The sequence below is a fragment of the Nesterenkonia rhizosphaerae genome (genome assembly GCF_039544555.1).
Classification (GTDB): Bacteria; Actinomycetota; Actinomycetes; order Actinomycetales; family Micrococcaceae; genus Nesterenkonia; species Nesterenkonia rhizosphaerae.
In genome coordinates this window covers 112084-169754 of record NZ_BAABLW010000001.1, presented here as the reverse complement: position 1 = coordinate 169754, position 57671 = coordinate 112084, and the positions used below count along the sequence as shown (strand labels likewise).

At 62.5% G+C, this 57671-nt stretch carries 49 protein-coding genes (2 of these 49 only partly in view); 37 read left to right on the top strand and 12 right to left on the bottom strand.

The window, feature by feature from the left end; translation table 11 throughout:
• Both ABEA23_RS00770 and ABEA23_RS00765 read left to right on the top strand, forming a co-directional pair.
• Positions 1–1044: the 3' end of an NAD-glutamate dehydrogenase gene (locus tag ABEA23_RS00770; protein WP_345476226.1), read on the top strand. Its footprint begins 3789 nt before the window's first position; 1044 of the gene's 4833 nt are visible here — the last part of the coding sequence; the start codon falls outside the window, past its left edge; the stop codon is at positions 1042–1044.
• A 28-nt stretch (positions 1045–1072) separates the two neighbouring features.
• Positions 1073–2605 (top strand): sensor histidine kinase, encoded by a 1533-nt coding sequence (locus ABEA23_RS00765; RefSeq protein WP_345476225.1) that lies wholly within the window; start codon positions 1073–1075, stop codon positions 2603–2605.
• A 1-nt stretch (position 2606) separates the two neighbouring features.
• Here ABEA23_RS00765 and ABEA23_RS00760 read toward each other — a convergent pair whose 3' ends face one another.
• Together ABEA23_RS00760 and ABEA23_RS00755 are read right to left on the bottom strand one after the other, a co-directional pair.
• On the bottom strand, positions 2607–2855 hold the full coding sequence (locus ABEA23_RS00760) for a WhiB family transcriptional regulator (protein WP_028463811.1): 249 nt from the start codon (positions 2853–2855) through the stop codon (positions 2607–2609).
• A gap of 257 nt (positions 2856–3112) precedes the next feature.
• Entirely contained in the window at positions 3113–4384 is a 1272-nt protein-coding gene (locus ABEA23_RS00755; protein WP_345476224.1) for a phosphotransferase family protein, read from the bottom strand.
• An 85-nt stretch (positions 4385–4469) separates the two neighbouring features.
• On the opposite strand from ABEA23_RS00755, the gene ABEA23_RS00750 reads away from it, so the two are divergent.
• The 4 genes from ABEA23_RS00750 (at position 4470) to ABEA23_RS00735 (ending at position 11212) form a co-directional block, all read left to right on the top strand.
• Complete coding sequence (locus ABEA23_RS00750; protein ID WP_345476223.1) at positions 4470–6026, top strand: sensor histidine kinase; 1557 nt, start codon at positions 4470–4472, stop codon at positions 6024–6026.
• Entirely contained in the window at positions 6023–6682 is a 660-nt protein-coding gene (locus ABEA23_RS00745) for a response regulator transcription factor (RefSeq protein ID WP_345476222.1), read from the top strand. Before ABEA23_RS00750 ends, ABEA23_RS00745 begins: the two co-directional genes overlap by 4 nt.
• A gap of 231 nt (positions 6683–6913) precedes the next feature.
• The gene (locus ABEA23_RS00740) at positions 6914–10243 is read left to right on the top strand and encodes a PT domain-containing protein (RefSeq protein WP_345476221.1); all 3330 of its coding nucleotides are present in this window, start codon (positions 6914–6916) and stop codon (positions 10241–10243) included.
• Between the two features lie 276 nt (positions 10244–10519).
• Positions 10520–11212: a DJ-1/PfpI family protein gene (locus tag ABEA23_RS00735; RefSeq protein ID WP_345476220.1), complete on the top strand. Its 693-nt coding sequence runs from the start codon at positions 10520–10522 to the stop codon at positions 11210–11212.
• Between the two features lie 224 nt (positions 11213–11436).
• On the opposite strand, the gene ABEA23_RS00730 is transcribed toward ABEA23_RS00735, so the two are convergent.
• A complete protein-coding gene (locus ABEA23_RS00730; RefSeq protein WP_345476219.1) occupies positions 11437–11895 on the bottom strand; it encodes a hypothetical protein in 459 nt (152 codons plus the stop codon).
• Positions 11896–12057: 162 nt separating this feature from the next.
• On the opposite strand from ABEA23_RS00730, the gene ABEA23_RS00725 reads away from it, so the two are divergent.
• Positions 12058–12465, top strand: coding sequence for a hypothetical protein (locus ABEA23_RS00725; protein WP_044494116.1), 408 nt, complete (start codon positions 12058–12060; stop codon positions 12463–12465).
• 33 nt (positions 12466–12498) lie between these two features.
• Here ABEA23_RS00725 and ABEA23_RS00720 read toward each other — a convergent pair whose 3' ends face one another.
• The 7 genes from ABEA23_RS00720 to ABEA23_RS00690 form a co-directional block, all read right to left on the bottom strand.
• Positions 12499–13647: a phosphotransferase family protein gene (locus tag ABEA23_RS00720; RefSeq protein WP_345476218.1), complete on the bottom strand. Its 1149-nt coding sequence runs from the start codon at positions 13645–13647 to the stop codon at positions 12499–12501.
• Positions 13644–14978, bottom strand: coding sequence for a phosphotransferase family protein (locus ABEA23_RS00715; RefSeq protein ID WP_345476217.1), 1335 nt, complete (start codon positions 14976–14978; stop codon positions 13644–13646). Before ABEA23_RS00715 ends, ABEA23_RS00720 begins: the two co-directional genes overlap by 4 nt.
• On the bottom strand, positions 14975–16897 hold the full coding sequence (locus ABEA23_RS00710; protein WP_345476216.1) for an ABC transporter ATP-binding protein: 1923 nt from the start codon (positions 16895–16897) through the stop codon (positions 14975–14977). Before ABEA23_RS00710 ends, ABEA23_RS00715 begins: the two co-directional genes overlap by 4 nt.
• On the bottom strand, positions 16894–18204 hold the full coding sequence (locus ABEA23_RS00705) for a glycosyltransferase family 4 protein (RefSeq protein ID WP_345476215.1): 1311 nt from the start codon (positions 18202–18204) through the stop codon (positions 16894–16896). The genes ABEA23_RS00710 and ABEA23_RS00705 overlap by 4 nt, the downstream gene beginning before the upstream one ends.
• Entirely contained in the window at positions 18201–19475 is a 1275-nt protein-coding gene (locus ABEA23_RS00700; RefSeq protein WP_425577076.1) for a glycosyltransferase family 4 protein, read from the bottom strand. Before ABEA23_RS00700 ends, ABEA23_RS00705 begins: the two co-directional genes overlap by 4 nt.
• Positions 19476–19581: 106 nt before the next feature.
• Positions 19582–20820, bottom strand: coding sequence for a glycosyltransferase family protein (locus tag ABEA23_RS00695; protein ID WP_345476213.1), 1239 nt, complete (start codon positions 20818–20820; stop codon positions 19582–19584).
• Between the two features lie 266 nt (positions 20821–21086).
• Positions 21087–21479 carry a DUF1844 domain-containing protein gene (locus tag ABEA23_RS00690; RefSeq protein WP_044494128.1) on the bottom strand — a complete coding sequence of 131 codons (393 nt, stop codon included), beginning with the start codon at positions 21477–21479 and terminating at the stop codon, positions 21087–21089.
• Between the two features lie 144 nt (positions 21480–21623).
• On the opposite strand from ABEA23_RS00690, the gene infC reads away from it, so the two are divergent.
• The 8 genes from infC to ABEA23_RS00650 all read left to right on the top strand — a co-directional run bounded on the left by infC (position 21624) and on the right by ABEA23_RS00650 (position 29429).
• Complete coding sequence (gene infC / locus ABEA23_RS00685; RefSeq protein WP_233722166.1) at positions 21624–22271, top strand: translation initiation factor IF-3; 648 nt, start codon at positions 21624–21626, stop codon at positions 22269–22271.
• 259 nt (positions 22272–22530) lie between these two features.
• Positions 22531–22725 carry a 50S ribosomal protein L35 gene (gene rpmI, locus ABEA23_RS00680; RefSeq protein WP_044494462.1) on the top strand — a complete coding sequence of 65 codons (195 nt, stop codon included), beginning with the start codon at positions 22531–22533 and terminating at the stop codon, positions 22723–22725.
• Positions 22726–22782: 57 nt separating this feature from the next.
• The gene (rplT, locus tag ABEA23_RS00675; RefSeq protein ID WP_044494129.1) at positions 22783–23166 is read left to right on the top strand and encodes a 50S ribosomal protein L20; all 384 of its coding nucleotides are present in this window, start codon (positions 22783–22785) and stop codon (positions 23164–23166) included.
• Between the two features lie 263 nt (positions 23167–23429).
• Positions 23430–24482, top strand: coding sequence for a TrmH family RNA methyltransferase (locus ABEA23_RS00670; protein ID WP_345476211.1), 1053 nt, complete (start codon positions 23430–23432; stop codon positions 24480–24482).
• 8 nt (positions 24483–24490) lie between these two features.
• Positions 24491–24814: an RNHCP domain-containing protein gene (locus tag ABEA23_RS00665; RefSeq protein WP_345476210.1), complete on the top strand. Its 324-nt coding sequence runs from the start codon at positions 24491–24493 to the stop codon at positions 24812–24814.
• 132 nt (positions 24815–24946) lie between these two features.
• Positions 24947–26611: an alpha/beta hydrolase gene (locus ABEA23_RS00660; protein WP_345476209.1), complete on the top strand. Its 1665-nt coding sequence runs from the start codon at positions 24947–24949 to the stop codon at positions 26609–26611.
• The gene (locus ABEA23_RS00655) at positions 26608–27225 is read left to right on the top strand and encodes a hypothetical protein (protein ID WP_345476208.1); all 618 of its coding nucleotides are present in this window, start codon (positions 26608–26610) and stop codon (positions 27223–27225) included. The genes ABEA23_RS00660 and ABEA23_RS00655 overlap by 4 nt, the downstream gene beginning before the upstream one ends.
• Positions 27226–27311: 86 nt before the next feature.
• Entirely contained in the window at positions 27312–29429 is a 2118-nt protein-coding gene (locus ABEA23_RS00650; RefSeq protein WP_345476207.1) for a S9 family peptidase, read from the top strand.
• A 62-nt stretch (positions 29430–29491) separates the two neighbouring features.
• On the opposite strand, the gene ABEA23_RS00645 is transcribed toward ABEA23_RS00650, so the two are convergent.
• Positions 29492–29794: an acylphosphatase gene (locus ABEA23_RS00645; protein WP_345476206.1), complete on the bottom strand. Its 303-nt coding sequence runs from the start codon at positions 29792–29794 to the stop codon at positions 29492–29494.
• Between the two features lie 185 nt (positions 29795–29979).
• Positions 29980–31167 (bottom strand): amidohydrolase, encoded by a 1188-nt coding sequence (locus ABEA23_RS00640; RefSeq protein WP_345476205.1) that lies wholly within the window; start codon positions 31165–31167, stop codon positions 29980–29982.
• Positions 31168–31250: 83 nt separating this feature from the next.
• Here ABEA23_RS00640 and ABEA23_RS00635 point away from each other — a divergent pair, with 83 nt between their 5' ends.
• The 22 genes from ABEA23_RS00635 to fdxA all read left to right on the top strand — a co-directional run.
• Positions 31251–32201: a cation diffusion facilitator family transporter gene (locus ABEA23_RS00635; RefSeq protein WP_345476204.1), complete on the top strand. Its 951-nt coding sequence runs from the start codon at positions 31251–31253 to the stop codon at positions 32199–32201.
• Between the two features lie 20 nt (positions 32202–32221).
• Positions 32222–33070 carry a superoxide dismutase family protein gene (locus ABEA23_RS00630; protein ID WP_345476203.1) on the top strand — a complete coding sequence of 283 codons (849 nt, stop codon included), beginning with the start codon at positions 32222–32224 and terminating at the stop codon, positions 33068–33070.
• Between the two features lie 151 nt (positions 33071–33221).
• Positions 33222–36203: a DUF4040 family protein gene (locus ABEA23_RS00625; protein ID WP_345476202.1), complete on the top strand. Its 2982-nt coding sequence runs from the start codon at positions 33222–33224 to the stop codon at positions 36201–36203.
• A complete protein-coding gene (locus tag ABEA23_RS00620; RefSeq protein WP_345476201.1) occupies positions 36200–36685 on the top strand; it encodes a sodium:proton antiporter in 486 nt (161 codons plus the stop codon). Before ABEA23_RS00625 ends, ABEA23_RS00620 begins: the two co-directional genes overlap by 4 nt.
• Entirely contained in the window at positions 36682–38292 is a 1611-nt protein-coding gene (locus ABEA23_RS00615) for a monovalent cation/H+ antiporter subunit D family protein (protein WP_345476200.1), read from the top strand. Before ABEA23_RS00620 ends, ABEA23_RS00615 begins: the two co-directional genes overlap by 4 nt.
• Entirely contained in the window at positions 38289–38732 is a 444-nt protein-coding gene (locus ABEA23_RS00610) for a Na+/H+ antiporter subunit E (protein WP_345476199.1), read from the top strand. The genes ABEA23_RS00615 and ABEA23_RS00610 overlap by 4 nt, the downstream gene beginning before the upstream one ends.
• Positions 38729–38995 (top strand): MrpF/PhaF family protein, encoded by a 267-nt coding sequence (locus tag ABEA23_RS00605; RefSeq protein ID WP_044494155.1) that lies wholly within the window; start codon positions 38729–38731, stop codon positions 38993–38995. The genes ABEA23_RS00610 and ABEA23_RS00605 overlap by 4 nt, the downstream gene beginning before the upstream one ends.
• The gene (locus ABEA23_RS00600) at positions 38995–39363 is read left to right on the top strand and encodes a cation:proton antiporter (RefSeq protein ID WP_345476198.1); all 369 of its coding nucleotides are present in this window, start codon (positions 38995–38997) and stop codon (positions 39361–39363) included. The genes ABEA23_RS00605 and ABEA23_RS00600 overlap by 1 nt, the downstream gene beginning before the upstream one ends.
• A 133-nt stretch (positions 39364–39496) precedes the next feature.
• Positions 39497–40723, top strand: coding sequence for a YihY/virulence factor BrkB family protein (locus tag ABEA23_RS00595; RefSeq protein ID WP_345476197.1), 1227 nt, complete (start codon positions 39497–39499; stop codon positions 40721–40723).
• 159 nt (positions 40724–40882) lie between these two features.
• The gene (locus ABEA23_RS00590; RefSeq protein ID WP_345476196.1) at positions 40883–42508 is read left to right on the top strand and encodes a peptide ABC transporter substrate-binding protein; all 1626 of its coding nucleotides are present in this window, start codon (positions 40883–40885) and stop codon (positions 42506–42508) included.
• Between the two features lie 194 nt (positions 42509–42702).
• Positions 42703–43629 carry an ABC transporter permease gene (locus ABEA23_RS00585; protein ID WP_345476195.1) on the top strand — a complete coding sequence of 309 codons (927 nt, stop codon included), beginning with the start codon at positions 42703–42705 and terminating at the stop codon, positions 43627–43629.
• The gene (locus tag ABEA23_RS00580; RefSeq protein ID WP_044494160.1) at positions 43622–44554 is read left to right on the top strand and encodes an ABC transporter permease; all 933 of its coding nucleotides are present in this window, start codon (positions 43622–43624) and stop codon (positions 44552–44554) included. Before ABEA23_RS00585 ends, ABEA23_RS00580 begins: the two co-directional genes overlap by 8 nt.
• A 12-nt stretch (positions 44555–44566) precedes the next feature.
• Positions 44567–45601, top strand: a complete 1035-nt coding sequence (locus ABEA23_RS00575) for an ABC transporter ATP-binding protein (protein WP_345476194.1) — start codon at positions 44567–44569, stop codon at positions 45599–45601.
• Positions 45598–46656 (top strand): ABC transporter ATP-binding protein, encoded by a 1059-nt coding sequence (locus tag ABEA23_RS00570; protein ID WP_260072090.1) that lies wholly within the window; start codon positions 45598–45600, stop codon positions 46654–46656. Before ABEA23_RS00575 ends, ABEA23_RS00570 begins: the two co-directional genes overlap by 4 nt.
• A 475-nt stretch (positions 46657–47131) precedes the next feature.
• On the top strand, positions 47132–48964 hold the full coding sequence (locus ABEA23_RS00565; protein WP_345476193.1) for an ABC transporter substrate-binding protein: 1833 nt from the start codon (positions 47132–47134) through the stop codon (positions 48962–48964).
• Between the two features lie 130 nt (positions 48965–49094).
• Positions 49095–50618: an ABC transporter permease gene (locus ABEA23_RS00560; protein ID WP_345476192.1), complete on the top strand. Its 1524-nt coding sequence runs from the start codon at positions 49095–49097 to the stop codon at positions 50616–50618.
• Complete coding sequence (locus ABEA23_RS00555; RefSeq protein ID WP_345476191.1) at positions 50615–51778, top strand: ABC transporter permease; 1164 nt, start codon at positions 50615–50617, stop codon at positions 51776–51778. Before ABEA23_RS00560 ends, ABEA23_RS00555 begins: the two co-directional genes overlap by 4 nt.
• Before the next feature lie 188 nt (positions 51779–51966).
• Entirely contained in the window at positions 51967–53685 is a 1719-nt protein-coding gene (locus ABEA23_RS00550; protein WP_345476357.1) for an ABC transporter ATP-binding protein, read from the top strand.
• A gap of 33 nt (positions 53686–53718) precedes the next feature.
• The gene (locus tag ABEA23_RS00545; RefSeq protein ID WP_345476190.1) at positions 53719–54828 is read left to right on the top strand and encodes a hypothetical protein; all 1110 of its coding nucleotides are present in this window, start codon (positions 53719–53721) and stop codon (positions 54826–54828) included.
• 112 nt (positions 54829–54940) lie between these two features.
• Positions 54941–56860, top strand: coding sequence for a translational GTPase TypA (typA, locus tag ABEA23_RS00540; protein WP_345476189.1), 1920 nt, complete (start codon positions 54941–54943; stop codon positions 56858–56860).
• An 18-nt stretch (positions 56861–56878) separates the two neighbouring features.
• Positions 56879–57424 carry a hypothetical protein gene (locus tag ABEA23_RS00535; RefSeq protein ID WP_044494184.1) on the top strand — a complete coding sequence of 182 codons (546 nt, stop codon included), beginning with the start codon at positions 56879–56881 and terminating at the stop codon, positions 57422–57424.
• Between the two features lie 40 nt (positions 57425–57464).
• Positions 57465–57671: the 5' portion of a ferredoxin gene (gene fdxA / locus ABEA23_RS00530; protein WP_260072098.1), read on the top strand. It continues 123 nt past the right edge of the window; the window shows 207 of its 330 coding nt (coding positions 1–207); it begins with the start codon at positions 57465–57467; the stop codon falls past the right edge of the window.

The window sequence follows — 57671 nt, the reverse complement described above, 5'->3', positions numbered from 1 at the left end:
CAGCGCGCCGCAGACGGGATCCCACCGCTGACCGCCCCGGAGCTGTCGGTACTTGCCGCTTATGCCAAAATCCAGCTCAAGGGTGCTCTGGGCGCCTCCGATCTGCCGCAAGACCCCTGGTTCGCCGGCACTTTGGAGAGCTACTTCCCGGACCAGATCACTCAGCACTTCGCCCAACAGCTGCCGCGTCACCCGCTGGCCACCCAGATCATCAGCAACGAGATCGCCAATGACGTGGTCAATATGGGTGGCTCTACCTTCGTGTTCCGCACTGTGGAGGAGACCTTCGCCTCCGAAGCACAGGTGGTCCGTGCCTTCGTGATCGTCCGTGAGCTGTTCAAGCTTGATGAATTCGACGCCGCCATGCGCCAGCTGCCCGTGAGCTTCCCCACCGAGTTGTGGGCACCGATCTACGTTGATATGCGCCGGCTGCTTGACCGTGCGGTGCGCTGGTTCGTCAACCACGGCAGCCATGACCGCAGCATTGCCGAAGAGATCAGCCTCTACGCCCAGCACATTGAGCCGCTCTACGGCAAAGTGGAATCGCTGCTGCGCGGTGCCGACGCCGAGCGGGTCGCTCGCCGTCGTGAAGAGGTCATTTCACACGGTATGGATGAGGAGCTCGCCGGCTGGTACTCCCAGCTCTTTGAGACCTTCTCCCTGCTGGACATTGCGGCACTGGCGCAGCAGCACGGGCTGGACTCGCACACTGTGGCGGAGATCTACTACACGGTGTACCACGACTTCGACGTGGACCGGCTGCTCAACCACATCACCGGACTGCCGCGGAAGGACAAATGGCAGGCCCTGGCACGCGGGGCTCAGCGTGATGATCTCTACTTCGCGCTGAAGGAGATCACGGAGTCGGTGCTCACCAGCAGCCATGAGGGCGACGCCGTGGAGCGCCTGCACAACTGGAAGCAGGCCCATGCTGCCGCGCTCAGCCGTGCTGAACGGCTGAAGGACGAGATCACCGGACGTGATCACAACATCGCCTCGATCACCGTGCTGCTGCGCCACCTCCGCGGACTCATAGGGACCTGAGGCTGAGGCTGAGTCGGAAGGAATACCGATGTCTGTGCTGAGTGACCGACTGGATAACAATCCGCATCTGCTGAGCTCAGATGTGGAGTGGATTCATGCACTGGTCAGTGACTGGCAGCTGCTCTCCGACCTGGCCTTCTCCGACCTGGTGCTGTGGTTCCCGCATACCGAAGACGGCGTGGTCGCAGCTCAGGACCGCTCCTATGTGGCGCTGGCCCAGGCCCGACCCTCCACCACCCAGACGCTGATACACCGCGATGTGGTGGGGGACCGGATCCGCGCGGACCTGAAACCCATGGTGGAGCGGGCCTGGGTAGCTCAAGTGGAGACAAACTCCTCTGATCAGGGGCAGCCATCGCCGGGGCGGATGCGGGTAACCGCTGTCCCGCTGGTCCGTCCCGATGCCCACGGCCGCCCACGCACCGTCGCGGTGATCACCATGCACTTCTCGGTCTCGGCACTGCGCACACCTTCCCGGCTTGAACTGACCTACCGACGCTGCGCCGCCGATCTGCTCTCGATGGCCGCCGAAGGAGCATGGCCGGATTCAAGTCATGAATTCACCGGCTACTCCGGGGCACCGCGCGTAGGTGATGGGCTGCTGCGGCTGGACGCTGAAGGGCAGATTACCTTTGCCAGCCCCAACGCAGTTTCGGCGTTGCTGCGCTTAGGGGTCAATGACACTCTCGAGGGCCGATCGCTGGCGGGTATCGGGGCAGAGCTGCAGCGAGCCACCGGGGTGGTGGTGGATGAATCCCAGCCGCTGATGCTCACCGGCCGACGCGCCATGCGTGCTGAACTGGAGGCTCACGGGGCCGCCGTCACGCTGCGGTCTATTCCGCTGCGCCGCGAAGGCAAGCGGTTCGCCGCCCTGGTGCTCTGCCGGGACGTCACCGAGCTGCGCCGTCGGGATAAGCAGCTGATGAGCAAAGACGCCACCATCAAGGAGATCCACCACCGGGTGAAGAACAACCTGCAGACTGTCTCGGCGCTGCTGCGCATGCAATCACGCCGCATGGATTCCCAGGAGGGGCGCGAGGGCCTGCGCCGAGCGATGCGCCGGGTGGAGACCATCGCGATGGTGCATAACTCGTTGTCCCAGGGACTTGAGGACACCGTGGATGTCGATGAGCTGATGCGACGTCAGCTGCGGCTGGCGGCTGAGATGGCCGAGTCTGACAGGACCGCGGTGACCGAGCTGGTGGGCAGCTTCGGACAGCTGCCTCCAGATATGGTGACTCCGCTGGCACTGGTGCTGACTGAGATTGTCGCCAATGCGGTGGAGCATGGATTCAGCGACGATCCTGAGCATAAGACCATTCACGTGTCTTTGCGGGTGGACCGGCATACTGATGCGGCCGGCCGGCAGCGGTTGGATATTGAACTCACCGACGACGGCGTGGGCTTGCCTCAGGAAGGCTGGGAGCCTGGCCTGGGGCTACAGATTGTTAAAACACTGGTGCGCGGAGAGCTCTCGGGATCCATCGCCTGGGACAGCAGCCCGGCGGGGACGAAAGTAACTCTCCGCGCACCAATATTGGGATCAGAGGAGCGGAGCTGAGTCAGCTCGCCCGACGTGCCCGTGCGGCACGCCGCTTGAGGGCGCGACGCTCGTCTTCGCTCATTCCGCCCCAGACGCCGGCGTCCTGGCCGGTGTCCAGAGCCCACTGCAGGCAAGTATCCATTACAGGGCAGCGACGGCAGACGCTCTTGGCTTCTTCAATCTGAAGCAGAGCGGGGCCGGTGTTGCCGACGGGGAAGAACAGCTCGGGATCCTTATCAAGGCATGCTGCTCGGCTGCGCCAATCCATTGGGGATCACTACTCCTTGGGCACTGTCGTCTCAGGGGCGGGACGTCAGTTGGTCTTGGGTGCTTCAGTGGAAACGCGGCAGCAGGCCTGCGGCGGCGATCATCCTGGTGCGAGAGTGGATGCCTCGAGAGCTTCGGGGCCGCAGGGGGCTACTGAGTTCCGCTGAACGGGTACTTATCAAGGCTGGCATGTTACGCGAAGGCAAACAAGACCTCTCAATGGGTGAATTTTGCGTAAACAGTGTGTGATTTATCACATCAGCTTTTCTGGTTCTGACCCATGACGTGCAGGATGCCCGCTGAGCTGGGGCTATGTAGTACTGACTCCGCTGTGGACAGAAAGTGTTCGAACTGCTCGGGCCCTCGTGTCCCCGGAGCCAAGGTCAGTAGGACCGCGGCGGTGCGTGCTGCCAGGTCATCGGCATCATGGGCGTCTCTCAGGTAAGCCCAGAAGCGCTGAGTATGTCTGCCTAACCCAGCGTAGCCCTGCGGATCAAAGCTGGGAAGGGCGAGCATATGCGCGAAGAAGGTGGCGGCGTCGTCGGCGGCGTAACCCGGGCCTACCGTATCGGTGTCAATGACGGCATTCAGCGTGGTCGCCTGCTGGTCGACAAAGAGGTTCGCCGGGTGGAAATCGCCGTGGGTGGGCACCAAAGGGCCAGGCTCGGGAAGCAGCTTCTGCCGGATGCCCAGCAGCAGATCATCGACCCGCTGTGTCGGTGCGCCCTGGGAGTGCAGCACTGGGCCGAAAGCCTGCACGCGGGAGGCCGCGGAGACCTTTGCGGGCAGCTGAAGTGCCTCAGCGCTGATGCTGTGCAGAGCCGAGAAGATCAATTCGGGGTCTATCTGAACTGCTGGATCAGGTGCGGTGGGTCGGTAGAGATGATGAGTCAGCGGTATGCCACGGGCGGCTTCACTGACGAGTATCCCGTCTCCGGCATCCCAGAGAGGTGGGGCTAACGCGCAGCTGTCGTGACGCTGCAGAAGGGTTCTAGACCGACTGGGACGCACGGTTTTGATGTAGACATCCTCCACCGAGTCTGCCCCTCGCTGGAGGGTGAACCGGTGTACTGCTCGGCGCAGCGGGCGCAGCACCAGCAGCTCTCCGGAATGTACCTCCACTGTGGTTCCCCAGATTCTGCGCAGCAGTCTCGGAAGCGCCTGCTGGTCTTCCACCAGCACCAGACCCGGAAGTGCGGGGTCCTGCGGGAAGGCCCAGAGGTGCAGTGCCCCAAGTGGTGAGTCCAGCCGAACCGCCTGTAGAGCCGCGCGCTGGTCATCGCTGAGCTTTACCGTGGAAATGATGAGCATCAGCTTGGCCCCGCCGGAGTCGACCAGATATTTGGCGCTGGTCTCTGCACCGGGGCGGGTGTAAATCTGTTCTAGCCGCCACTGGCCCACTCGAAGGCCAGCGGAACTCAGTGCCAGCTCCAGCAGCTCTCCGGCCTCCTCAGAGCGCAGCAGCTGCTCCAGCGCAGCCTGCGGTGCGGCCTGGTCTCCGTGACCGGAGTCTCCCATGACAGAGATCATGGTCCTATTTTTACCGCCTGCGAATGAGAAAACTCTCATGGTTTTTCATTTCCGAAGCCTCGCAAGAGAATGAGAAACTAGGCGGGTGGTCCCGGAAGTCAGACAGAATCTCCCAGAACAGCAGGCCACGGGTCGGCGTCGACTCAGCCAGCGCTGGAGCATGCGCCAGATCAGCGTGCGCTCCCGCATTCTGATGGCGGTACTGGGGCTGGCTGCACTCGGTCTGGTGGTGGCCGGATATACAGCTTTTGCTATCCAGCAGATCCAGGTGGAATCCCGGATTAACGCCGAACTGCAGGCTGACTCCGAGCAGTTCCGATTACTCCACGACGTCGGCGTTGACCCGCGCACTGGTGAGAGCTTCTCCTCCCCGGCAGACCTCGTGCATATCGCCATGCAGCGCATTATCCCCACCCGCAACGAGGGTGCGGTGGGATTTGTCGACGGCGAGGTCGCCTTCACCTCCGCAGTGGCCCCGGTGGCACTCGAGGATGACGCTGAGCTCGTCGAGGCTCTGCGTCCCTATGCACTCTCTGACCGGGCCAGCTTCACCACCATCAGCACCTCGCGCACCACCTACCGGGCCGCCGTCGTCCCCGTTCACGCCCAGACCACTGCCGAAGACATCGATGGACAGGACCATGAAGTAGCCACCTTCGTCCTGGCCTATGACCTCACCGCCGAACGAGGAGTCTTCGCAGACGGCTTCATCATCTATGCCATTGTTGCCGCCTTCTCTCTAGTGGTGGTGGCCGTGGTGGGATGGATTGTGGCAGGCCGCGTCCTGCACCCGGTGCGCGTACTCGCAGGTGCCGCCCGTCGAATTGGGCGCGAGGATATCAGCGAGCGCATCCCAGTGGCAGGCGGCGATGATCTGGCGGAAATGACCAGAGCCGTCAACGAGATGCTGGAGCGCCTTGAAGGGGCCTTCCGTGCTCAGGACCAGCTGGTGGCCGATGTCAGCCACGAGCTGCGGACTCCGCTGACCATCCTTCGTGGCCACCTGGAGGTGCTTGATGTAGGAGATCCCGCCGATATCGTCGCCACCCGGGAGCTGGCCATCGATGAACTGAAACGGATGAACCGGGTCGTGGATGACCTCACCACGCTGGCTCAGGCCGAGCATCCCGAGTTTGTCCAGCCCCAGCCCACTGATATCGGCACCCTCACAGATGAAGTCTTCGACAAAGCAATCGCCTTGGGGCCCCGGCGGTGGACCATCGCTGAACGCACCGAAGCGGTGGCGATGCTGGACCGCGAACGCATCACCCAGGCGTGGCTGCAACTTGCCGCCAACGCCGTGAAGTTCTCTCCCGAAGGCTCCGTTATCTCCTTGGCCTCGCAAGTGCAGGGCGATGACCTCCTGCTAAGCCTGCGAGACCAGGGCGAAGGGATCGCCGAGGAGGACCAGCAGCGAATCTTCGAGCGGTTCGGCAGAACCGATAAGTCCAAGCCCGGGTCCGGGTTGGGGCTGCCCATCGTCGCAGCGATCGTCCGCGCACACGGCGGGCACGTAGTGGTCGAGTCACAACCCGGAGCCGGCGCGACCTTCACCATGGTGATACCGGCTGGCATTGTGGAAGTCTCCGGATCCCAGGAAGGCCCGAGCGAACCAGACACAGAAGGGGAGGCTCCCGCATGACCTCAGTGTTGATCGTAGAAGATGAGGACCGCATCGCGTCCTTCGTGGAGAAGGGGCTCAGCTCTGCTGGCTACGCCACTGTGCGTGCCAAAACTGCAGGTGAAGGGTTCGAGTTCGCGCTCAATACCAACGTTGACCTCGCTGTTCTTGACCTCGGTCTGCCCGATGAGGACGGCCTGAGCCTGCTGGCGCGGCTGCGCAGCCGCGGTTGGGGCGCCCCGGTGATTATCCTGACAGCCCGCGGGGCGGCGGCAGACACCGTGCGCGGGCTGGAGGCCGGAGCCGATGACTATATGGCTAAACCCTTCAGTATTGATGAGCTGCTGGCCAGAATCCGGCTGCGCCTGCGCTCAGGGTCAGCTGAGGAGCCGACCACGTTGACTGCAGGTGCTTTGACCCTTGACCTGCATGGTCGCACCGTACGAGTCGACGGCGTGGAACACGAACTGTCCTCCAGAGAATTCGCCCTGGCGGAGACCTTCATGCGCCACCCGGGGCAGGTGCTCAGCCGTGAGCAGCTGCTGGAGATGGTCTGGGGCTACAGCTTCGATCCGGGTTCCAACTTAGTGGATGTCTATGTGCGGTATCTGCGCGCCAAAATCGGTGCCGAAGCCATCCGCACCATCCGTGGTGTGGGGTACCGGCTAGACGTCTGAGCACCACGCCATCGGCCGCAGAAGTTCCCGAAGCCCTCCACTTCGGCGCATGGCGCTGCTGCCTACTGCGCGCACACCCCAGTGCTCCCTGGGAGTTCGCCCAATAGTTACTGGGAGTTCACTTTGCTCTGATTCGCTGACAGACGTTTGCACCCGGTCGCAGAACTCTTTGCTGGTCTGCGCGAGGGCCTAAGCCCAATCGCTGTCTGTTGATGAGGAATGTCTGCTTTTATGAGCACTCAAGCTGACGCTGTGCACCCACAGCGCGCACGTATCGTCAAAGGTCTGGTCAGTCTGGGAGCGGTCGGTGCGCTCTTGGGCGCCCCGTTAGCCCCCGCCACTGCCACGACTGAACCTGTAGCGGACCCGGAGGTTCCCGGTAGTCAGTCGGTGGTCGGCATCGAGCAGCTGGCTGTTTCCGTGGTCGGGGACGGAACGCGCACCGGCAATGAGGCAGTCCCAGTCAGCATCCACCTGTTCAACCCTGATGGGACGCTCAACGGCGTCACCGGCATTCCCTACGCAGGGGATGAGGACGGCCAACACCGCTTCGTGCTCGGCGCTGACCGGGATCAGGCCGGTGCCCTGCAATTATCGGCGGACGGCTCCACCCTGGTAATCGGCGGCTATGACGCCGAGCTAGGCGCAGCCACCAACGGTGCGCTCAGCGAACTGGGCACCCAGCGGGTGGTGGCGGCCATTTCCGCAGACGGCAGCGTGGATGTCTCCACCTCCCTGGCAGGTGCCTTCAGCGGCGGTCATATCCGCGGCGTCGCTGCCCTGGACAGCACCCGGTATTGGGTCGGCGGGCATGGCAATAACGATGCCCAGGCGCCCTATGATGCCGGCGTACTCACGGTTGAAGCCGGCGGAGATGACCCCGCCGTCGTCGTGCCTGGCAACTCCGGGCAGTTGCGTAACCACCGCGTGCCCGGCATTTACGATGGTCAGCTCTACGTCAGCTCCGACCGCTCCAACTACAGCGGCATTGTGCAGATCGGCAACGGAGTGCCCACCGAGACCATTGCCGAGGAGGAGTTCGAGGTGATCGCTGCCACCCCTGAGGGGCGTGATGTGCCGCATGACTTCGTCTTCGCCGGGGACTACCTCTACGTGGCCTTCACCGAGGGTGATGAGCCCGCGCTGGTGCGCTACGCCGAGGTCAGCGGTTCCTGGGAGCCTGACTCCGCCTACCCGGGTGAATTCTGGGGTGTGGAGGCTGCTGAGACTGAGGACGGTGTGGCTGTTTATGCCACCCGCGGCTCCGGGTTCGGCAACGAACTGGTGCAGATCCTGGACACCAACGGCCTGGATGAGGCTTCCTCCCAGGTGATCGCTACCGCCGAGGAGAACTACGCGTTCCGCGGCGTGGCCTTCGCTCCTGGCTTTGCGCCCGGTGGAGCCGTCGAGCTTGAAGACCTCGAGCTGCTGCCGGCCGATCTCGAATGGCAGGTCCAGGTGCCCTACGGGGAGGGCGATGCGCTTTCGGCAGTGCTCGGTGCCGACACCAACCCGCGGGCCCGATTCGAGCTGACCAGTGAGGAGATCACCGATCTCGGTTCAGCCGAGTTCCAGGTCAGCAGTGCCGATGAGGATGTGGTGGCCGCGGACGCCGTCGTCATCAAGAACCACGACGACGGCACCTACAGCTTAAGCGCAGAGCCGCAGTCAGCAGGTATCACCGAGCTGCGGATCACCGCGTCTCTGGAGGGCGAGGAGATCGCCGAATCCACGCTGCGCTACTGGGTCTCCGAGTCTCTGCCGGAGGAGAGCGCCCTGGCACATGTGGGTATGGCTGATGCCTCCACCGCCCAGGATGTCGGCGACGGGCATCTGTTGGTGGCTGACGACGACAGCCTCGGCATCCGTCTCTACGGACCCACCTTTGACGTGCCGGTGAACTTCTTCCCCATCCAGGGCGAGAACCACGAACACATCCCCTATGAGCGGGCGCCCGGCGAGACGTGGGACATGGAGGCCTCTGCTCGGATGGACGACACGATCTTCTGGATCGGTTCCATCGGCAATTCGCGCTCCGGCAACGTGCGGCCCGACCGGGATACCATCGCCGCCACTGAGCTGACCGGATCCGGGGCCGAGACTGAGCTAGAGACCCTGGGGTATGCTCGCGGCTTCAAGGATGCACTGGTGGCCTGGGATAACGCCGATGGCCACGGCCTGGGCGCGGGCGCTTTCGGCTTCGAGCGGGCTGTGCAGCCCGGCTACTCGGTGGAGGGCCCGAACAGCCTCAACGTTGAAGGTGCGGCCATGGCACCTGACGGTCAGTCCCTGTGGCTGGCCTTCCGTTCCCCGCTGGTGGATCCTGAGGCCGGGGTCGGCAGCAATGATGTGCCCGAGAGCGCCGGCGATCACGCGCTGATCGTCGAGATCGCCGACATCTACGACGTCACCGTCAACGGTGCCGAGATTGACATCACCGACTACCACCTGCTGGACCTGGGCGGCCGGGCCATTCGCGGCATGGCCAATACCGGGGACGGTCACTACGCCATCCAGGCGGGCTCCGCCGACGACGCGGGCAACTTCGCCATCTTCGGCTGGACCGGGGACCCCGACGATGCTCCGGTGGAGTCGGTCAACCAGATGGGCATGGCGTGGGACAAGGACGGCTCCTACGAGTCGCTGCCGCTGGTTCCTTCACTGCAGGATGGCACCAGCATCCGGGTGGTGCAGGACGTGGGAACCGTGGATCTCTACGACAACGGGATCGAGGCCCAGAGCTTGACTCCGGAGTTCATGAAGTTCTTCAGCCACGACTATGTGCTGGACTTCCAGGGCGCCTTTGCTGAAGAGGGCGCAGATCCCGATCCCGCCCCGCAGCCTGAGCCGGAGCTCACCCTTGGTGCAGAGCGGATCGAAGCCGGCGGGGAGATCACTGTGGAGGGCGCTGGGTTCAGCGCAGGAGAGCAGCTGCTGCTGCGGATCAACCCGGAGCTGGGCACTGTGGAGGCTGATGAGTCCGGTGAGTTCAGTGTCACCGTGAGGATTCCTGAGGACATCCAGGCTGACGATTACATGCTGCGGGCGCTGAACTCCGACGGCGAGGTGCTGGCCGAAGCTCCGTTGACAGTGACTGAATCTGCACAGGGCGAGCCCACCGGGGCGCCGACGGCGGATCCGACGGACGATCCGACAACGGACCCAACAGTAGATCCCACCGGGGCGCCGACCGCTGACCCGACAATGGAGCCCACGGTCGATCCGACAACGGATCCCACTGGGGCGCCGACGGATGAGGCGACCACGGAGCCGACGACTGACCCGACACCGGAGCCCACGGCTGATCCGACAGTGGATCCCACTGGGGCGCCGACGGATGATGCGACCACAGATCCAACAGCGGAGCCCACGGCGGAGCCTACGCAGACCGCCACAGAGTCCCCCACGGTCTCGCCCACTGAGCCCGGCGAGGCTGGCGCTGACGGGTTGGCGCGCACCGGTGCTGGGGTGGGCGCGGTCCTCGGCGGTGCCTTGCTGCTGGTGCTGCTGGGGCTTGTGATGCACCTGCGAGCACGCCGCAGCGGCCAGCTCACCAACTAGGACGAACCCCGCTTTAGCAGGAGCCTGCGGGTTCTGCCGGTGGTCGCAGCGCCCTGAGTTCCAGGACGTTGCGACCACCGTGTCATCTCAGCAGTAGAAGGAACTGGCTTTCTGCGAGGCAGATTGGGCGGGAGATATCACTGAAGCGGTGCTGTCAGAACTCTCATCAGGTCTGCCAACAAGCCCGCTCACCGATCGACTAGCGGGCGCCTCAGTGAGGCTGCTAATTCTGTTCGTCCGGCTTGCCCAGAAAGATCCGCCCATAGACTCAGTGACATGATGAGTGCCCTCAGAGTTGTCGCCATTGCCTTTCCCGGCATCACGCAGCTTGATCTCACCGGTCCCTTGCAGGTGCTTGCGAAGCTACCTGGGGCCACCATAGATGTCGCGTGGCATCGGATCGAGCCGATTCTGACGGACTCAGGCTTTTCCATTCTTCCCAGCACCAGTTTCGAGAGCGCGCCTCAAGCAGATGTGCTCATGATCCCTGGGGGACAGGGCGCCCTGGAGTTGATGGAGGATGAGGCCGCTCTCGCATTCGTGCGCCGACAGGCAGCTCATGCCCGCTATGTCACTAGCGTGTGCACCGGAGCCTTCGTATTAGGGGCAGCGGGTCTTCTTCGTGGGCGTCGCGCAACTACCCACTGGGCCTCGCTCTCTTTGCTCAGTCTGCTCGGTGCCATTCCGGAACAGGATCGTGTTGTACGCGATGGGAACCTTGTCACCGGTGGCGGCGTCACCAGTGGTATCGACTTCGCGCTTGTCCTGGCAGCCGAGATATACGGTTCAGAAGTAGCCAAGGAGATTCAACTAGCCATCGAATACGATCCGCAACCGCCGTTTACAAGCGGGTCTCCAGCCGGTGCGGAGGTAGATAAGGACCTAGTGGCCAGCATGTCAGCAGCGATGATTGAGCTCCGTGAACCTCAGGTCGCACGTGCAGCGCACAAACTGCTCACCGAATCCTGACATATCGACGCGTCAGGATTGACCGATCCGGGCCAAGCCGCCCTGCGTATCCAGAATGTCCAGACCCGACGCATCTCTGGACGTGAAGCCGGGCAGTGCACTTCTGGTTCGGCATGACGTTGTGAATTCTGCATGAGGTTATAGCGCGCTGCGAGATCCATAACCGTATGCAAGATCGGGGCCGGTGGCGCGACCAGCACGGCTCCGGCCAGCGTGGCCGACGCTCAGGAACTGGGGGCCGACGGGGCAGACCAGCTCTGCGCGCTCGGGGCTGACCAGGAGGACACCGGAGCGGCTGTGCGGGTCTGCGGCGGAGCAGGCACCACTGTCTGAGTCTGCCGTGGTGCTTGGGTGCTGGGCTGCGGGGCAGGGGCTTCCTCAGCGCGCTGCGGAACCGGAGTCTCAGCAGCGCTGCGTGAGGGGGCGGGTGAGGAAGCCGACTCTGCCGAGGGCGGCGTCGCCGGTGAGGCGGTGCTGGTGGCAGTGGGGCTCGGGCTCGGGGATTGGCTCGGGCTCGGGGACTCGCTGGGACTCTCACTCGGGGAGGTGTTACTGGCAACGGACATAGCCGGTCCCAGATCCACCTCGGTGGGGTTGCTCATCGCATGGGCCAGCGCAGTGCCGCCGCCGAGGGCCACAATGCCCAGCGCTCCGGTGAGGACCCACGTGCTCTGCTTGCTCATCTCTGAAGCGTTCCTCTCAGCCCCTAGGGCTGTAGATCTTCTTATGACACTACCGATCCTCGCCGCCCACTATGAGAGCACCAGGAGAGTGAGATGAGAGTTTTCTCATCTGCCGTCAGGTTCTGCCGTAGACCCGGGACAGGCGGGTGATTCAATAGGGGCATGTCCGAAACACCTGCCGCGGCGCGCCCCCTAGCTATCTGGATCGTCTACCTCATCCTTTTCCTACAAGGCGCGGCGGTGATCCTGTTCACCATAGGGTCGGTCCTCACCTCCGAGGCAGCGGTGCTGGACACAGCCGGGCAGATCGCCCTGGTGGTGCTGTACCTGTTAGCCGGTGTGGTGCTGATGATCCTGGGATTCCGGATTTTCCTGGGCGCCGCTGGTGCCCGCACTCCCACGATGGTGCTGCAACTGCTGCTGGTGATCCTCTCCTTCAGCTTCTTCGCAGGCGGGACCCCGCTGGTAGGGGTGATCTTCCTGGTGCCCGCCGCCGCGGTGCTGGTGCTGCTGTTCACCCCGGCTTCGCAGAGCTGGCTGGAGATCAAGTCCGGGCCCCGGTTCAGTTGAACAGCTCAGCTAAACAGTTCAGCTGAGCCGAACTCAGCCAGTAGTGCTGAGGGCGGCACGCAGCCCGGCGGCCAGCTCCGCGTACTGCGGACGCACCGCATACACACAGCCCAGGCGTAGCAGTGCGGCCTGCTCATAGATCCGTAGGGTCTCTTCGGGGACTGCCGTCGCCTGGGCGGTCTGATCGATATGACTGATGACGACGTCGGCCTGTTGTGCAGTCCACACGCCCTGGCACCTGCGAAGCCGCGCGTGAGCGCGCAGATTGCCAAGGTCCAGTGCCGGATCCGCCAGGCATGCAGTGTCCACATCCAGCAGACCCGGCCGTTGGGGTGACCACAGCAGCTGTTTATCGTGCAGGTCCCGATGGCAGACCCTCAGCTGCGCTGCAGGAAGAGCCTCCAGGTGTGCGCCGAGTCGACGCGCAGCCCGAGCCGTGGAGTCAGCGTCGTCAATATAACGCGAGACCTGACTGGTCCAGGACACGAGCACTGTGGCCTCATCGGCAGCACTGTGCACCGGGATGCTCTGCCGGGTTCGCGCTATCCCGGCACTCTCGGAGCGAGTGACTGCCTCATGCCAGGCTTGGAGAACATCGCGCCAAGCGGTGTCCCATAGTGTCTCGGGAAGCGCGGCAGCGTCATGGAGCCCTACGCCGTTGACACTGGAGAGAATCACCTCTGAGTCACTGTGCTGGAGCACCTCCGGGGTCACGAAGGGTCCGGAGAAAGCTCCAGCACGCTGGATGCCGTCCAGGATGCCACTGGCTTTGCCGCCTTTGACCACTTTGACGTAGCTGTTCTCCTCAGCGAGGTGGACCACCGCGCGCTTGGCCGGACGATGTGAGACCACCCTGCCGCGCTGGGCCCACTTCCAGAGCGTCTTCAGCTGCGGGTCCTGTCCATAGGTCAGCAGCTGGAGCCGCTGGCGGTCCCACCAGCCAGCTCGTACTTGACCGCCGGCCAGTGCTTCACCCCCGGCGAGGGCCTCTACCGCCAGCAGCGCGTCAGTGTTCTTGGCGGGCCAGGCGCGCTGGATCTGCCATTCGGTGTTGTCGATGGTGAGCCAGCGCGGGGGCAGCGCATGAGGAGACCCACGCTGCTGCCTCAGCTGTTCGGCGGAGATGGTAGGAGTCTGGGCAGCTGGGCCGGTGGCGGTATGGGCAGTGCTGGGGGTGCTCATCGCAGGATTGCCTCCTCGGCGCAGGTGATGGCTGCGGTGATCAGCTGCGGCCAGTTCGGCTCCCTGTGGCGGAAGGGATCAAGCGCCCCGGTCAGATGTGAGTAGGCCTCCCACGCGCTTAACAGGTCAAGGTCCAGCTCATCGGCACTGATGCCCAGCTGGGTGGCATAGCCGTGCAAGAAAGGTTCCACGAGCTGCGGCAGGCCCTGGCGGAAGCACGTGGCTGCCCAGGAGCCCAGGTCTCGCAGGGGGTGACCTATTCCGCTGCGTTCTAAATCGATAAGCCGGATTTTATGGCTGTTCGGGGCAGCCAGAATGACCTGATCAGCTGAAAGGTCTCCATGCAGTTCACAGGGAGCGAGCAGCTCAGCGTGTTCGCGCTGGCCCAGCGCCGCCTCACGGAGTCTGCGTTCAATGACCTCTGCCAATTTCTCAGCACGTTCACCCAGCCACGGGGCGAAGCGCTGGATCGGTGCCACAGCCTGGGTGGCAGACACTGGCAGGACCTCCAGTCGGCTGCCCGCGGCCGCGTCGTCGTTGTCAGTGTTCAACCTGGTGGTTGAGTGCAGGAGTGCCACAGCCGACCCTGCGCTGTGAGCCGCGGGCTCGAAGGGGTGATGGGTGAGGTCCCCGACACCCCACATCGGGGTGATCACCGCAGTGTCACGCTCGCCCAGAGCCTTCGCATTGGTGACAGGAACTCCCAGTTCGCGCCAGCGCGCGGTGGTCTCCAGGAGCTTGGCAGCACCGGATTCCACCACGCGCACCACATGGCTGGGGCGGCCCCGGGGGCCTACTGCGGCGACTACCCGACGGCGTGGGTTATAGCGCAGCACCTCCCAGTGGGCGCCATCCTCACCGAATCGCTGACTGGTGGCGGCAAAGGCTGAATGAAGCGCAGTGGCCAGGACCGGATCTGCCCAGACCGGACCGCTGAACAGCCACGGCGACTCATCCTGGTGGACGTGCAGGGTCTCGCCGACCCTCGCCGCCCGTTGAATAGCTTTGGTGAATTTATCCGCATCAGTGGTCAGCGCCGCATAACCGTAGGCACCGCAACGGTCCACAAAGGTCACCACCACAGAATGGTCAGGTTTAACGCGCAGATGCGTGATGCGGACCTGACGGGTCAGCAGTTCGGAGAGCTTCGCTGGATTCAGCAGCAGCTCAGCTCCAGGAAGCTGGGCAGAGCGTGCAGCCCATACATCAGCTTGCTCAGCACTGGGCTGCTCAGCGCTGGACTGCTCGAGGCTTGGCTGTTTGAGAGTCGGCTGCAGGTCGCGCGCCTGTTCGACCTGGTGGAGGCGGGGTAGTTCGCCGGTGACACTCATCGGGCATACTCCTTCGCAGGGTGGATGGGCACAGCAGAAGCAGCTTTCAGCTGCTGCTGCGCCTGGAAGCGGGTGTTCTCCTTCGCCATCGCTTCTCGTTGGACTGCAGCCCAGCGAGAGAGTTTGCTGTCCGGATCAGCCAGCAGGTTCTGTGGCGCGCCGTCCTCCACAATGCGCCCACCTTCAAGCCACAGCACTCGGTCCAGGCCCTGCACGGTGGAGAGCTCATGGGTAATGGCAATGGTGGTTCGCCCGTAGGTCAGCTCCCGCAGGGACTCTTCCACCAAGTGTCGGGACGCCGGGTCCAGGCCGGAGGTAGGTTCATCCAGCAGCACGATCGGTGCATCACGGACCAGCGACCGGGCGATGGCGATGCGCTGACGCTGGCCGCCGGAGAGCGTGTCACCGCGGTGACCCAGCACCGTCTCGTAGCCTTCGGGAAGGGACAGAATGAACTCGTGAATACCGGCACGGCGGGCTGCTTCGATGATTTCCGCATCGGTGGCGTCCTGCCGCCCATAGCGGATGTTCTCAGCGATGGAGGTGGAGAACAGCACCGACTCCTGGAGCAGGACGGAGATATTGCGGCGCAGATCGGCTCGGCGCATATTGCGGGTGCTGATGCCGTCTACCAGCACCGAGCCTGCTTCAGGATCAGCCAGTCTCAGGAGGTAGCCGGTCAGTGTGGACTTACCCGCACCGGATGCGCCCAGCAGCCCCACCCGCTGGCCTGCCGGAATATGCAGATTGAGATTGTCGAACAGCTCCCGGCCGTGGCCATCGCGAGCGGTGATCCGGTGATAGGTGACCTCACCCTCAGCGCGATTCATGGTGACCGGCTTCTCCGGGTCGGTGATCTCCACTGGTTCATCCAGCAGCTCGGCGATGCGTTCACCCGAGGCTGCCGCACGAGCGATGCGGCCGGTGTATTTGGCCATATCGCGCAGCGGCTTCATCGCGATCTTCAGATACATCAGGAACAGCACCATGTCACCGGGAGTCATGGTGCCCTGGAGTACCTCCCAGCCGCCGAAGCCCAGCACCACCGCGGTCGCAATGCCCACAAAGAGGTCAGTGGAGCGTTCCAGGCGGGCCGCGAGGCGGCGTGCCCGAATACCAGCCTTCAGTGCCTTCTGATTTCCGGCGTCGAACCCTCGGGCCACTGTGCTCTCCAGCCCGTAGGCCTGGACTACGCGGATGGCGGCCAAGGCCTCTGCGGCATCTCCTACTAGGCGACCCTCACCCTGACGGGTGGCGCGGGATGCAGAGCTGATCTTGGGGGAGAGCATGCGTGAGGCCAGCAGATAACCGGCTGCGGTGAGCATCACCACCACTGCGAGCACCGGGTTGAGCACCATCACCACAATGAACAGTGCCACCACTGTGAGCACATTGCCGATCAGCGGCAGCCCGGCGGTGACGGCCACTTCCTGCAGCCTGCCCATATCACCGACCAGTCGCTGGGAGGTATCCCCGATGCTGGCTGATGAGTGGTACCGCAATGACAGTGACTGAATATGCTCAAAGACCCGGGTGCGCAGCTGAGCTGCCACTTTCACACCCACTTTGGCGAAGGCGATGGTGGAGCCGTAATTGGCCACAGCGCGACCGGCAACAATCAGCGCCAGAGCTACAGCCCAGAAGGCCACCATGCGGCCGACGTCGTCCCCGGAATCAATGGCCTCATTGACCTGCGCCCCCAGGGCTTCGGTGACAGCGTCGACGGCGAACTTCACCGGCCAGGGCTCCAGAATGCGGAATGCAACATCGGCCAGCAGCGCGATGAGCCCCAGCGCCAGCAACAGTTTGTGCTGGGTGACAAAGGGCAGCACCATTTTCAGGGTGCGGCCAAGGGCGGCCCGATGCGTAGCCCGGGAGAGCTTGGCCTGAGCGGATTTAGTCGCTGTCTTCTCGCTCATGCGCTGACCTCCACAGGGCTGTGACCGGTGTGGACGGCCTGAAGGAGGTCCGCAGCACGGCGGATCCAGGAGTGTTTCTCCACGGCGCGACGCCGAGCCTGTGCCCCCATCGCGGTGCGCAGCTCAACATCCTGGGCCAGTGCGGAAAGGGCGGTGGCGAGGGCTTGGACATCACCGGCGGGCACCAGCAGTCCAGCATCCTGACCGGCACCCGTTGGCCCAGCCAGCAGAGCTGGGATCTCACCGATCGCCGAGGCCACAGTGGGCAGCCCGGCGGCCATGTACTCGTAGACCTTCAGCGGGGAGAAGTAGTGGTCTTGCACCTGCGGGTACGGTGCTGCGCCCACATCGAAGCGACGCAGCAGTGACGGAATCCGGGACGGAGCGACGGCGCCGTGGAAAGTGACCTGATCACTGATGCCGAGGTCGGCAGCGAGTGATTCAAGCTGGGCGCGCTGTGGACCATCGCCAGCGATCTCCATACGCCAGCGCTGACCCGGATCGGCGGCGCTAGCGAAGGCTTCCAGAAGCTGTTCGGTCCCATGCCAGGGCTTCAGAGTGCCCACGAACCCTACGGTGAAGGAAGGCGCACGGTTGAAGGAAGGTACAGCGGAAGACATCGCAGCACCGGCCGGGGCGTCGTCGTGAAGGGGCGTGGGGGCAGCAGAGAAACGGTCAGTATTGACACCGTTGGGAGTCACCACGATCCGGGGGCTGCGCTGTCCCGGACCATCCTGGATGGCTGAACTCTTCCCCCTTTGCCGGGCAGCCCATGCGGCCACCGGTTCGGAGACGCAGGAGAGCAGATAGGCCTGGGCGAAGGCCTCCCGGGTGATCTCCTCCGCCAGCTGCCCGTGGTGCAGGCTGCGATGCTGACGCTGCTCATCAAGCAGCGGCGCGTTGATCTCCATCACCACCGGTACTTTGCGTCCGGTGTGAGCCCGCAGCTGCTGGGCCAACTGCACCCCGGCGTCGGAGAAGAGGCTGTAGCGCTCGTAGATGAGGTCATAGTCCTCATCGGCTGCGAGCGTGGCGAGCCGGGAGGCCGCACGCAGTACCGCGAGTTCCCGCTCGGCAGTGTCCTTTGCGCCGGTGACCGCAGCGGTGAAAACTGGCAGATGGCGCAGATCCTCAGGCACAGTCTCGGTACTGGTATCACCTGCCTTGGTGCCGCGTTTGAGGCAGTACACGGTGACCTCGTGACCCATGGCGGCGAAAGCCCGGATCATCTCCTGGGCGTGCACACTGGCGCCTTTGGCGCCGAAGAGACCGATCCCGGGGTCGGCCAGAACGTAGGCGATCTTCATACCAGGGCCCCTTCCGGCTCACGGACTCCGGCCGGCACTGCTTCAGCTGCCCGGGAGGACGACGACGGCTCGGCAGCTGGCTGGCTGATCAGTCTGCGCAGAATGGCGGCCTGACGTCGAGAATCGAAGAGCCGTTCCACCTGCTGCCGCGCAGCATCGGTGAGTCGGCGCCGCTGGGTGTCACTGACGCTGATGGCCTCCGCGATGGCATCGGCCACAGCGGCGACATCTCCGCTGGGAATCAGCCAGCCCGTCTCGCCGGTGCGGATGACCTCACCTACTGCTGTCACATCCGCGGCTACACAGGGAATGCCGCGCGCCATGGCTTCCAGCAGGACAGTGGGGAGACCATCAGCATTTCCATCAGCGCCAATGACGAAGGGCGCGACAAAAACGTCGTGGCTGCCCAGCATGCGGGTGATCTCATGCTGGGTGCGGGCACCCAGCAGCTGAACGGCATCGCCGACGCCGAGCTCATCGATCTGCTCCTGCAGCGCGTCAGCCAGCGGGCCGTCACCGGCGATATCGGCCTGCACAGCGATGCCGCGTTCACGCAGGATCGCTACGGCCTCGATCAGCAGGTGGAAGCCTTTCTTCTCCACCAGCCGTCCCACTGACAGCAGCCTCGGGGTGGCGATGGATGCGGTGTTGCCAGCTGGGGTCATGCGGGCTGGTTCATAGGGGAAGCGGGCTAGTTCCAGGCCGTTGTGCACCAAGTGCAGCCGTGAGCTGGCTGCAGGGAAGGTCCGGCGCAGATGCTCCATGTTGTAGCCGGAGATGGTGATCGCATGGTGAGCCTCGGCGAGTTTCTGCTCCAATTCGGCAGCGTCGACGTCCTCATGGAAGATGTCCTTGGCATGAGCGGTGAAGGAGTACGGAAGCCCGGCGATCATCCCAGCCAACCGGGCCACGCTGGTGGCCACGGAGGCGAAATGGGCATGCAGATGGGTGGCCCCGTGCTCAGCGGCCAGCTGCGCCACCGCGACTGCCTGGTAGGCGTCGTCGTGGTCATAGCGAGCCAGCTCCGGCAGCGCTCGGGCCAAGCCGCTGGCCAGCTGCGGCCCGGCTGCGGCGTCGCTGAGCTGCTTCCACAGTCGGCTGGCGCTGGAGGGGCGGGGGATATGGATGACTGGAGCCTGGACCCTGGCGAGTTCGGCGTGGAAGCGCACATCGGTAGTGGGTCGTAGGGAGAAGATCACGACCTGTTCCCCGGCGGCTTCGCGGGCCAGGATCTCGGAGACGATGAATGTCTCGGAAAAGCGCGGGTACATCTTCAGCACATATCCCACCCGGCTCTCATGGAGGGGCTCCGGCTGCGCAGTCTCTGATAACGCGTCGGTCTGTGCGCAGTAGCTCAGGGACTGGGCGGCGGTGGCATCAGCGGGAGTATGCATAACTCGGCCTCTCAACGGTGGTGGGAAGGGGTGTGGTCTTCTGCGCAGCTGTGCGCTCGGGAAGGGCCGCTGCTGCGATATCGCCGATCCGGGTGAGCCCGTCGAGGTCAATGCCATCGCGCAGCGTCCGGCTGGTGACCGCGCGAGCGAACCAGCGGGTGAGTTCCTGGGGGCTCAGCCGCTCCTGGCTGAGGGTCTCCACGGCACCGGCGGCAGCCAGGGCTGCAGCACGGCGGGGCTGTTCGGCGCGCCGACTGTTGCGGGGGATGACCAGCGCCGGTGTCGTCGTCGCCATGACCTCGGCCATGGAGTTATAACCGCACATGGACACCACCGCGGCTGCGTGACGGACCAGCTTCGGCACATGTTGGGCGTAGCGGGTGACCCGCACCGCGCCCGGGGCAGCGCCGGTTTCCCGGGCAGCGTCGAGGATCGCATCGTGGTCGGCAGCCGGCATTTGCGGGCCGGTGAGGATGATATGGCTGTGCCCCTGTGGCAGCTGGGCGCGGGCAGCGGCCAGGCCGATGGCGCCGCCGTCGGATCCGCCACCCACCATGGTCAGCACATAGGGAGCTGGAGCTCGCACGCTGGAGGGATGGACCGGATCCTCCGGGCGCCCATGGGCCAGATATCCGGTGAAACGGGTGCGGGAGGCCAGCGCTGCGGGGATCTCGCCGGTATCCAGCGGGTTGTAGATGCCGCGGTCACCGTAGACCCAGATGCCGTCATAGCGATCCGCCACGGCGTCGGCGCCGCCGATACTCGCCCATTCGCGCTGGGCGACCTCTGGGGAGTCCAGGACCTCGCGCAGTCCCAGGATGGTGGTGGCTTCGCGCTGGCGCAGCATATCCAGAGCCGCGGTGAGTTCGCCGTTGACCCCGAAGGGATGGCGGTCGACGATGAACAGGTCCGGGTCCATGGCTTTCAGGGCCGCTGCCGCGGTGGCGCTGCGAAGATTCGTCAGCCGGGCGCTGCTGATGTCGAGGCTGCGGCTGACATAGCCGCCGTCGCCGCTGGTGAAGCCGGGCAGCACCAGCCAGTCCCAGCCCTCGGGCAGGGCGTCCTGGGTGGCATCAGGGTGTCCGGCGATCAGCAGGCCGCGGACCCGCTGGCCGGTGACCCGTGGAAGGTCGGCTGCCAGGGCATAGGCCAGCGCCCGGTTGCGCCTGGCGTGCCCGAGTCCCACGGAGTCGTGGGAGTACATAGCGACAGTGATGCTCATGGACAACAAGCCTGGTGGGGCTTCGTGAGAGCAGTGTGAGACGAGTATGAGAAAAGTGCGGTGTTTTTCTCATGTTCACCTCGGGTTCACCTGGTGACGGCTGCGCAACTGGACTGGGCCGGGCGCCGTCGCGGAAAAAGGCCCGCAGAAAAGTCAGTGGTCAGTTTGTCCGTGATAAATCGCGTATCTGCAAGCGATAACGGACAAACTGACCACTGAAGGTGTCGTTCATAGGAGGCGTGGGGGACGCGACCGAAAAATTGGCTTTAGTTAACCGGTCCGGTCCACTTCTCACCGGGGCCCTTGCCCGGGGCGTCGGGGATGCTGGACTCTTCACGGAATGCCAGCTGCAGGGAGCGCAGACCGTCGCGCAGCGGCGCTGCGTGGGTGGAGCCCACTTCGGGGGCGGCGGCGGTGACCAGTCCGGCCAGAGCGGTGATGAGCTTACGGGCTTCGTCGAGATCCTTCAGATCTGCAGCGTTGGGGCCCTCGGCGAGCCCCACTTTGACGGCTGCGGCGCTCATCAGATGCACCGCCACGGTGTTGATCAGCTCGACGGCGGGCACCTCTGCGATATCCCGAGTCTGGGTCCCTACGGCCTCTGCGATGTCTTCGCCGGAAATAGGTGCCTGCTCCGGGGTGTTCTGGTCACTGTGCATGCTGATAAGCTTGTCACAGTCTTTTGAAGCCGCGCCACCGCGCGCCGTGAGACACCCGAAGCTATTACCTTAATTGAAGCAGGAGCAGGACAGATCAGCGAGCCACGTATCAATAACCGCATCCGCGTACCCGAGGTTCGCCTCGTGGGCCCCCAGGGGGAGCAGGTGGGCATCGTCCGAATCGAGGACGCCCTGCGTCTTGCCGCGGAGGCAGATCTGGATCTGGTGGAGGTGGCGCCTCAGGCCAAGCCGCCCGTCTGCAAGCTCATGGACTTCGGCAAGTGGAAGTACGAGGCCGCAGTCAAGGCCCGTGAGTCGCGCAAGAACCAGGCGACTACCACGCTGAAGGAAGTCCGCTTCCGTCTGAAGATCGACGATCACGACTACAACACCAAGGTCGGTCACGCCCGCCGCTTCCTGGAAGCCGGTGACAAAGTCAAGGCGATGATCCAGTTCCGCGGTCGTGAGCAGCAGCGTCCGGAGATGGGCGTGCGTCTGCTGCAGCGCTTCAGCGAGGACGTTGCCGACCTCGGTCAGGTGGAGTCCTCCCCGCGTCAGGACGGCCGTCACATGGTGATGGTGGTTGGACCGCTGCGCACTAAGGCCCAGCAGGCCAAGAGCAATGACACCCCGGACGACAACGAGGACAACAAGGCAGCGGCACGCGAGAAGAACGAGCGCCGCGCCCGTAAGACTCAGGAGCGTCAGAAGATCTCCACTGATCCCAAGGAAGCGAAGCCGCTTTCGAACTCCATGGCGGATTACCTGCCTGAAGAGCTGCGCAACCTCTGACCTTCCGCGGTCAATTCGCAAGAGACCCAGTTGTCCCGTATCATGGACAGCTGGGTCTCTTACTTTCTGCCCCGATGCGCTCAGCGCAGCCGGCGCGCGCGGAAGTAGGACACCCACGACAAAGGGATCATGGCTTGCTGCACTGCCCTTCCGGGGCAGGTAGGCAAGCGGAATGATCCACCTCTGCGCCGCCGTCGTCATCATCGATGAGCGACACCAAGGTGCTGCAGGTCCGAACCACACGAAGGAGTACGGCACTATGCCGAAGAACAAGACTCACTCCGGTGCCAAGAAGCGTTTCAAGCTGACCGGCTCCGGAAAGATCAAGCGCCAGCAGGCTAACCGCCGCCACTACCTGGAGCACAAGTCTTCCCGCCTGACCCGTCGCCTGGCCTCTGACCAGATCGTCACCAAGGCCGACGAGGGTCGCATCAAGAAGATGCTCGGCCTCTAGAGCCAGAGCTCTCGCCGCATTACCGAAGACTTTTAAGACTCACAGGAGAAACAACATATGGCACGCGTGAAAAGGGCTCTGAACGCCCAGAAGAAGCGCCGCAAGGTCCTCGACCGGGCCTCCGGCTACCGTGGACAGCGCTCCCGCCTGTACCGCAAGGCTAAAGAGCAGCTGCTCCACAGCTACACCTACAACTACCAGCACCGCAAGAAGCGTAAGGGCGACTTCCGTCGCCTGTGGATCCAGCGCATCAACGCTGCATCCCGCTCTCACGGCCTGACCTACAACCGCTTCATCCAGGGCCTGAAGGCTGCTGGCGTTGAGGTTGACCGTCGCATGCTGGCCGAATTGGCCGTCTCCGACGCCAAGACCTTCGGCGCCCTGGTGCAGACTGCTCGCCAGGCTCTGCCCGAGGACGTTAACGCTCCCAAGGCCGCGTGATCTTCGCGCACTAACGCCTTGTGATAGCTGACGACGGCGCCCGTTCCCTTGGTCTAGGGGCGGGCGCCGTTGTCATGTCCAGCCCTGTAGAGCGGCGGTGTGTGGCTGACTCTGCTCAGCCGGGTGCCTGATCGCCCGCCGGGGCGCGGGCCTGGTTGCCTCGCACCCACACTGTGTTTCACTCTGGGTGCTCTGAGGCGCGAGAATGAAACAGAACCGGGGTCTCAGTGACGCCAACACCACTGAAGAAGGAGCAGCCCACCGTGGCAGATGAGTTTCTGATGGACAACCCCCGCAGCGAGCGTGCGAAAAGGGTCGCCGCGCTGGCTACCCGTGCCGGGAGGAAGAAGCAGAAACTCTTCCAGGCCGAAGGTCCCCAGCCGGTGCGTGAGGCATTGGCACTATGGCTGCGCCAGTGGGATGAACCCGAGACCTTCGCCACCGTCCCTGATTCCGAAGACACCTCGCGGCTGCGCGCGCAGCTGGCCCCCGCCGGATACCTTCCGGAACTCGACGCGCTGTTCTTCGACCCGCGCGCATTGGAGCAGCACCCGGATATCAGCGCCCTGCTGGACCGGGTCCGCGGGGTACTCTTCAACCCCGAACGAGAGCTCCCGCGGGATGCCCGGATCTTCCTGCGCGAAGCTACCCCTGAGGTGCTCGCGGCCATGGGCGACGCCGAGACCTCTCAGGGGATGCTGGCGGTCTGCCGCATCCCGGAGCTGGAGTTCGCGGGACTCGATTCGCTGCTGGTGGGCATGAGCGAAAGCACCGTTCAGGTGACATCTGACGGAAGCACTCAGGGGTCCACGGTGGAGACCTCTGCCGTCCAGCTCGCTCCGGTACTAGCGGGGCTGCAGGATCCCGGCAACGTCGGGACAGTGATCCGTACAGCGGATGCCGCCGGAGCCGGCGTCGTCATCCTCACTCCGGGCAGTACTGATCCCTGGGCGCCGAAGGTGGTCCGTGCCGCCGCCGGGTCGCATTTTCACGTGCCCACCGCCGCAGGAATCGACCTGCAGCAGCTGACCGATTTCGTTCGTGCCAACGGCGCCCAAGTCCTGGCCGCTGACGGCTACGGTGAGGTCTCCTTGGCGCAATTGCAGGCGCAGAACGCTGAGCAGGATTCCGCATATCTCGCGCGCCCCACCTACTGGCTGCTGGGCAACGAAGCCCACGGTCTCACCGAGGAGGAGAAAGTACTCGCAGATCAGCGGGTATCCATTCCGCTCTACGGCCAGGCCGAGTCGCTCAACGTTGCCGTGGCAGCAGCACTATGCCTCTACGCAAGTGCTGTAGCGCAGCATCACCACTAGGAGCAGCCGTGAGCTACTCACCACAGGGTCGCAGAGCAGAGAACACCGGTTTCGACTGCATTCACTGTGGCCAACCCATCCCCAAACACACCGGCGGCAGCTACCGCAATCATTGCCCCCGCTGCCTGTGGTCCAGACATGTGGACATCATGCCGGGGGACCGGGCTGCCGAATGCGGTGCACCAATGGAGCCGGTAGGGGTGGATCATTCCGGCAAAAAGGGCTACATCCTCATCCACCGCTGCACCGCCTGCGGTGCTCAGGACCGCAATAAGCTCGCCCCGGATGACGACGTCGACGTCGTCGTCGCTCTGCAGCGCCCACCCCTCTAGACACGGGCTTTCCGGCCGGGCAGTCCACTGCGGATTGGGCCTTGAAGTAGGACCAACCGGCCGCAGCTCTGGGCCCAAACTTAGGTGCCGGTGCCCCTGTCTCCGCCGCCGGTCCGGCCTATCGTGCTGAGTGTGAAAGGGCACAGGGGGAGTGGGCACACCGGGAATGGGCGCACACTAGCGGCGCGGGAGTCCGGACAGGGCACGGTCGAATACACCGGCCTGGCGGTGGTCATCGCCATCATCCTCGGTGCGCTTCTCTTCAGCGCACCGTCCTGGGGTTCGGCTCTCACCAGCACAGTCGACAGGATCATCTGTGACATCTCCCAGCCGCTCAGCGGAGGGGAGTGCGGAGCCGGCGAAAGCCCTGAGAACCTCGCGCTGGAGGAGTCCGGACCCGATAGCCACCCCGGCGAAGACACTGGCCCGCAGCCTGCGGCTGCACCGGAAGAGCCAGGCATCCCCGATGACCGGCTCGAGCAGGAGCTGGTCGATGAAGCCGTTGAACTCTTTGAGCGCGCCATTGCAGAGGACGCTACCGGCGATGACATTCGTGCCCTGCGGGAGCACCTGGCGGATCTGAGTCCCGCGGAGATCCGCCAGCTGTCCGCACAGCACCCCAATATCAACCGGTACTCCATGCCGGTGCCGCGGACCCACGAGCAGCTGGCGAGTTTCCCCACTGGCGCAGAGGGCGCCAGCTGGTGGAACGACTCGTTGACCGAAGAGCAGCGCACCGCCCTGGCGCAGTACATGCCGCTGATGATCGGCAACGTTGAAGGGGTGGACTACGAAACCCGCAGTGAGGCCAATCTGAATGCCTTGGCCTTCCTGCGCGGGCATGAGGGGACCACCGCCGCACAGCAGGAACGACTCGACCAGATCGCTTCATCGATGCTCGACCCCACTGGCCAGCTTGATGAGAACCGGTACCTGCTCAGCCTGAATATGGGGCACCCCCGCGAGAACTCCGGACGGTGGTATAACCCCTTCGACTGGGGAGCCGCTGAGGAGAAGCACTGGCCGGATCCATTGGCGGCCGTTTCGGTGGGCAACCCTGATACGACCGAGACCACCAGCTTCAATATTGCGGGTATGGGCAGCAATACGGACAATATGCCCACCGAAGTGCGCCGGGCTCAGGGACTCTACGATGGTCTCGATGAGACCCATGCGGTGATTTCATGGATCGGCTACGATCCGCCATCCACCGCCTCACCCAGCGTCTGGTCCAGCGATCTGGCCGAGGCTGGCGGGTACGCGCTGGCATACGCCCTGGATGGATACCAGCAGACCCGTGCCACTAGTGGAGATTCACCCGAGGTCTTTCTGAACTGTCATTCTTACGGGACCAATACCTGCAATCACGCCCTGATGAATAACCAGGAGACTGTCGCTGGACTGACTATGTATGGTTCCTCAGGGATTCCCCACCATCTCTTTGAAGAAGGTGTTCCTCCAGTCCAGCAGCTGAATGTGGCCACCTATGGCGAGAGCAATCTGCCGGCCGTCTTCGCCACTGAATCCCCTGATGACTTCTGGGCTCCCCTCGGGCGGAATCCGCTGGGCCTGGGCATCATAGATCGCTACAACCCGGCCCAGGATGCAAGCTACGGAGCGCAGATCTTCTACTCCGATGGTGAGGGAGGCAATATCGAAGGTGAAGGGGTCCACGGACACGGGCAGAATGAATACGACCACCCGGAGCGCTACGGATACCTGGATCCGGACAGCCAGTCCTATGAGACGATGATCCTCATTCTGCAGGGCCTGGCTGAGGAGGTGGAGTTCAAATGAGCAGATACCGCAGACTTCTCACCGTTGCAGCCGCGCTGAGCTTGGTGGTCGGATGTGCCGCAGACCAAGCAGAACCGACTGAGGAGGACTCCATGCAAGCGCAGCACCACACTATGGATCCTGAGGGCGGCCTCACCTTTGATGAGCAGATTCAGGAGCTGGAAGCTGCTACCGCGGCGGTGCAGAAGCATATGGGCGACGACGTCGTCGCCCGCTTCGGCACTGACACTTTCAGCCCCGCTGCGGTGAAGGAACGCGCACTGCCGCAGGTCTGCGAGGGAAGCGGCTACCACCTGCAGATCTCCTTCGATATAGCCGCTGACCGGGATCTGCAGGAGCTCTATGACCAGGCAGCCGCAGTCGCAGCAGAGCTCGGGCTGAGCGAGAACAGCAATAACTCAGACGGGGTGAACGAACGCGGCGGGATCTTCTACGGTGCCGGCCGCGCCGAGGGACGGATCTTTGTGGTGACCAAACGTGGCCATCAGGATCGCGTTGATGCAAGCTTCCACACGCGCTGTTCCGATGATCCCAGCATGGAGGAGCAGTACCAGCAGAGCTCGGAGCGCGGTCGGGACCAGATCCAGGACGAATACGGGATACCTGGACAATAAGCGTCCCTTGCTGCGAGGTTCTCCCTGCGTGACACATTGTTGCCATATGCAACATTCAGGTGATCTAGAGCTGGCAGACTGTCCCCATGACTGAGATATTCACCACACTGGATCAGTATGTGGCGGCACCCCGGCTGGGAGGTTTGGCGCTGAGTCCCGACGGCGGTCGACTGGTCACCACTGTGTCCACGCTCAACACCAAGAAGGACGGCTATGTCACCGCGCTCTGGGAGCTCGACCCCCAGGGGGAGAAGCCTGCCCGCAGACTGACACGCAGCGCCAAGGGTGAGGCTGGCCCGGCCTTCGCCGCCAATGGGGATCTCTACTTCACCTCCGCACGCCCCGATGATGAAGGCGGCGAGGACGGCAATGCGCTGTGGTGCTTACCGGCAGCAGGCGGAGAAGCCTATGTGGTCAACCGCCGGGCCGGGGGTGTCAGTTCGGTCAGCTGCGCCGCCAAAGCTGATGTGGTCGCCGTCGTCGCCTCACGCCTGCCCGGGGCCTCCACCGAGGAGGAGCACGAGACACTGCATCAGGCCCGCAAGGACTCTGCTGTTCAGGCCATTCTGCATGACGCCTACCCGGTGCGTTTCTGGGACCATGACCTGGGTCCGGCACGCAGCAGCCTTTTTGTGCTCGGGGATGAGAACGCCGACGACGACGCGACGTCGCTGGAGCCTGCGCGCCGGGTGCTGCGTCAGATCACCGAGGACCTCGGTGCTCGTTTTGGTGGAGATGTGCACATCAGCCCGGACGGTACTTTCGCACTCTTTGCCCTGCGGGTGCCCGAGGCCAACGCCGATCAGCGCTACACCGTGGCCCGGGCGGACCTGGTCAATGGCGGCTGGGAGCCTCTCTTCGACGACGCCGAGCACAACTACACCCCCAGCATCGTCAGCCCCGACGGTCGCTACGCGATTATCGGTGTCTCCAACCGGCCCACCCCGGAGCAGTCCATGCGCCCGGTACTGCACCTGCTGGACCTGGGCAGCCGTCAGCTCAGCACACTCACCGAGGATGCGGATCTCTGGCTGACCCCGGCGGCCTGGCTGCCGGACGGATCCGGGTTCCTGGCGCTGGCTGATCAGGACGGCCGCGGTCCGGTCTTCCGTGTGGATGTCCAGTACGGCGAGACTGTCACCGGACGGACTGTGCAGATCACCGATGAGGACTCCACGTATTCGGACCTACGCCTAGCCCCGGATGGCAAGACAGCCTTCGGGGTGCGCGCCAGCTACGAGTTCCCCGCCGAGGTGGCACGAATCGACCTGGCCACTGGGCAGACCCAGCGGCTGCTCAACCCCACCGAGCGCCCGGTGCTGCCCGGGCGCTTGACCGAGGTCGAGACTCAAGCCGAGGACGGCGTGCGTGTTCGCGGTTGGTTGGCGCTGCCATCTGGTGCCGGCCCGGAGGTGCCAGCACCGTTGCTGCTGTGGATCCACGGCGGCCCGCTGAACTCCTGGAACGCCTGGTCCTGGCGGTGGAACCCCTGGCTGGCGGTCCAGCGCGGCTACGCGGTGCTGCTGCCGGATCCGGCACTGTCCACCGGGTATGGACAGGACTTCATCCAGCGCGGCTGGAACTCCTGGGGCGATAAGCCCTACACGGACCTGATGAGCATCACCGACGCCGTCGTCGCCCGGGAGGATATCGACCAGAACCGCACTGCGGCCATGGGCGGATCCTTCGGCGGGTATATGGCCAACTGGGTGGCCGGACACACCGACCGATTCAAGGCGATCGTCACTCACGCCAGCCTGTGGGCGCTGGATCAATTCGGCCCCACCACGGATATGTCGCCCTTCTGGCGTCGGCAGATCAACGCGGAGATGGAAGCTGAGCATTCACCCCACTGGCATGTGGAGAACATCGTGACTCCGATGCTGGTGATCCACGGGGACAAGGACTACCGGGTGCCGATCGGGGAGGGCTTGCGCCTCTGGTACGAGCTGCTGGAGAAGTCCGGGCTGCCCATGGATGCAGACGGCAGCACTGTGCACCGCTTCCTGTACTTCCCGGATGAGAATCACTGGATACTCAAGCCCCAGCACGCCAAGATCTGGTATGAGGTGGTCTTCAACTTCCTCGACGAGCACGTGCTCGGTGAGTCCTCGGACAGCCTGCCCGTGGAGCTGGGCCTCACGGCTCCGCCTGCCAAGGACGCCGAGTCAGCGGAGAAGACCTCTGCCTCTGCTGAGGGCTAAGTGCTCAACAGCGGAGTGCGCACTAGCTGAGCTCAGCTGCGCTGAATCCACCCGCGCTGAGTTCAGCGCCTGATCGCGAAGCCGCTGCCGGGGAGCGAATCCAGTTCCTCGGCAGTGGCTTCGCGCGTCTGCACCTGCGTGACCTTGGCGGCCTTCGGGCCGCGGTGGCACCAGCGCAGCATGGAGTCCACCGCGGGACCCTCGCCGCCGATCAGCAGCTCCACCGCGCCGTCGTCGGTATTGCGCACCCACCCGCGCAGCCCCAGCTCCTTTGCCTCTTGGCGGGCGGAGGCACGGTAGGACACGCCCTGTACACGGCCGGTGATGCGGGCGAAGACTCCGGTGCTGAAATCACTCTGACTCATGTCACCCAGTCAAGCATCAGCGGGCTGCGCAGTGAACCCCGGCTGCGCAGTGAACCCCGGCTGCGCAGTGAACCCCGCCCCGGTCTGCGCTGCGCTCTGGTTCAGCTTTACCCGGCCTTATGCGTTTTACCCGACCGTATACGCCCGGGTATTTCACCGAAGCCCGGGTAAAGCACCTCTGTCTCTTACCAGCGCGGAACGACGGCGCCCCGGCGGGTCTGCTCATCGAAGCGATAGACCTCGCGGCCATTGATCCAGGTCCGCAGCACCCTGTTTCGAGTGTCAAGCGGATCACCGGACCAGAGCGCGAAGTCAGCATCCTTGCCCACCTCGAGTGAGCCCATTCGATCGGCGACGCCGAGCACTTCAGCCGGGTGGAGGGTGACCGCCTTCAGCGCTTCAGCCGGGTCCATACCTTCGCGCACCGCCAGGGCCGCTTGGTGGATCAGGAAATCGATGGGCACCACTGGATGATCGGTGATGATGGAGACCTTGACACCGGCGGCGCTGAGGATCCCGGGTGCCGTGGGAGTCCGTTCGCGGACCTCCACTTTGGACCGGGAGACCATCATCGGCCCGTAGAGGACCGGGATTCCGCGTGCGGCGATCCGGTCGGCCAGTTTAAAAGCCTCGGTGCCGTGATCCAGCACCAGCTCGTAGCCGAATTCATCAGCAATGCGAATGGCGGTGGCAATGTCATCGGCGCGGTGGCAGTGCTGGCGCCAGGGGATCTCGCCGGCCAGCACCTTGGCCAGCGCCTCGGAGATCAGGTCCACCGGCCGGTCTTCTGGATCCTTCGCCATCCAGTGCTTGGCTTCAGTGAAGGCTTTCCGGAGGGTGTAGGCGGTGCCCAGCCGGGTAGACGGGGTCCGTTTCTGGTCCCCGTGGAAGCGTTTGGGGTTCTCTCCTAGGGCAGCTTTCAGGCCGGAAGGGGAGCGGACCACCATGTCATCGACTACCCCGCCGTGGGTCTTCACCGCGACGGTCAGCCCGCCGATGGGATTGGCTGAGCCGGGATTGACGTTGACCGTGGTCACCCCACTGGCCACGGCGTCGTCGAAACCGATTTCATGGGGATTGATGGCGTCGATGGCGCGCACTGCGGCGGTGACAGCTTCAGTGGTTTCGTTGAAGTCGGCACCTTCCCAGCCTTCACCCTGTTCATGCACCCCCAGGTGAACGTGCGCATCAATCAGGCCTGGGAGTAGCCACGCCCCTTGGGCATCGATGATCTCGTACCCCTCGGGGGACTCGATGTCGGCTCCGAGCGCGGAAATCTGCCCGTCGGTGACCACTATCGTGCCATCGAAGGGGGTTCCGCTGACGGGGACAATATGAGCGTTCTTCACTGAATAGTTTCGTTGCGCAACCATTCTGTGACTGTATCGCGATGAGAACGCTTCTGACTATGGCTCGCACCTTAGGGATTCTCAATAGCTGCACTTATTGTGAACACATGGGATTCGGGCACAGCCACACACATGATCACCACGGGCCTGGTCAGGCCGGTGCGGGTCGCGCACGGCTGGCCATCGCCTGCGGCATCACCAGCGGTATTGTGCTGGCCCAGTTTCTCGGCGCGTGGCTCACCGGCTCTCTGGCGCTGCTGACTGATGCTGTGCACTCGCTCACCGACAGTATCGGTCTGTTAGTCGCCCTGACCGCCGCTTCCCTGATGTTCCGCGCCGCCACCACCACGCGCACCTGGGGCTGGCGGCGGGTGGAGATTCTCGCCGGATTTCTGCAGGCAGCCCTGCTGCTCGGCATCGGCATCTATGCGCTCATCGAAGGCGTCCAGCGGCTCGGACTCTTCGGCTCTGGCCACAGTCCGGATATCGCCCCTGAGCTGCTGTTGATCTTCGGCGCAATCGGGCTGGCTGGCAACATCGCATCGCTGGCAGTACTAGCCCGTGGGCGGCGTGAGAACTTCAATATGCGTGCGGCATTCCTCGAAGTGGCTGCTGATGCCTTGGGGTCGCTGGGTGTCATCATCGCCGCCGTCGTGCTGTGGACCACCGGCTGGGCTCAGGCAGATGCGGTGGCCGCGCTAGTGATCGCCTGCTTGATCATTCCCCGCGCTGCCCGACTACTGCAGGAAACCTCCCGAGTGCTGCTGGACTTCACCCCGGCAGGACTTGACCTCGAAGAGGTCCGACGGCACATGCTCGCGTTGGAGCATGTGGAGGAGGTCCATGATCTGCACGCCTCCATGATCGCCACCGGTCTTCCGGTTCTTTCGGCACATGTGGTGGTGGATGAGGCCTGTTTCACCGCCGGCTGCGCCCCGCAGAAGCTCGCTGAGCTGCGCGCATGTGTGGCCGAGCATTTTGATATCGCCGTCGAACACTCCACCTTCCAGCTGGAGACCCGAAGCATTGCAGACCAAGAGACCCACGTCCACAGCTGACAGCGCTACAGTTGGGCATCATGAGTTCGTCTGATCTTCGTACCAACACCCGTTCTGTCACCCCCGGCCGGTCCCGTTCCCTGCTGGCCGGAACGGCCGCTCTGGCCCTGCTGCTCTCCGCCTGTGGTGGCGGAGGAAACGACGACGGCGCCCCCGGGACTCAGGGTGACGAGGAGGCCACGGCTACCGAAACCGGAGCCCCCGGGCGGACCGATGATCAGCAGGACCCTGATGCAGGCGCACCTGCAGGAGACGGAGAACAGTTCGCCACCGCCGACCTTGCCGATCCGGTGGGCAATAGCGTAGGCACCGTGACGTTCTCAGAAGTCGATGCGGGTGTCCGCGTCGAAGCACATGTGCAGGATATGACTGCAGGATTCCGTGGATTCACGATTCACGAGACCGGATTATGCGAGCCGCAGTCTGCCAATGACTGGGGCTATATTGGCGATTTCTACTCCGCTGGTGCCCACCTGCCAGGTGCTCCTGCACAGGAGCAGGGAGTAGTTGAGGGGGAAGACGAGCTGGAGAGCCCTACGGACTGGCATACTCCTGAAGGAGATGTACCCGGATATGGGGGTGCAGACACTGAGGGCGAGCAGAGTATCGATCATCCTGATCATGCCGGAGATCTGCCGAACCTGCTGATCAACGCTGATCGCACCGGGTACCTCGCAGTGGTCACCGACCGCCTGAGCCCAGAACTCCTCCTGCAGGAGGAAGGGACGGCGGTGATCGTGCACTCTGCAGCTGATCACCATGGAAATGTCCCGGCTCGCTACGCTCCATACGGACCGGACCAGGAGTCCCGGATCACCGGTGATTCCGGGGACCGGGCCGCCTGCGGTGTGGTGGAGGAATCCCGCTGAGGCCCACAGTCACATTTTGCTGAGCCTGAAGAAGTCTGGATATAGTCGATACCCGGTGCGCCGGGAAGACTGGTCGGCAAAATAGGATGGGCAGGATAAATCCTGGCCATCCCGTGCGCCTGCCCGACCGCCATAACAAGGAGGACCTCCTATGACGCTGATGGTCCTCCTTTTTCTTGCGCTGGTGCTGGTGCCCGCTGCAGTGGCAGTGCACAGGCTCGCCGGACGCAATACGGGATGGTTTGCCGCCGCGGCGCTGACAGCCCTGGGTGCCGCGACTCTGCCGTGGATCCCCGGCCTCCTGGAGGGTGAGACCCCCACCGCCCACTTGCCCTGGATACCCAGCCTGAATGTGGGAATCTCGCTGCGGCTGGACGGCCTGGCAATGGTCTTCTTGCTGCTGGTGCTGTTTATCGGCGCACTGGTGATGGCCTATAGCGCCCGGTACTTTTCCCCTAAGAAGAAGACGGGGGACTACTACCTGTGGATGCTGATGTTCGTCTTCGCCATGTCCGGCATGGTGCTGGCCGACGACCTCATCCTGCTCTTCGTCTTCTGGGAGTTCACTACTCTCTGCTCGTTCTTTCTGATCAACCGCTCCGGTGATAAAGCGCCCGCCCCCGCCCAGCGCACGCTGCTGATCACTATGGCCGGCGGCCTCGGCCTGCTCACCGCCGTGCTGTGGATCATCGTCAAGACCGGCACTACACGGATCTCGGAGGCGCTGACCCACCAGGTGTGGGGTGAAGACGCCACCTTCACCGCCGTGGTCGCGCTGCTGATCGCCTTCGCTGCATTCACCAAATCCGCGCAGTTCCCCTTCCACCTGTGGCTGCCCGATGCCATGGTGGCACCGGCCCCGGTCTCCGCATATCTGCACGCGGCTGCCATGGTCAAAGCTGGCATTTACCTGCTGCTGCGCTTCTCACCGGTCTTTGAAGGTGTCGCAGTCTGGCAGGTCACCCTGATCGTTGGTGGCCTGATCACCGCACTGATCGGTGCGCTCTTTGCGTGTCAGCGCCATGACATCAAAGAGATCATGGCTTACTCCACGGTCTCGCAGCTGGGCTTCCTCGTCGCAATCATCGGCGTCGGAACGCCGACGGCCATCGCCGCGGCCATCATTCACGTCATCGCCCACGCACTGTTCAAGTCCTCGCTGTTCATGATGGTCGGCATCATCGAACATGAGGCGCATTCCCGCGATATCCGAGTGCTCAACGGTCTGCGCAAGACCATGCCGGTCTCCTTCGTCATCACCTTGATCGCCTCCCTCTCTATGGCCGGTGTGCCCCCGCTTTTCGGCTTCGTCTCCAAAGAGAATCTGCTCAAGGGTTTCCTCTCCGCAGAGGACGGCACATTTGGCCCCGGGCTGACCTGGACCATCACGCTGCTGGCGGTGCTGGCGGCAGTGGGCACCTTCGCCTACTGTGGTCGGATCGTCCTGGGTGCCTTCACCTCCTATACCGGTGCCGGCAAGCGTGATGAAGTACTGGAACCCATGGCTGCCGACGGCGCCCACGAGGCTCCTTTCAGCTTCTACCTCCCGGCGCTGCTGCCGGCTGTGGCAGGTGCGCTGCTGGGCTTCGTGCCTTTCATCTTCGACGGTCTGATCAGCCAGGCAGCCACCGCCGCTCACCGCGACAGCTACGAGGCCCACTTCTACCTGTGGGGCGGGATCAGCGTTGATCTGATGCTCTCGGTGGTGGTCATGGGCGTGGGCCTGATGGCGATCTTCACTCGAACCCGACTGGACAGCCTGATTCCGCGCACCATCCTGCCGTTCACCGGTGTGCAGATCGCTGAGAACATTCGGACCGGCTCCATTAACTTCGGCCGCCGCGTGGGCGATCTGACCCGCACGGATATGCATGGCCTCCACCTCACCGCTCCAGGCATCTTCTTGGCGGGTCTTTTCCTAGCCGGTGTGCTGCATGTGGGCGAGGTCGGCAGCTTCAGCGAAGGCCACACCCAGCCCATTGACTGGGTGCTGATCTCGCTGCTGACGGTCTTCCTGCTGGGCACTGTCATCACCACCTCGCGCACCGCGGCCGTGGTTCTTGCAGGCGGTGCAGGCTTCGTCGTCGGCGCCTGGTACTTCGCCCTCGGTGCCGTGGATGTCGGCATGACCCAGCTGCTGGTCGAGATCCTCACCGTGGTGGTGCTGGTTCTGGTGATGCGCAAGCTGCCGCGGAAGTTCCACGCCGTCTCGCGGACCCGCACCGCAGTCTCGGCCGTCGTCGCCATCCTCTTCGGTGTCATGGCTTTTGTGGCCACCTTCGCGCTGACTGGACGCCGCGGCCAGTCACCTGCAGCTGAATGGTATTTGCAGAACACCTACGATGCTTCCGGGGCCATCAACGTAGTCAACTCCATCCTGGTGGACTTCCGTGCTCTGGATACCTTCGGTGAGCTCACCGTGCTTGGTGTGGCTGGCTTCGCCATCCTGGCAGTGCTGAACTCGGCATTCTCCACCTCAGATAATGAACCGGCTGAGTCCCGCCTGTGGGTGGGCACCCCGTTGGATCACGCAGCAGATAACACGGTGGCCATGCGCACCGTATTCAACTGGATGGCGCCTTTCATCGTGATCCTCTCGCTGGTGCTGCTGCTGCGCGGCCACTATGACTCCGGGGGTGGATTCATCGCCGCGCTGGTGGCAGGTGGTTTCTTCGCCCTGCGCTACCTGGTGGCACCCAGCGATTCTGCTGTGAAGCTGCGCTTCGACTACGCGCTGGTGATCGTCGGCGGCATCATCACCGGTGCAGCCATCGGCTTCACCGGTTTCATCGAGGGCTCCTATCTGCGGCCGATCGTCATCTTCGAAGGCCTACCGCTGCCATGGGGCTCCGAGTCCGGATTCTCCCTGACCACAGCGCTGATCTTCGACATCGGCATCTACCTGGCCGTCATCGGTGCGGTGCTGGTGGCACTGGACCGTTTGGGTCAGGCCCAGCGCTATCCAGCTGAACTCTTGAAGGCGCATATGAAGGCTCAGGGCCAGCAGACCGGTGAGATCTCTGAGATCGAGATGCACGCCGGCGCTGACCCCGGAGACTTGCCGCTGGAAGCGCAGGCTGAGGAACGTAAGTATCTGCGGCCGCTGCGCCGCAAGGGGGTGAGCGGCTCATGAGCATCGCTATTGCCGTAGGCCTGCTGACCGCCGCCGCCGTCTATCTGTTCATGCAGCGCGGCATGGTGCGCATCGTGCTGGGCTTTGTGCTGGCCAGCCATGCTGCCAACCTGATGCTCTTCGCCGCCGGCAACACGGCTTTCCGTGATGTCCCGTATATCGGTTCAGGAGAAGTGGGCGAGCAGGCGGATCCGCTGCCACAGGCCTTTGTGCTCACCGCGATCGTCATCGCCTTCTCCATCACCATGTTCATGGTGACCCTGGCTATCACCACCACCCGGGATGATGACACCGAGGATGAAGAAGAGTCCCCGGTTAAGGTGCTGGCTCCGGGCAGCACAGCAGATACCGACGACGCCGCCTTCACAGACTTGGACACTGCCTCCGGTGAGATCGCAGTAGAGACCTACAAGGATGAGACTGGCGTGGGCCAGCCCAACCTCGAGCACGCCGAGCGCATGCCGAAGGAGGAGGAGAAGTGAGCCTCACCGAGATCCTCCCGCCGCTGCTGCCGCTGCTGGTTGGCGTGCCGCTGTTGATGGGCGCCATTGGAGCGGCAGTGCGCAAGAACAAGCGCATTCGCCACGCCATCAGCTTAGGCACTCTGGCCGGGCTGCTGGCCTTCTCCATCCTGCTGGTAGTGGTCACCCATGACGGCACCGTCCTGGCTCACCAGGTGGGTATGTGGGACTACGGCATCTCCATTCCCTTTGTGGTGGATGCGTTGAGTTCCCTGGTGCTGATGATCATCAGCATTCTGGGTATTGCCAGTGTGCTCTTTGCTATGGCCACCCACGAGGCCCGGGCCCGCTTCTACCATCCGTTTGTGCTGGTGCTGATGGCCGGAGTGGCCGGCGCTCTGATGACCGGCGATATCTTCAACCTCTTCGTTTTCATCGAAGTGATGCTGCTGCCCAGCTACGGCCTGCTGGCCATGATGGGCGCGAAGCTGGGCGCTCACGGCGCACGCATCTATGTCTCGGTCAACCTGCTGGCCTCCACCCTGCTGCTGATCGGTATCGCGCTGGTTTACGCCACCGCGGGCACCGTTAACCTTGCTGAGCTGCGCGGAGCAGCTGTGGAGGATCCGGCGGTGGCTGTGGCAGGCGGCGTCGTCCTGACCGCCATCAGCATCAAGGCTGCAGTGGTGCCGGTCCATGGTTGGCTGACCCGTACTTATCCGATGACCTCACCGGCAGTGACCACCCTGTTCTCCGGTATCCACACCAAGGTGGCGATCTACGCCATCTACCGCATCTACTCGCTGCTCTTCGACGCCGATGAGAAGTTCCTGTGGGTCGCGCTGCTGGTGACCTCCCTGACCATGCTCATCGGTGTGCTGGGGGCAATCGGAGAAAAGACCACTCGCTCAATCCTGGTTTTCCACATGATCAGCCAGATCGGCTACATCCTCATCGGTGTGGGGCTCTTCACCGGCCTTGGGCTCACCGCAGGCATCTTCTACCTGCTGCACCACATGATTGTGAAAGCCAGCCTCTTCCTCTCCACCGGCGCTATCGAGGAGACCTACGGCACCGGTGAGATCGACAAGCTGGGCGGGATGCTCAAACGCGAGCCGCTGATCGCTGTGACCTTTATGGTGGCGGCCCTCTCGCTGGCCGGCCTGCCGCCATTCTCCGGATTTGTGGCGAAGTTCAGCATCATTCAGGCCACCCTGGAGCAGTCCCACTACTGGGTTGCTGCAGTCGCGGTGCTGGTCTCGGTGTTCACGCTGCTCTCCATGCTGAAGATCTGGACCGGCGTGTTTATGGGCTCTGCACCTAAGGATCTGGAGGAGCGCGCGTTGACCTATCAGGAGCGCATGCACGGCAAGCGCTACCTTCGGGTCCAGGCCCAGGCGGAGAGCCCCACGCTGACTATCGGCCCTCCGACTGCCACCATGAGCGCTGTGCTTGCCGGTGAGCGGGCGGTGAAGGTCCCTATGAAGCTCATCATCCCGGGCATGCTGCTGGCAGCCATCACATTGTTCTTCGGTCTGGGCGCGGAGCTGCTGATGACGCTCTCGGAGACCGCCGCTGAGAACCTGCTGAACCCCGACGGTTACGTGGAGGCGGTGAGCAACGCATGAGCCATAAATACGACGACGCTGGCATCGGCTCATGGCCCTGGCGAGTGATCAGCTTCATGCTCTGGTACGCCAAAGAGTTCATCCTGGCGAATCTGCGAGTGACCCTGGATGTGCTGCGGCCGAAGAAGTCTCAAAAGATGAATCCGGCGATTATCGCGGTGCCAGCAGCATCAAAGAATGACGCTGAGTGGACCATGATCTCCACGCTGATCACGCTGACCCCCGGCACCTTGACGCTGAGCATCTCCCGGGAGCACCGGATCCTCTACGTGCACGGGATGTTCGTGGACAGCCGCGAAGATCTGGTGGCTGAGATCCAGGAGATGGAGGACCGCATGCTGCGCGCTATGCGGCGGGTGCCCGGGGACTTGAGCCGGCCGGTGCAGGCGCCGGTGGTTGAGCCGACTGAGTCGGATCATCAGGGCGGTGAGGTCCAATGATCTCTGAGATCACACTGGAAGTGGCGCTGGTGCTGCTGGCGGTGGGCATGCTCCTGGCAGCAGTGCGGGCATACCTCGGGCCGAAGGTGACGGACCGGGCTGTGGCCGCTGACCTGATCTTCTTCGCGATCATCGGGTTCATCGCGCTGATCGGACTGCGCACCAATATCGAAGCACTTTTCGACATCATTCTTATCGCAACGCTGCTGGGCTTCATGGCAGCGATCTCTATGGCCCGTCTGGGATCAGGAGGCCGACGCTGATGGACGCATTGACACTGCTGCACGGTGCCGGACTGCTCCTGATTTTCTTAGGCATTGTGACCATCATTGTTGCCGGTATCGGACTGTTCCGCCTCCCGGACCTTTACCTGCGCGCCTCCGCCGTCGGCACCTCCGCGGGGCTGGGAGTAGCCAGCATTGTGGTGGGTGTGCTGCTGATGGACTTCTCCTGGCTGAATCTGGTGAAGGCACTGATCGCGGTCATCGCCCAGCTGCTGACATCGGCAGTGGGTTCCATGGCCATTGCCCGCTCCGGTTACCTGAATAACTCGGTGCCTGCGGCAATCACGCATACCGATGATCTGATGAAGACGCGCCGGGATCAGTTCGAATCTGGCCACCAGAAATAACGTCACGAAACTCTAGGAACTCCTCCGGATGGGGGCTGGGTTCCGACAGTTTCTTGACGTTCTGTCTCTCTGATCGGATGGAGAGCGCCGGTGTTCAGGGAGCATCCAGAGATCATCCGGATACTTGGGTGATATGAGCGACGAGGGTCTGAAGCCGCACACTATCCGCGAACGCGACGACGACGCCATGGGCGTCTTCGATGAGACGGCCACCTATCAGGACGCCTCCCGTCCCGGTACGGTCTCCGCCGCTGCTGACCAGCCTTTCCTGGTGAAGGCGCGTCAGCGCGAAGAGTATGTGGAGAGCCACCGCGGCGAGCGCGACGAGGACAAACCCGAGTCCCCACCGAAGCTCACGAAAGCGTCGTGGCGCTACAGCGTCAAACGCACGCTCACTGAATTCAGCAGGGACCAGTGCACGGACTTAGCTGCGGCACTGACCTATTACGCAGTGCTCTCGGTCTTCCCGGCGTTGGTTGCTTTGGTCTCGCTGCTGTCACTGGTGGGGGAGGCCGAGCGGACTCAGCAGTTCGTGATGGACACCCTGGCCGAGATGACCGGCGGCGAAGACAACCAGATCATGGAGACCGTTGATCTGGTGATGGGCAGCATCACTGAGGCCCAGGGCGCTGGGATCGCCCTGGCTCTAGGTATTCTGACCGCCATCTGGACCGCCTCCAACTACGTCAATGCCTTCTCCCGGGCGATGAACCGCATCTTCGAGGTGGAAGAAGGCCGCAGCGTCCTCAAGCTTCGCCCTCTGCTCTACGGTGTCACAGTGGCACTGATTGTTCTGGTCGCCATTGCCGGTGTTCTCCTGGTGGTCTCAGGACCGCTAGCTGAAGCCATCGGGGCCACTGTGGGCTTGGGCGAAACCGCCGTCACCGTATGGAACTGGGCAAGCCCGGTAGTGCTGCTGTTCCTGGCGGCCGGAGGCATCGCTCTGCTGTACTACTTCACTCCGAATATTCGCCAGCCCGGCGCTTCCTGGATCTCCGCCGGTGCAGTGCTGGCTATCGTGGTGATGATCCTGACCACCGTGGGCGTAGCCATCTACGTGATGAACTTTGCCAACTACAACGCTACCTACGGTGCCCTGGCAGGCGTCATCATCTTCCTGTTCTGGATCTACATCATGAATATGGTGTTGCTGCTAGGTGCAGAGTTCGACGCCGAACTCGAGCGCAGCCGCCAGCTGCAGACCGGCATCGACGCCGAGCGCACCATCATGCTTGCTCCCCGAGAAACAAAGGGCCTGGAGAAGCGCCACGCGAAGTATGAAGAAGTGGTCGCTTCGGCCCAGGCTCTACGGCTGACCCGGGGTCGGACTGCCGACCCGGACGAGGTCTGGCGCCGGTAACGGTTGTGTAAAACCTCTGAGACAGCTGGGCTGCGGGTGAGCGTGCGGTGTGAGAGCTTGATAAGCTCCCCCTTTAAGTGACGCATGCAACACATGCGCCGCGAAGGAATAGGCAGGCCCACCATATGCCTGTCTCTCGCATTCTCTTGAGGAGACATTTTGTCCATTAGTAAGAACTTCACCCGCGCGGGAGTGGTACTGGCTGCCTCCGCTCTGGTTCTGACCGCCTGCGGCGGCAATGGTGATAACGGCGGCGACGCCGGCACCGCCGAGGGCGAGTCAGCTGCCGTCGCTGGCGGCGGTACCATCTCGGTCTACAACTGCGAGCCCCAGCACCTGGTGCCCGGTAACTCGACCGAAGTCTGCGGATCCAAGGTCCTTCAGCAGCTCTTTACTGGTCTCGTTGAGCTCGACTACGACACCTACGAGGTCATCCCCGGCGTCGCAGAGTCCTGGGACACCGAGGACAGCCAGACCTGGACCTTCACCCTCGGCGAGGACTGGACCTTCCAGAACGGTGAGGAAATCACCGCACAGACTTTCGTCGACACTTTCAACTGGGTGGTCAACCCGGAGAACACCCAGCAGAGCGCCAACTTCTTCGACAACGTCGTCGGCTACGACGCGGTCATCAACGAAGAGACCGACGAGCTCGAGGGTCTGCGCGCGGTTGATGAGTACACGCTGGAAATCGAGCTGGCTGAGCCTTTCGCTCCGTTCCCCCAGATGCTCACCTACACTGCTTTCTACCCGATGCCCTCTGAAGCCTTCGAGGACATCGAAGCCTTCGAGCAGGCCCCCATCGGCAACGGTCGGTACCAGATCGACGGTTCCTGGGAGCATGACGTGCAGATTGCTGCCGATCGCTGGGAGGACTTCCCCGGCGAGAACCCTGGTCTTCCCGAGCGTATCGAGTGGCGCATCTACTCCGATATCGACACTGCCTACATGGACGTTCAGGCCGGAAACCTGGACATCCTGGACCAGACTCCTCCGAACCGTCTGACTCAGATCGAGGCAGACTTCGGTGAGAACTCCGCCACCTTCGACACCGGATCCTTCACCTACCTGGGTCTGCCGCTGTACCAGGAGGAATTCCAGGACGAAGACGTGCGCCACGCGCTGTCCATGGCTATTGACCGCCAGGCTGTTATTGACGCCATCTTCGACGGCGCCCAGACTCCGGCTACCAACATCATTCCGCCGATGCTTCCTGAGGCTCAGGACGGCATCTGCGAATGGTGCGAGTACAACCCTGAAGAAGCAGCCGACCTGTACGAGGCTGCTGGCGGCCCCTCCGAACTGACCGTGTGGTTCAACTCCGGTGCCGGCCACGAGCAGTGGGTGGAAGCCGTTGCTAACCAGTGGCGCCAGAACCTCGGCATCGAAGAGGTCAAGTTCGAGTCCCTGGAGTTCGCTCAGTACCTCGAGCTGCACGACAACGAGGAGATCACCGGTCCCTTCCGCCTGGGCTGGACGCTGTCCTACCCCAGTGCTCAGTACGCGATGGAGCCCATTTACACCACCGGCCAGTCTTCGAACTACACCGGTTTCTCCAATGAGGAGTTCGATGCTCTGATCGAGGAAGCCAACGCTGCAGATCCGGAGACTTCCATCGAGCTCTACCAGCAGGCTGAAGAGATCCTGCTGAACGAGATGCCTGTTCTGCCGATGTGGTTCTCCAACTACACCACCGTCCACAGCGACCGGATCGACAACGGTTCGCTGCTGATGGACCAGGGCACATTCCTGCGCCTTGAGCAGATTGTGGTCACCGAGGACTAATCCCCTCCGACACCGAAAAGCGCGGTCGGCACCATGGCGTGCAGGCCGCGCTTTTTGGTGCCCGCCATTTGTTCAATTCTGCAATTCTGTCCTGAGTCTCTATCATGGAGCCCGGCACTGTCGCCTCCATCACATGGGGGCCCGACGGTGCCAGGCGTCCCAGGACGCACTGACCGGCCCCATCCAAGGACACCATGACTCGATACATCATCCGGCGTCTGCTGCAGTTCATACCGGTCATCCTCATCTCCACGCTGATCGTCTACGCGCTGGTGTTCGCCATTCCAGGCGACCCGATCCGCGCGTTGGCCGGCGACCGTCCGATGAGCGATGCCGTGCGCGAACAGCTCAGAGCGCAGTACAACCTCGACGACCCCTTCTTCATTCAGTACTTCAAGTACATATGGGGCGTCTTCACCGCAGCTGACTTCGGCACTACCTTCCAGGGCCGTCCCGTGCTGGACATCATCCAGCAGCGACTGCCGGTGACGGTCACGCTCGCGCTGGTGGCTACGGCAATCCAGGCCGTTTTCGGTGTCATTGCCGGCATCCTGTGCACCATCTATAAGGACCGGTTCATCGATCGTCTGGTGCAGGTCAGCACCGTGATGATGGTTGCTCTGCCGATTATTGCCATCGGCTTCCTACTGCAGCTGGTGTTCGGCCTCAACCTGGGTTGGTTCCCGATCGCAGGTAACCGTGAAGGCCTCGTCAGCTACCTGCTGCCGGCCTTCACCCTGGCATCGGTGTCCACCGGCATCATCGCCCGCCTGCTGCGCGGCGAACTCGTAGATGCCATGCAGTCCGACTATGTGCGCACCGCCACTGCCAAGGGGCTCAAGCGCACCCGCGTCATCGGCCGCCACGGCCTGCGCAACGCCATGATCCCGGTGGTGACCTTCATTGGTGCCGACCTGGCCAGCATGCTCGGCGGTTCGATCGTGGTGGAGTCGATTTTCAACCTGCCGGGACTCGGCGAGCAGGTATACCGCTCCATCAGTGGCCAGGAAGGTACCGTCGTCGTCGGCATCGTCACTCTGATGGTGATCTTCTTCGTGGTGATCAACCTGCTGGTTGACCTGCTCTACGGCCTGCTCGACCCAAGGATCCGCTATGAGTAATCCAAACCCTGAGGCACGAACCACCCCGGTTTCCACTGCGGCCACTGAGGCCGGCGAGGGGCAGAAGAAAACCGCCGAGGCAAGCCTGCTGGCTGACGCCTGGCGCTCCCTGCGGAAGAACCCCTGGTTCATCATCTCGGCAGCGATCCTGCTGGTGATGCTGGCCATGGCGATCTTCCCGCAGCTGTTCACCAGCGAGGATCCGCGCGCCTGCTTCCTGGAGCGCAACCGTCAGACCCCATCTGCCGAACACTGGTTCGGCACTGATATCCAGGGCTGTGACTACTACACCCGGGTGATCTACGGAGCCCGGAACTCCATTGCGGTGGGCTTCATCGTCAGCCTCGGAGTGCTGGTCATCTCATTGATCCTGGGGCTCGTGGCCGGTTACTTCGGGAAATGGGTTGACGCTGTGATCTCCCGCTTCACCGACATGGTCTTCGCTGTACCCTACATCCTGGGTGCGCTGGTCTTCCTCAACGTGATCCCCACCCGCGGAGTACGGGAGGTGGCCATGGTGCTGATCATCTTCACCTGGCCGACGATGACCCGCTTGATGCGCGGATCAGTGATCTCAGCGGCCAGCACAGAGTACGTCACCGCCGCTCGAGCGCTGGGTGCCGGACATGTCACCATCATGCGCCGGCATATTCTGCCGAACTCGTTGGGTCCGGTGATCGGTTACGCCACCGTGTTCATCGGCATCATCATCGGCGCTGAAGCAACCCTGACCTATCTCGGTGTGGGGCTTCAGCTGCCGGCCATCTCCTGGGGCTTGCAGCTCTCGGATGCCAAGCCTTATCTGACTTCGTTCCCGCATCTGCTGGTGTTCCCGCTGCTGTTCGTCTCGCTGACGGTCTTCGCCTTTATGACCCTTGGCGACGCGGTGCGCGATGCTCTCGACCCGAAGTCCAAGAAGAAGTAAGGGGTCACTGTAGTGACTGAGACAACGACGACGTCGGGCACTCCACTATTGGAGGTTCGCAACCTAGAGGTGGAGTTCCGTTCCAAGGCCGGAGTGGCCCAGGCCATCAACGGCATGAACTTCACGCTCCATGCTGGCGAGACGCTGGCCATCCTCGGTGAGTCCGGATCCGGCAAATCAGTGACCGCTCAGACCATTATGGGCATCCTGGACATGCCACCGGGGCATATCACCGGTGGACAGATTCTCTACCGCGGTGAAGACCTGCTGACCATGGGGGAGGAGAAGCGCCGGAAGCTGCGCGGGATGAATATCTCGATGATCTTCCAGGACGCCCTTTCCAGCTTGAACCCGGTGCTGCCGGTGGGGTGGCAGATTGCTGAGATGTTTCGCGTGCACCGCGGTTTCAAGCGCAAGGAAGCCCGCGCTAAAGCCGTTGAGCTGATGCAGAAGGTGGGGATCCCCGCCGCGGAGAAGCGCGTATGGGACTTCCCTCATCAGTTCTCCGGCGGCATGCGGCAGCGCATCATGATCGCGATGGCTATCGCTCTGGATCCGGATGTGCTCATTGCCGATGAGCCCACCACGGCGCTGGACGTCACAGTGCAGGCGCAGGTGATGGGCCTGCTGAAGGACCTGCAGGCCGAGCACAATATGGGCCTGATCCTGATCACCCACGACCTGGGTGTGGTGGCGGATGTGGCCGATAAGATCGCGGTGATGTACGCCGGCCGGGTGATGGAGTCCGCCGATGTCTTTGAGATCTACGCCCGGACCGCCAACCCCTACACCAAGGGGCTGCTGGAATCGATTCCGCGTATCGACGGAGCCGGTGAGCGGCTGCGCGCCATCCCTGGTCTGCCGCCGTCGCTGACGGATATGCCAGCGGGCTGCCCGTTCAGCCCACGCTGCGAATTCGCGACCGAACTGTGTACTGCGGAGCGGCCAGCTCTGCGTGAGATCGTGCCCGGACATCGCTCCGCCTGCCATTACGCAGAGAAAATCTATGCGATGAGTGCCGAGGGTACAGAGGAGGCCCGAGCATGAGCCTGAATCCCCAGCCGCACACCACCGGCGTCGTCGACCCCTTTGCCGATGCGGAGGTTGTCCTTGACGTCAAAGACCTGGTGAAGCACTACCCGCTGACTCAGGGCGTCGTCTTTCAGAAGAAGGTCGGCGCTGTTCAGGCGGTCGACGGCGTGAGCTTCCAGCTTCGCAAGGGGGAGACCCTGGGTATTGTGGGCGAGTCCGGCTCGGGCAAGTCCACTCTGGCTAAGCTTCTGATGCGTCTTGAGGACCCGGACTCCGGTTCGGTGGCCTTCAAGGGCCAGGACTTCCTCTCGGTCAAGGGCGAGGAGCTGCGCCGACTTCGCCGGAAGATCCAGATCATCTTCCAGGACCCCTATACCTCACTGAACCCGCGAATGTCGGTAGGTGACATCATCGGGGAACCCTTCAAACTCCATAAGGATGCCAGGCCCGCTCAGGGCATCCGCAACCGGGTTAAAGAGCTGCTGGACCTAGTGGGGTTGAACCCGGACCATATCAACCGGTATCCGCACCAGTTCTCCGGCGGCCAGCGCCAGCGCATCGGCATTGCGCGGGGCCTGGCACTGAACCCGGATGTCATCATCTGCGATGAGCCGGTCTCCGCGCTGGATGTTTCGGTCCAGGCGCAGGTGATGAACCTGCTGGAGGACCTGCAGAAGGAGATGGGGCTCAGCTACATCTTCATCGCCCACGATCTTTCTGTCGTTCGGCACATTTCTGACCGGGTCGGTGTGATGTACCTGGGCAAGCTTGCCGAGCTGGGTCACGATGAGGAGATCTACTCCGCGCCGGCACACCCCTATACGCAGGCGCTGCTCTCGGCAGTACCGGTGCCTGACCCCACCCAGCGGGGCCACCGTCAGCAGATCGTGCTCAAGGGGGACCCGCCGAGTCCGGCGAACCCGCCGTCGGGCTGCCGATTCCGCACACGATGCTGGAAGGCAACTGATCGTTGTGCCGAGGAAGTCCCGGAGCTGATGGTCCGGCCGGGCATTACCCAGCTGGCCGCTTGCCACTATGCGGCTCAGAACGAGGACGTCGCAGCAGAATGAGCTGAGTCCTGCATACGGAAGCTGCTTCACCGGGCGGCGAGCGAACACCGAACGTAACATTCTGACTTATTTTGCAATGCGGAATGTTCGACGAGTGTTCACTCGCCGTCCGTTTTTGGTTACGGACATGTTTCGCACGCCGTCGAAAACCCCACTGGAACTAGGCGCAGCCTGACGTTTAGCTGACTTCTACCTGGAGGTCACTTACCGCGTATTTTCACGGAAGTTACGCTCGTCACACCCTCTGCAGCTCCCTGACTAGACGTGTTTCAAGAAGGTTGCTCGCTGCAACTTGACTTTCCCCAATTGAGACCTAGTCCACACTATGACCCAGTCTTGACCCCTTGTAACGGTTGCGTTACGTGCCTAAAAGGGGTGTTCTGCGCGCTGATTGCCGACGTAATGTGGTGCCACCTTGATTTGGTGTTGCGTACATCACCAGTCTCATTCGCACCTATCGCATGAGGAGCAAGAAGTGAAACTACGGAAACTCTCTGCCGCCACGGCCATTCTGGCCTCCGGCGCGCTCGTCCTCTCGGGCTGCACCCCGGGGGATGACGAGGAGACCACGCCGGATAACGACGCGGTTGAAGAAACTGAAGGCACTGAGAATGGCGACGCTGGCCGGTACACAGTTGAGCCGACCGATGGTGCTCTTGCTGATCTTGGAGCAGATTTCTCGACCGCCGATGACGAGATTCGGGTCTCGCTGGGCCCGCAGCCGTTTAATAGCTACAACGGACAGACGCCGAGCAACTACAACGTCTACAACTCCACTATCGTGGACCGCCTGTTCGAAGGCTTCTCCTATGTCGGAACGGACCTGGGGATCTATCAGAACGAGGATTTCGGTTCCTACGAAATTGTGAACGAGGACCCTTTCCAGGTTCAGTACACGATCAACGACGAAGTTGAGTGGTCTGACGGGACCCCGGTCACCGTCGCAGACTATGTCATGGACTGGGCGGCTTCTCGCTACATCGGTGAGGACGGTTTCGACTACATCTCGCCTAACGTCGGCACCTACATCCCGGATGGACCCCAGGCGGAATCCCCGGATTCAAAGACCTTCACCGTGGAGTACCCGGATGGCGCCTATGCAGACTGGCAGCTCATGATCCAGAGCGCTCTGCCGGCCCACATCGTCGCGCAGGAAGCTGGTCTCGAGCTCGACGAAATGACCGAGGGCCTGCTCGCCGGTGACGAAGAGATCGTTGCTGCCGCATCGGAGACCTGGAACACCGTGTGGGAAACCGAACCCGGTACGCTTCCGGACGAGTCGCTGATTCCTTCTTCCGGCCCATACATGCTCGAGGACTGGGCCGACGGCGAATACGTCACCCTCCGCGCGAATGAGAATTACTGGGGTACTCCGCCCGGCGTCTCGACATTCGTTTTCCAGTTCCTGGACAACGCGCAGCATGTCCAGGCTCTTGAAAACGGTGACCTCCATGCCATCGTCCCCGCAGAGACGGTTGACACACGCGATCAGCTGTCTCGGCTGGCTGACGCTGGCACTCACGTGATGGACATCAGCGACAAAGCGACCTGGGAGCACTTGGACATTCAGTACGGCGATGGAAGCCCCTTCGCCGAGAACCCAGAGCTGGCTGAGGCCTTCGCTCTCTGTGTTCCTCGTCAGCAGATCGTCGAAAACCTGATTCACCCGGTGAACCCGGATGCGGAGCTGCTGAATGCGCGCGAGGTGCTGAACTTCGAGCCGAACTACGAAGATGTAGTGGCCGAAAGCTACGACGGTCGCTACGACGAGGTTGATATCGAGGCAGCTGCTGCCATCGTCGAGGAGCTCGGCGCAGAAGGCACCGAGATCCTCATCGGCCACAACGGTCAGGAGCGTCGTCACGATACTGTCGAGCTGATCCAGGCCTCCTGCGCAGAGGCCGGCCTTGAGATCGTTGACGGCGGTGACGTCAACATCGACCTCGCCGCTGGCGAGTGGGATGTTGCCCTGTTCGCTTGGGCAGGCTCCGGTCAGATCGCCTCCGGCCTGAACATCTACGGCTACGACCGGGAGAATGACCAGCCGCGTCCGCAGAACTGGACAAGCTACAACAACGACGTCGTGTCGGATGCCTTCGAGACGATCGCTACCAGCGCTGATGAGGCTGAGATCCAGGAGAACGTGATCACCCTCGAGCAGGAACTGTGGGACTCCCTGCACGGAATCCCGCTGTATGTCCATCCCGGCATCACCGGCTGGGACAGCTCGCTCCTGAATGTCCGTCCTACTCCGGCGCAGTCGCAGCTTGTGTGGAACGCACAGCAGTGGCAGCGAGCCGCAGACTGATTCCGTGACGTCTTCGACGCATACATGACGGAACATCATCCCTAACACGGTGGGGTCCCGGCTGACTATCCGTCAGCCCGGACCCCACCGGTGCGTCCACCAGCTGACTCGGAAGGTCACCCCTTAAGCCGTGCTGAAATACATTCTCAAGCGCCTGGGGAGCACAGTGCTCATCCTCTTCGGCGCTACGCTCATCGCTTTTATCATGGTCATCAATTCTGGTGACCCGCTGCAGGACCTCCGGGAAATGCAGTCTGACAACGTCGAGTTCCTGATGCAGGAACGCATTGAACGGATGGGGCTGGACCAGCCTTGGTACGTTCGATACTGGTCCTGGCTCTCAGGAATCCTCGGATGTTTCGCCGGAAGCTGTGACTTTGGCGTCACTATGAGTGGGCAGCCGGTCACTCCTCTGATTCTGGCAGCCGCTGAGCAGTCCTTGCGCCTTGTCTTTGTTGCCACCATGGTCGCCATCGTTGTGGGAATCCTGACCGGCATCGCCACGGCCATGCGGCAGTACTCGCTGTTGGACTACGTGGTGACATTCTTCATCTTCTTATTCTGGTCTCTGCCAGTCTTCTGGGCGGCGGTGCTGGCTAAGGAATGGCTGGCTATCCGATTCAATGACTGGATATTGGAACCTCAGTTCACGTGGCCGGCGATCCTCACGCTGGCAGCGCTTCTTGCGATTATCGTTCCACTGGTGCTCGGTGGAGATCCGCTGCGACGTATCATCACCGGCGGCATTATGTTTGCTTTCGTCTGCCTTGTCCTTCCGTGGATGAATGCAGTGAACTTCATGGCCAGCCCTCGACTGGGTGTGCCGATCATCATCGTGGCCTCCCTTGTTCTGGCGGCAGGCTTCACCGCGCTGATAGCGGGAATCAGGAATCGGCAAGTTCTGTACTCAACGCTGCTGGTGGTTTTGGTGGGCATTGTCGCCTATTACGCCACATGGGGACTTCTGCAGGACCCGCCTGGCGGGTGGCTTCTGCTCGGCGCGCTCTTTGTGCTCACCGTGACGGTGTGCGTCATTATCGGCAGAATCGTGGGTGGCGACGCACGGGGTCAAGCTACTGCTGCTTCTGTGCTTACTGGCGTCATGATGTCGATCCTGATTCTGCTGGACCACTTCATGTATCACTGGCCACAACTTCTGTCGCTGAAGCCGCGACCGATCCGGACCGTGGGGTCCCACACGCCAAACCTTGATAGCGACTTCTGGGTGACAGCCCTGGATCAACTTACTCAGCTGTGGATGCCGTCGGTTCTGATGGCGCTGCTGTCTCTGGCCACATACACCCGCTATACGCGCAGCTCCATGCTCGAAGTCCAGAAGCAGGACTACATCCGCACGGCGCGAGCGAAGGGCGTCAATGAACGGACCGTGGTTCTGAAGCACGCCTTCCGGAACGCCATGATCCCGCTGGTGACCATCGTCGCCTTCGACTTTGCCGCCCTCATCAGCGGTTCTGTTGTGGTCGAACGGGTCTTCGGCTGGAACGCCATGGGCAACCTCTTCATCACAGGGCTTCAGATATCTGACCCTGCACCAGTTATGGCATTCATCATCGTCACCGGCGCAGTAGCGGTTCTGTTCAACCTCATGGCTGACATTCTCTACGCCGTCCTCGACCCAAGGATCCGAGTATGAGCAACGACAAGACCTCAGAACCTGATAACGAACTCCAGCAGCAGATGGTCGACCTCGCCGAGGTCGAAGACAGTCGCCTTCAAGAGGGCGGTCGCTCCTATTCTCAGGGCCAGCTCATCCGGCGGCGGTTCTTCTCCCATAAGCCGGCCATGATCTCCTTGGTCGCCCTCATCGCCGTGATTGTCCTGGCTTTTAGCTCGATAGGTTTCGGGATCCTGCCTGGCTGGTGGGATAAGCACCATCAAGCCACGGGCTCCATCATTGATGGAGGCCGTCCCATGATGTTCCAGGATGGGAACTTCTTAGGCGAGCATCCCTTCGGTCAAGAGAACGTCGGTCGTGACTACTTCGCCATGGTGATGCGGGGAACGCAGCAATCGCTGATCGTTGCCTTCGTTGCGGCTCTTGTTTCCAGCGTCATCGGCATCGTCTTGGGAGCGATCGCTGGGTACTTCCGAGGCATCGTTGAATCGATCATCATGCGATTTACGGATTTCGTCATTGTGGTGCCGACGCTGGTTTTCGCCGCGATTCTCGGTCAGATGGTCGCTGGTCTACCCGGCGGGGTCTTTCCCTTCGCCGTGGCCCTGGGCTGCATCACGTGGGCCGGGATGTGCCGTCTAGTCCGTGCAGAAGTCCTCTCTATCCGAGAGAAGGAATACGTCTCCGCTGCGATTTCCATGGGCGCCTCGCCTGCACGGATCATTGCTAAACACATGATTCCCAACAGCATCGGGGTGATCATCGTCAACGCGACGTTCGCGTTTGCCGGTGCCATCATTATGGAGTCGACACTCTCCTACTTGGGCATGGGTGTGCAGCGTCCAGAGGTTTCGCTGGGACTCCTTATTGATCAGTACCAGAATGCGTTTACGACCCGATCGTGGCTGTTCTGGTTCCCTGGAGCGTTCATTATTGTGATTGCTTTGGCGGGCAACTTCATCGGCGATGGCCTCCGGGATGCGTTTGATCCTCGTCAGCGTCGAACCGGTGATGCGCGACCCACCCTGGGATCTGTCCTTGGCCTTCGAGGTGTGCAGCGCCTCTTCCGTTCTCAAGAGGTCGGTCAGAATGCCGCTGGTAACTCCGGGGGAGCTCAGCTGCCAGCCGGACAGAACGATCCCCATGGGAACCCGATGCGCTTCTGGAGGAAGAAATGAGTTCAACGACAATCTGGGCGGCTGCCGACTATGACGAGCTTCTTGAAGAAGCAGAGAACTTCGGAGAAGGATTTTCTGTCGCTCCCTTAGTGATTCTCGGAATCGCGGCCGCCCTAGCTTTGGTGTACGTGGGAGTCGCGCATTTCCTTGGGCGTAAGCAGCGTGAAAAGGGCCAAGCAAACGAGACGATGTCCGGGATCGTGCCAGCTGAGTTCACGACCGACACTGCGCTGAAGTTCGAAGACGTGAAGGTCAGCTTTGCGACCGAATTCGGCACAGTTGAGGCAGTCAAGGGTGCCAGCTTCGAGGTGAAACCCGGGGAAGTGGTGGCCGTTGTCGGCGAATCTGGTTCGGGAAAGTCCGTCACCAGTTCAACAGCAATGGGCCTTATGGCCGAAAATGCGCATGTTTCGGGCCGCGTCTACTTGGATGGGAAAGAAGTCACCAACTTATCTCCGGCCAAGTTGCGCTCACTTCGCGGTGATGAGATCTCGATGGTCTTCCAGGAGCCCATGACAGCACTGAACCCGGTCCTCAAGGTCTCTGACCAGCTTGTAGAGGCGCTCCAAGTTCACGGCAAGGCGTTCGGACGCGATGCGTTGGCTCGCTCTATCCGGCTCTTGGAACAGGTCGGTATACCGGACGCAGCGAATCGCATTTTTGAGTATCCGCACCAGTTCTCGGGAGGTCAGCGACAGCGAATCGTCATCGCCATGGCGATTGCGTGCAACCCCAAAGTCATCATTGCCGACGAACCGACCACCGCTCTTGACGTCACAGTTCAGGCCGAGATCCTCGATTTGCTCCGTCGTCTCAAAGATGAGCTCAATACCGGCATCTTGCTGATCACTCACAATATGGGAGTCGTCGCAGATATGGCGGACCGGGTGGTTGTCATGTTCCAGGGCGAAGTAGTCGAGTCTGGTCCGGTGGACAGGATCCTGCTGGCACCGGAGCATCCATATACCCAGCGGCTTCTTGATGCTATGCCCACACTCGGTGAGGCGAACATCGAAGTCTCAGAAGGAACAGATTCCACAGATCCCACGAAACCTGAGTTGGACGCTGAGAAGGAGTACCACCTTCAAGCAATTGATCTTTCTCTTGCCTACAAGAATCGTGGCAGGTCGAAAAGAGTTGTCGAAGGTGTGAACTTCGCTGTCGCTCGAGGAGAGATCCTCGGCTTGGTGGGTGAATCCGGTTCCGGAAAATCAACGGTCGCTAAGGCCGTTCTGGGACTTCTGGAAGTCGAAGAGGGCGAGCTTTTGGTGCGAGGGAAGAATCTTCCACAGTTGCCCCACAAAGAGAAGAAGGCCCTCCGCCGTGACATCGGAGTGGTGTTCCAGGATCCCGCAGCATCTTTGGATCCGAGGTTCCCGATCGGTGAGATCATCACAGAGCCTATGGTGGTGCACAAGGTGGGCACGCCCCAGGAGCGCACCGCGAGGGCGGAGGAGCTTCTAGAGGCCGTGAAACTGCCTCGGTCGGTCATAAACCGCTATCCTCACGAGCTCTCTGGTGGTCAGCGACAGCGAATCTCGATTGCCCGAGCCATGGCCCTTAGCCCATCAATCCTCATTGCAGATGAACCCACATCGGCCCTGGATGTCTCTGTGCAGGCGCGTGTCTTGGATATGTTCGCCGAATTGCAGGAACAGTACGATTTCGCCTGCTTGTTTGTCACTCATGATCTCGCGGTGGTGGATCAACTCGCCGACCAGATCCTAGTGATGCAGAAGGGGCGAGTGGTGGAACAGGGACGCAAGGAGCAGATTCTTCGGAGTCCACGCGAGGATTACACGAAGCGGCTGCTCGCTGCGGCACCTGTCCCGAACCCGGACGAGCAAAAGAAACGCCGGGAGGCCCGACGCGCCCTGCTGACGGCACAGGGCCTGACACTGGACTGATCAATGGGTGCCGGTGGCGAAGACTTATCCACGGTGGTTCATCGCGGTAAGGACAGAGACTGGGTTGATCGTGCCACCGAGAGCCGACGACGCCTGGTCCGTCGCAGAGTCACAGTAGGGACGGTGGTCGTCGTAGCCATACTGACGGCCACCTTCCTGCTCTATGACGGCCCACGCCGTAGTGGCCTCCTGGATGCTCTCGGGACTACCTGTGGCGAGTTTGTTGTGCCGAAGCCGGCAGATGCACCAAGAGGGGAGCGGGTTTTTACCGCCTGGGATGAACACATGGTGGATCTGTCCGCGTCCTTCCGCGATGAAGCAGTCGCTGAGGAGTTCACGGAGTTCAGGGATAACGTTGATCGGTTTGCAACTGAACACGATCTCCGTCCCAGCCTGGGAACGTTTCGGGGATGGTCACCTGCTGGTCGCGAGTTTGTCGCTGCAGCCAACGGAGAGTTGCTCGTCTTAGGGCTGACCCCCACGTCATGGACACTCATAGAGGGACTAGCAGTACTGGACCCAGGTACAGGCGCTGCACAGGGGTATGCGGAGCTGTCAGATCCCACCCGCGGTGAGTGGCAGAACCCCCAGCGGTTATTGATTGGTCTCGGCAATTGGGGAGACCTGGCTGTGCTGCAAACCACCACAGCCAGCGGAGATACTGACGTTGTCGTATGGGATCCAGTTGCGGGGGAGAAGACGGAGTGTCTCCGGCTGAAGGGTGCTGAGCTCAACGTCGATCGACTAGGCGCTTATCCGCCCACACTCATCCGTGTTGCTGACCTCAATTCCGGCTTGTCAGCCCCGGGTCAAATGTTGATTGTCCATGGTCGAGAACCGGTGCGGTACTACGGGAATGCGCCGGAGGATCTGATGCTGAGCACAGTTGATCTTGAAGCATCCAAAGTCACGTTAATTGGGGAAGATCTATCCCAGGACGACGTTATCCAGCTGCTGCGCGAACGGTCACTGCACTCTGGGTCAGGTCCTGAGGACACCGGAAGAGGGGAAGAGGAACCCCCGTCCGAGGAAGCAGATGTGCTGCCATCTGCGAGTCTGGAAGAGGAGAATCTGCAGCCACTAGGGCAGGAGCACTTCGTACTCGACTGGGGAGCCGGGTACATCATCTTCGAACGGCTGTGACATGACCGTGAATATCTGCTGGATTCCAGAACAAATCAAGGCATGACGGTACCGCGTACACTGGACGGGTGCGCTCGCACCCTTTGACCTTAAGTTTTGGAAGGCCTTTCTCTTGAGCATCACCTCACGCAATGATCTGCGCAATGTCGCGATCGTCGCCCACGTCGACCACGGCAAGACCACTCTGGTCGACGCCATGCTGCGCCAGACCAAGGCAGTCGGCGGACACGGCGACCTCGAAGACCGCGTCATGGACTCCGGTGACCTTGAGAAGGAAAAGGGCATCACCATCCTGGCTAAGAACACCACCGTGTTCTACTCCGGTCCCTCCGCCCAGAAGCACGCCGGTCAGGACCAGGTGACCATCAACGTCATCGATACCCCAGGTCACGCTGACTTCGGCGGCGAGGTCGAGCGCGGTCTGTCCATGGTCGACGGCGTCGTGCTGCTGGTGGACGCCTCCGAGGGTCCGCTGCCGCAGACCCGCTTCGTGCTGCGCAAAGCACTCAACGCTTCCCTTCCGGTGATCCTGGTGGTCAACAAGACCGACCGCCCCGACGCCCGCATTGAAGGTGTCATCTCCGACACCATGGATCTGCTGCTGGGCTTGGCCTCCGACGTCGCCGAGGAGAACCCGGACCTGGATCTGGACTCTGTGCTCGATGTGCCGGTGGTCTTCGCCTCCGGTAAGGCTGGCCGCGCCTCCAAGGAGCAGCCCGCTGACGGCGGCCTGCCGGACAACGAGGACCTTGAGCCGCTGTTCGAGACCATCCTCGAGCACGTCCCCGCACCCGAGTACGACGACGAAGAGGTCCTGCAGGCTCACGTCACCAACCTCGACGCCTCCCCGTTCCTGGGACGTCTGGCGCTGCTGCGCATCTTCAACGGCACCCTGCGCAAGAACCAGCAGGTGGCCTGGGCCCGTAAGGACGGCTCCACCAAGACGGTGAAGATCACCGAGCTGCTGGCCACCAAGGGCCTGGAGCGTGTGACCGCTGAATCCGCCGGCCCAGGCGAGATCGTCGCCGTCGCCGGTATCGAGGACATCATGATCGGTGAGACCCTTACCGATCTGGAGAACCCCAAGCCACTGCCGAATATTGTGGTGGATGATCCCGCGATCTCCATGACCATCGGTATCAACACTTCCCCTATGGCTGGCCGCGTCAAGGGAGCAAAGGTCACCGCCCGCCAGGTGAAGGACCGCCTGGACAAGGAGCTCATCGGTAACGTCTCCCTCAAGGTTCTTCCCACTGAGCGCCCCGACACCTGGGAAGTCCAGGGCCGCGGTGAGCTCGCCCTGGCCATCCTGGTGGAGCAGATGCGCCGCGAGGGCTTCGAACTGACTGTGGGCAAGCCCCAGGTGGTCACCCGCGAGATCGACGGCAAGCTCCATGAACCCATGGAGAACATGACCATCGATACTCCTGAGGAGTTCATGGGCGCCATCACCCAGCTGATGGCAGCGCGTAAGGGCACCATGACCACCATGACCAATAACGGCACCGGCTGGATCCGTATGGAGTTCCTGGTCCCCGCCCGCGGCTTGATCGGCTTCCGCACCAAATTCCTCACCGAAACCCGCGGTGCAGGCATCGCCTCCTCCTACGCGGCAGGCTACGAGCCCTGGAAGGGTGAGATCGAGTACCGCACCTCCGGTTCGCTGATCTCCGACCGCGCCGGCTCGGCCACCCCGTTCGCCATGATCAACCTGCAGGAGCGCGGCAAGTTCTTCGTGGAGCCCCAGTCCGAGGTCTACGAAGGCCAGGTGGTGGGTGAGAACTCCCGCAACGAGGACATGGAAGTCAACATCACCAAGGAGAAGAAGCTCACCAATATGCGTGCAGCCTCCGCAGACTCCTTCGAGGGCCTGACCCCGCCGGCGAAGCTGACCCTGGAGGAGTCCCTGGAATTCGCCAATGAGGACGAGTGCGTGGAGGTGACCCCGGATGCCATCCGTATCCGCAAGGTCATCCTGAACTCCTCAGAGCGGATGAAAGAAACCCGCAAGAAGAAGTCCGCCTCGGCCTAAAGGGCGCATTTGACGTCTATGACACAACACTCAGAGCTGTCCACTAGCCGACGCCGTCCTGCTCTGCTGGGCGTGTGCTTCGCCGCCGGGGCTATCATCGGCGTGCTGGGCACTATGTTGCACGGCAATATCTGGGTGATCGGAGAGCCCAGCAGCGGACTCATCCTCCCGTGGGGCGCAGTGCTTGCACTGCTTATTCTGCTGCTGGCTCTCCTGTGGTCCGGTATGACCGCCGGGTCACTGACCGAGCCCATGCTGATGGGCGCAACAACGTTCACTGTGGCCAGCATCGCCTACCTATGGCCCGGGCCGGACCAGCTGGTGGTTCACTACACGCCGATCGCCTGGGAGCAGCTTCCCGGTCCGGTGTTAGCCTCCGCACTATGGTGGCTGGGCAGCGCACTGATCACCTGTGTGGCCATGATTCTCACCAAATGGCTTCTGATGAAGGACGCGCTGCAGCAGAAGCAAGCCGCTGCTGCCCAGGCCCAGGCTCACTTACGTGGTGAAGACCACCAGCCGCCGTCGTCATTGGCGCCCTACCCCGGTGGCCCCCAGCGGTAGACTGGGAAACTGACGCACCCCCAAAGGAGACTTCGAGACCATGACCTACGTCATTGCGCTTCCCTGTGTGGACCTCAAAGACAAGGCCTGCATCGATGAGTGTCCGGTGGACTGCATCTATGAAGGCGAACGCTCCCTGTACATCCACCCCGACGAGTGCGTGGACTGCGGCGCCTGCGAGCCGGTCTGCCCGGTGGAAGCCATCTACTACGAAGATGACTTGCCCGAGGAGTGGAGCGAGTACTAC

Coding starts and splice junctions, on each gene's coding strand:
- ABEA23_RS00765 (WP_345476225.1), top strand. CDS start 1,073: ATGTCTGTGCTGAGTGACCGACTGGATAACAATCCGCATCTGCTGAGC.
- ABEA23_RS00760 (WP_028463811.1), bottom strand. CDS start 2,855: ATGGATTGGCGCAGCCGAGCAGCATGCCTTGATAAGGATCCCGAGCTG.
- ABEA23_RS00755 (WP_345476224.1), bottom strand. CDS start 4,384: ATGATCTCTGTCATGGGAGACTCCGGTCACGGAGACCAGGCCGCACCG.
- ABEA23_RS00745 (WP_345476222.1), top strand. CDS start 6,023: ATGACCTCAGTGTTGATCGTAGAAGATGAGGACCGCATCGCGTCCTTC.
- ABEA23_RS00740 (WP_345476221.1), top strand. CDS start 6,914: ATGAGCACTCAAGCTGACGCTGTGCACCCACAGCGCGCACGTATCGTC.
- ABEA23_RS00735 (WP_345476220.1), top strand. CDS start 10,520: ATGATGAGTGCCCTCAGAGTTGTCGCCATTGCCTTTCCCGGCATCACG.
- ABEA23_RS00730 (WP_345476219.1), bottom strand. CDS start 11,895: ATGAGCAAGCAGAGCACGTGGGTCCTCACCGGAGCGCTGGGCATTGTG.
- ABEA23_RS00725 (WP_044494116.1), top strand. CDS start 12,058: ATGTCCGAAACACCTGCCGCGGCGCGCCCCCTAGCTATCTGGATCGTC.
- ABEA23_RS00720 (WP_345476218.1), bottom strand. CDS start 13,647: ATGAGCACCCCCAGCACTGCCCATACCGCCACCGGCCCAGCTGCCCAG.
- ABEA23_RS00715 (WP_345476217.1), bottom strand. CDS start 14,978: ATGAGTGTCACCGGCGAACTACCCCGCCTCCACCAGGTCGAACAGGCG.
- ABEA23_RS00710 (WP_345476216.1), bottom strand. CDS start 16,897: ATGAGCGAGAAGACAGCGACTAAATCCGCTCAGGCCAAGCTCTCCCGG.
- ABEA23_RS00705 (WP_345476215.1), bottom strand. CDS start 18,204: ATGAAGATCGCCTACGTTCTGGCCGACCCCGGGATCGGTCTCTTCGGC.
- ABEA23_RS00700 (WP_425577076.1), bottom strand. CDS start 19,475: ATGTACCCGCGCTTTTCCGAGACATTCATCGTCTCCGAGATCCTGGCC.
- ABEA23_RS00695 (WP_345476213.1), bottom strand. CDS start 20,820: ATGAGCATCACTGTCGCTATGTACTCCCACGACTCCGTGGGACTCGGG.
- ABEA23_RS00690 (WP_044494128.1), bottom strand. CDS start 21,479: ATGCACAGTGACCAGAACACCCCGGAGCAGGCACCTATTTCCGGCGAA.
- rpmI (WP_044494462.1), top strand. CDS start 22,531: ATGCCGAAGAACAAGACTCACTCCGGTGCCAAGAAGCGTTTCAAGCTG.
- rplT (WP_044494129.1), top strand. CDS start 22,783: ATGGCACGCGTGAAAAGGGCTCTGAACGCCCAGAAGAAGCGCCGCAAG.
- ABEA23_RS00655 (WP_345476208.1), top strand. CDS start 26,608: ATGAGCAGATACCGCAGACTTCTCACCGTTGCAGCCGCGCTGAGCTTG.
- ABEA23_RS00650 (WP_345476207.1), top strand. CDS start 27,312: ATGACTGAGATATTCACCACACTGGATCAGTATGTGGCGGCACCCCGG.
- ABEA23_RS00645 (WP_345476206.1), bottom strand. CDS start 29,794: ATGAGTCAGAGTGATTTCAGCACCGGAGTCTTCGCCCGCATCACCGGC.
- ABEA23_RS00640 (WP_345476205.1), bottom strand. CDS start 31,167: ATGGTTGCGCAACGAAACTATTCAGTGAAGAACGCTCATATTGTCCCC.
- ABEA23_RS00635 (WP_345476204.1), top strand. CDS start 31,251: ATGGGATTCGGGCACAGCCACACACATGATCACCACGGGCCTGGTCAG.
- ABEA23_RS00630 (WP_345476203.1), top strand. CDS start 32,222: ATGAGTTCGTCTGATCTTCGTACCAACACCCGTTCTGTCACCCCCGGC.
- ABEA23_RS00625 (WP_345476202.1), top strand. CDS start 33,222: ATGACGCTGATGGTCCTCCTTTTTCTTGCGCTGGTGCTGGTGCCCGCT.
- ABEA23_RS00620 (WP_345476201.1), top strand. CDS start 36,200: ATGAGCATCGCTATTGCCGTAGGCCTGCTGACCGCCGCCGCCGTCTAT.
- ABEA23_RS00610 (WP_345476199.1), top strand. CDS start 38,289: ATGAGCCATAAATACGACGACGCTGGCATCGGCTCATGGCCCTGGCGA.
- ABEA23_RS00605 (WP_044494155.1), top strand. CDS start 38,729: ATGATCTCTGAGATCACACTGGAAGTGGCGCTGGTGCTGCTGGCGGTG.
- ABEA23_RS00600 (WP_345476198.1), top strand. CDS start 38,995: ATGGACGCATTGACACTGCTGCACGGTGCCGGACTGCTCCTGATTTTC.
- ABEA23_RS00595 (WP_345476197.1), top strand. CDS start 39,497: ATGAGCGACGAGGGTCTGAAGCCGCACACTATCCGCGAACGCGACGAC.
- ABEA23_RS00585 (WP_345476195.1), top strand. CDS start 42,703: ATGACTCGATACATCATCCGGCGTCTGCTGCAGTTCATACCGGTCATC.
- ABEA23_RS00580 (WP_044494160.1), top strand. CDS start 43,622: ATGAGTAATCCAAACCCTGAGGCACGAACCACCCCGGTTTCCACTGCG.
- ABEA23_RS00570 (WP_260072090.1), top strand. CDS start 45,598: ATGAGCCTGAATCCCCAGCCGCACACCACCGGCGTCGTCGACCCCTTT.
- ABEA23_RS00555 (WP_345476191.1), top strand. CDS start 50,615: ATGAGCAACGACAAGACCTCAGAACCTGATAACGAACTCCAGCAGCAG.
- ABEA23_RS00550 (WP_345476357.1), top strand. CDS start 51,967: ATGTCCGGGATCGTGCCAGCTGAGTTCACGACCGACACTGCGCTGAAG.
- ABEA23_RS00535 (WP_044494184.1), top strand. CDS start 56,879: ATGACACAACACTCAGAGCTGTCCACTAGCCGACGCCGTCCTGCTCTG.